General features: G+C 68.2%; 52 protein-coding genes and 1 pseudogene (1 of these 53 cut by a window edge). 31 read left to right on the top strand and 22 right to left on the bottom strand.

Features of this window, described 5'->3' with window-relative positions:
• Nucleotides 1–280, bottom strand: the 5' portion of a protein-coding gene (hxlB, locus tag E3O18_RS15010) for a 6-phospho-3-hexuloisomerase (RefSeq protein ID WP_134418440.1). The gene continues 347 nt to the left of window position 1, outside the view; only the first 280 of its 627 coding nucleotides appear in the window; it begins with the start codon at nt 278–280; its stop codon lies off the left edge, out of view.
• 100 nt (nt 281–380) lie between these two features.
• Here hxlB and E3O18_RS15005 point away from each other — a divergent pair, with 100 nt between their 5' ends.
• From E3O18_RS15005 to E3O18_RS14995, 3 genes are all read left to right on the top strand, one after another.
• On the top strand, nt 381–1217 hold the full coding sequence (locus tag E3O18_RS15005; protein ID WP_134394315.1) for a LuxR C-terminal-related transcriptional regulator: 837 nt from the start codon (nt 381–383) through the stop codon (nt 1215–1217).
• Nucleotides 1177–1947 (top strand): class I SAM-dependent methyltransferase, encoded by a 771-nt coding sequence (locus E3O18_RS15000; RefSeq protein WP_134418439.1) that lies wholly within the window; start codon nt 1177–1179, stop codon nt 1945–1947. Before E3O18_RS15005 ends, E3O18_RS15000 begins: the two co-directional genes overlap by 41 nt.
• 103 nt (nt 1948–2050) lie before the next feature.
• Nucleotides 2051–3289: an MFS transporter gene (locus E3O18_RS14995; protein WP_166784947.1), complete on the top strand. Its 1239-nt coding sequence runs from the start codon at nt 2051–2053 to the stop codon at nt 3287–3289.
• Between the two features lie 147 nt (nt 3290–3436).
• Here E3O18_RS14995 and arsA read toward each other — a convergent pair whose 3' ends face one another.
• Both arsA and arsD read right to left on the bottom strand, forming a co-directional pair.
• Nucleotides 3437–5254, bottom strand: a complete 1818-nt coding sequence (arsA, locus tag E3O18_RS14990; RefSeq protein ID WP_277870898.1) for an arsenical pump-driving ATPase — start codon at nt 5252–5254, stop codon at nt 3437–3439.
• 8 nt (nt 5255–5262) lie between these two features.
• Nucleotides 5263–5727 (bottom strand): arsenite efflux transporter metallochaperone ArsD, encoded by a 465-nt coding sequence (gene arsD / locus E3O18_RS14985; RefSeq protein WP_134418437.1) that lies wholly within the window; start codon nt 5725–5727, stop codon nt 5263–5265.
• A 192-nt stretch (nt 5728–5919) separates the two neighbouring features.
• Here arsD and E3O18_RS14980 point away from each other — a divergent pair, with 192 nt between their 5' ends.
• Entirely contained in the window at nt 5920–6402 is a 483-nt protein-coding gene (locus E3O18_RS14980; RefSeq protein WP_134394311.1) for a heme-degrading domain-containing protein, read from the top strand.
• Between the two features lie 70 nt (nt 6403–6472).
• Complete coding sequence (locus E3O18_RS14975) at nt 6473–7477, top strand: acyl-CoA thioesterase (RefSeq protein WP_241978212.1); 1005 nt, start codon at nt 6473–6475, stop codon at nt 7475–7477.
• Between the two features lie 56 nt (nt 7478–7533).
• Here the strand turns inward: E3O18_RS14975 and E3O18_RS16205 are convergent, their stop codons facing one another.
• Together E3O18_RS16205 and E3O18_RS16820 are read right to left on the bottom strand one after the other, a co-directional pair.
• The gene (locus E3O18_RS16205; protein WP_166784566.1) at nt 7534–7701 is read right to left on the bottom strand and encodes a hypothetical protein; all 168 of its coding nucleotides are present in this window, start codon (nt 7699–7701) and stop codon (nt 7534–7536) included.
• 5 nt (nt 7702–7706) lie between these two features.
• Complete coding sequence (locus E3O18_RS16820; RefSeq protein WP_255570041.1) at nt 7707–7832, bottom strand: hypothetical protein; 126 nt, start codon at nt 7830–7832, stop codon at nt 7707–7709.
• Between the two features lie 239 nt (nt 7833–8071).
• Here E3O18_RS16820 and E3O18_RS14970 point away from each other — a divergent pair, with 239 nt between their 5' ends.
• Both E3O18_RS14970 and E3O18_RS14965 read left to right on the top strand, forming a co-directional pair.
• Nucleotides 8072–10675 carry an excinuclease ABC subunit UvrA gene (locus E3O18_RS14970; RefSeq protein WP_134418435.1) on the top strand — a complete coding sequence of 868 codons (2604 nt, stop codon included), beginning with the start codon at nt 8072–8074 and terminating at the stop codon, nt 10673–10675.
• A gap of 58 nt (nt 10676–10733) precedes the next feature.
• Complete coding sequence (locus E3O18_RS14965) at nt 10734–12020, top strand: GNAT family N-acetyltransferase (protein ID WP_134394309.1); 1287 nt, start codon at nt 10734–10736, stop codon at nt 12018–12020.
• A gap of 43 nt (nt 12021–12063) precedes the next feature.
• On the opposite strand, the gene E3O18_RS14960 is transcribed toward E3O18_RS14965, so the two are convergent.
• Complete coding sequence (locus tag E3O18_RS14960) at nt 12064–12759, bottom strand: FCD domain-containing protein (protein ID WP_166784946.1); 696 nt, start codon at nt 12757–12759, stop codon at nt 12064–12066.
• A gap of 231 nt (nt 12760–12990) precedes the next feature.
• On the opposite strand from E3O18_RS14960, the gene E3O18_RS14955 reads away from it, so the two are divergent.
• The 8 genes from E3O18_RS14955 (at nt 12991) to E3O18_RS14920 (ending at nt 19953) form a co-directional block, all read left to right on the top strand.
• The gene (locus E3O18_RS14955; protein ID WP_134394325.1) at nt 12991–14382 is read left to right on the top strand and encodes a gluconate:H+ symporter; all 1392 of its coding nucleotides are present in this window, start codon (nt 12991–12993) and stop codon (nt 14380–14382) included.
• A gap of 1 nt (nt 14383) precedes the next feature.
• A complete protein-coding gene (locus E3O18_RS14950) occupies nt 14384–14968 on the top strand; it encodes a gluconokinase (RefSeq protein ID WP_134418433.1) in 585 nt (194 codons plus the stop codon).
• Nucleotides 14969–15047: 79 nt separating this feature from the next.
• Nucleotides 15048–15323, top strand: coding sequence for a hypothetical protein (locus tag E3O18_RS14945; RefSeq protein ID WP_104100589.1), 276 nt, complete (start codon nt 15048–15050; stop codon nt 15321–15323).
• A gap of 106 nt (nt 15324–15429) precedes the next feature.
• Nucleotides 15430–15906, top strand: coding sequence for a hypothetical protein (locus E3O18_RS14940; protein WP_134418432.1), 477 nt, complete (start codon nt 15430–15432; stop codon nt 15904–15906).
• 94 nt (nt 15907–16000) lie between these two features.
• Nucleotides 16001–16591 (top strand): DUF305 domain-containing protein, encoded by a 591-nt coding sequence (locus E3O18_RS14935; protein WP_134418431.1) that lies wholly within the window; start codon nt 16001–16003, stop codon nt 16589–16591.
• Between the two features lie 3 nt (nt 16592–16594).
• On the top strand, nt 16595–17554 hold the full coding sequence (locus tag E3O18_RS14930) for a F510_1955 family glycosylhydrolase (RefSeq protein WP_134418430.1): 960 nt from the start codon (nt 16595–16597) through the stop codon (nt 17552–17554).
• A gap of 107 nt (nt 17555–17661) precedes the next feature.
• Nucleotides 17662–18891: an aminotransferase class V-fold PLP-dependent enzyme gene (locus E3O18_RS14925; RefSeq protein WP_166784945.1), complete on the top strand. Its 1230-nt coding sequence runs from the start codon at nt 17662–17664 to the stop codon at nt 18889–18891.
• Nucleotides 18892–19953, top strand: coding sequence for a hypothetical protein (locus tag E3O18_RS14920; RefSeq protein ID WP_134418427.1), 1062 nt, complete (start codon nt 18892–18894; stop codon nt 19951–19953).
• A gap of 20 nt (nt 19954–19973) precedes the next feature.
• Here the strand turns inward: E3O18_RS14920 and E3O18_RS14915 are convergent, their stop codons facing one another.
• From E3O18_RS14915 to E3O18_RS14880, 8 genes are all read right to left on the bottom strand, one after another.
• Nucleotides 19974–20423, bottom strand: coding sequence for a DUF2269 family protein (locus E3O18_RS14915; protein WP_134395241.1), 450 nt, complete (start codon nt 20421–20423; stop codon nt 19974–19976).
• A gap of 72 nt (nt 20424–20495) precedes the next feature.
• Nucleotides 20496–21143, bottom strand: a complete 648-nt coding sequence (locus tag E3O18_RS14910) for a hypothetical protein (protein ID WP_134418426.1) — start codon at nt 21141–21143, stop codon at nt 20496–20498.
• Nucleotides 21144–21253: 110 nt separating this feature from the next.
• Nucleotides 21254–22456: a ferrochelatase gene (locus E3O18_RS14905; protein ID WP_241976614.1), complete on the bottom strand. Its 1203-nt coding sequence runs from the start codon at nt 22454–22456 to the stop codon at nt 21254–21256.
• Between the two features lie 10 nt (nt 22457–22466).
• Nucleotides 22467–23654 (bottom strand): TIGR04053 family radical SAM/SPASM domain-containing protein, encoded by a 1188-nt coding sequence (locus E3O18_RS14900; protein ID WP_134395238.1) that lies wholly within the window; start codon nt 23652–23654, stop codon nt 22467–22469.
• A complete protein-coding gene (gene hemG, locus E3O18_RS14895; RefSeq protein WP_134398884.1) occupies nt 23651–25081 on the bottom strand; it encodes a protoporphyrinogen oxidase in 1431 nt (476 codons plus the stop codon). The genes E3O18_RS14900 and hemG overlap by 4 nt, the downstream gene beginning before the upstream one ends.
• A 192-nt stretch (nt 25082–25273) precedes the next feature.
• Nucleotides 25274–26689, bottom strand: a complete 1416-nt coding sequence (locus E3O18_RS14890) for an aminotransferase class V-fold PLP-dependent enzyme (protein ID WP_134395236.1) — start codon at nt 26687–26689, stop codon at nt 25274–25276.
• Nucleotides 26690–27042: 353 nt separating this feature from the next.
• Nucleotides 27043–27489, bottom strand: a complete 447-nt coding sequence (locus tag E3O18_RS14885; RefSeq protein ID WP_134418425.1) for a hypothetical protein — start codon at nt 27487–27489, stop codon at nt 27043–27045.
• A gap of 178 nt (nt 27490–27667) precedes the next feature.
• Nucleotides 27668–28696, bottom strand: a complete 1029-nt coding sequence (locus tag E3O18_RS14880) for an NYN domain-containing protein (protein ID WP_134395234.1) — start codon at nt 28694–28696, stop codon at nt 27668–27670.
• A 157-nt stretch (nt 28697–28853) separates the two neighbouring features.
• On the opposite strand from E3O18_RS14880, the gene E3O18_RS14875 reads away from it, so the two are divergent.
• Nucleotides 28854–29672, top strand: a complete 819-nt coding sequence (locus tag E3O18_RS14875) for a pyruvate, water dikinase regulatory protein (protein WP_134395233.1) — start codon at nt 28854–28856, stop codon at nt 29670–29672.
• A 162-nt stretch (nt 29673–29834) separates the two neighbouring features.
• Nucleotides 29835–32273: a phosphoenolpyruvate synthase gene (gene ppsA / locus E3O18_RS14870; protein ID WP_134395232.1), complete on the top strand. Its 2439-nt coding sequence runs from the start codon at nt 29835–29837 to the stop codon at nt 32271–32273.
• Between the two features lie 105 nt (nt 32274–32378).
• On the opposite strand, the gene E3O18_RS14865 is transcribed toward ppsA, so the two are convergent.
• From E3O18_RS14865 to E3O18_RS14855, 3 genes are all read right to left on the bottom strand, one after another.
• The gene (locus tag E3O18_RS14865; protein ID WP_134395231.1) at nt 32379–33137 is read right to left on the bottom strand and encodes a TIGR03943 family protein; all 759 of its coding nucleotides are present in this window, start codon (nt 33135–33137) and stop codon (nt 32379–32381) included.
• The gene (locus tag E3O18_RS14860; RefSeq protein ID WP_134395230.1) at nt 33127–34149 is read right to left on the bottom strand and encodes a permease; all 1023 of its coding nucleotides are present in this window, start codon (nt 34147–34149) and stop codon (nt 33127–33129) included. The genes E3O18_RS14865 and E3O18_RS14860 overlap by 11 nt, the downstream gene beginning before the upstream one ends.
• 81 nt (nt 34150–34230) lie before the next feature.
• Nucleotides 34231–35694, bottom strand: coding sequence for a hypothetical protein (locus tag E3O18_RS14855; RefSeq protein WP_134395229.1), 1464 nt, complete (start codon nt 35692–35694; stop codon nt 34231–34233).
• A 273-nt stretch (nt 35695–35967) separates the two neighbouring features.
• Here E3O18_RS14855 and E3O18_RS14850 point away from each other — a divergent pair, with 273 nt between their 5' ends.
• Entirely contained in the window at nt 35968–36747 is a 780-nt protein-coding gene (locus tag E3O18_RS14850; protein ID WP_241978211.1) for an HAD-IA family hydrolase, read from the top strand.
• Nucleotides 36744–39251, top strand: a complete 2508-nt coding sequence (locus E3O18_RS14845; protein WP_134418424.1) for a glycosyl hydrolase family 65 protein — start codon at nt 36744–36746, stop codon at nt 39249–39251. The genes E3O18_RS14850 and E3O18_RS14845 overlap by 4 nt, the downstream gene beginning before the upstream one ends.
• Before the next feature lie 231 nt (nt 39252–39482).
• Here E3O18_RS14845 and E3O18_RS14840 read toward each other — a convergent pair whose 3' ends face one another.
• Both E3O18_RS14840 and E3O18_RS14835 read right to left on the bottom strand, forming a co-directional pair.
• On the bottom strand, nt 39483–40277 hold the full coding sequence (locus E3O18_RS14840; protein ID WP_134395227.1) for an SGNH/GDSL hydrolase family protein: 795 nt from the start codon (nt 40275–40277) through the stop codon (nt 39483–39485).
• A 120-nt stretch (nt 40278–40397) separates the two neighbouring features.
• Nucleotides 40398–41873: a hydroxymethylglutaryl-CoA synthase family protein gene (locus E3O18_RS14835; RefSeq protein WP_134395226.1), complete on the bottom strand. Its 1476-nt coding sequence runs from the start codon at nt 41871–41873 to the stop codon at nt 40398–40400.
• A gap of 189 nt (nt 41874–42062) precedes the next feature.
• Here E3O18_RS14835 and mvaD point away from each other — a divergent pair, with 189 nt between their 5' ends.
• The 3 genes from mvaD to E3O18_RS14820 are packed head-to-tail and all read left to right on the top strand — an operon-like array spanning nt 42063 to nt 46515.
• Nucleotides 42063–43073, top strand: a complete 1011-nt coding sequence (gene mvaD / locus E3O18_RS14830; RefSeq protein WP_241976613.1) for a diphosphomevalonate decarboxylase — start codon at nt 42063–42065, stop codon at nt 43071–43073.
• Between the two features lie 2 nt (nt 43074–43075).
• Nucleotides 43076–44143, top strand: a complete 1068-nt coding sequence (locus E3O18_RS14825; RefSeq protein WP_166784944.1) for a hypothetical protein — start codon at nt 43076–43078, stop codon at nt 44141–44143.
• The gene (locus E3O18_RS14820) at nt 44140–46515 is read left to right on the top strand and encodes a hydroxymethylglutaryl-CoA reductase, degradative (RefSeq protein ID WP_134418422.1); all 2376 of its coding nucleotides are present in this window, start codon (nt 44140–44142) and stop codon (nt 46513–46515) included. The genes E3O18_RS14825 and E3O18_RS14820 overlap by 4 nt, the downstream gene beginning before the upstream one ends.
• A 260-nt stretch (nt 46516–46775) precedes the next feature.
• On the opposite strand, the gene E3O18_RS14815 is transcribed toward E3O18_RS14820, so the two are convergent.
• Nucleotides 46776–47057 carry an XRE family transcriptional regulator gene (locus E3O18_RS14815; RefSeq protein ID WP_134418420.1) on the bottom strand — a complete coding sequence of 94 codons (282 nt, stop codon included), beginning with the start codon at nt 47055–47057 and terminating at the stop codon, nt 46776–46778.
• 199 nt (nt 47058–47256) lie between these two features.
• Between E3O18_RS14815 and E3O18_RS16670 the strand changes: the two genes are divergently transcribed.
• Both E3O18_RS16670 and E3O18_RS14810 read left to right on the top strand, forming a co-directional pair.
• Nucleotides 47257–47730: a hypothetical protein gene (locus E3O18_RS16670; protein WP_241978210.1), complete on the top strand. Its 474-nt coding sequence runs from the start codon at nt 47257–47259 to the stop codon at nt 47728–47730.
• On the top strand, nt 47637–48767 hold the full coding sequence (locus tag E3O18_RS14810) for a DUF222 domain-containing protein (RefSeq protein WP_347232354.1): 1131 nt from the start codon (nt 47637–47639) through the stop codon (nt 48765–48767). The genes E3O18_RS16670 and E3O18_RS14810 overlap by 94 nt, the downstream gene beginning before the upstream one ends.
• Before the next feature lie 43 nt (nt 48768–48810).
• Here E3O18_RS14810 and E3O18_RS14805 read toward each other — a convergent pair whose 3' ends face one another.
• Nucleotides 48811–49242, bottom strand: a complete 432-nt coding sequence (locus E3O18_RS14805) for an Lrp/AsnC family transcriptional regulator (protein WP_134396339.1) — start codon at nt 49240–49242, stop codon at nt 48811–48813.
• A gap of 138 nt (nt 49243–49380) precedes the next feature.
• On the opposite strand from E3O18_RS14805, the gene E3O18_RS16200 reads away from it, so the two are divergent.
• The 7 genes and pseudogenes from E3O18_RS16200 (at nt 49381) to E3O18_RS14775 (ending at nt 56059) form a co-directional block, all read left to right on the top strand.
• Nucleotides 49381–49527, top strand: a complete 147-nt coding sequence (locus E3O18_RS16200; protein WP_166784670.1) for a hypothetical protein — start codon at nt 49381–49383, stop codon at nt 49525–49527.
• Between the two features lie 45 nt (nt 49528–49572).
• Complete coding sequence (locus tag E3O18_RS16195) at nt 49573–49710, top strand: hypothetical protein (RefSeq protein ID WP_166784669.1); 138 nt, start codon at nt 49573–49575, stop codon at nt 49708–49710.
• Between the two features lie 252 nt (nt 49711–49962).
• Nucleotides 49963–51381 (top strand): amino acid permease, encoded by a 1419-nt coding sequence (locus tag E3O18_RS14795; protein WP_134396336.1) that lies wholly within the window; start codon nt 49963–49965, stop codon nt 51379–51381.
• Between the two features lie 33 nt (nt 51382–51414).
• Entirely contained in the window at nt 51415–52644 is a 1230-nt protein-coding gene (locus tag E3O18_RS14790; protein ID WP_134418417.1) for an arginine deiminase, read from the top strand.
• Nucleotides 52641–53642, top strand: a complete 1002-nt coding sequence (gene argF / locus E3O18_RS14785) for an ornithine carbamoyltransferase (protein ID WP_134396332.1) — start codon at nt 52641–52643, stop codon at nt 53640–53642. Before E3O18_RS14790 ends, argF begins: the two co-directional genes overlap by 4 nt.
• Complete coding sequence (arcC, locus tag E3O18_RS14780; RefSeq protein ID WP_134418416.1) at nt 53642–54574, top strand: carbamate kinase; 933 nt, start codon at nt 53642–53644, stop codon at nt 54572–54574. The genes argF and arcC overlap by 1 nt, the downstream gene beginning before the upstream one ends.
• A gap of 270 nt (nt 54575–54844) precedes the next feature.
• Nucleotides 54845–56059 (top strand): annotated as a pseudogene (locus E3O18_RS14775) (IS1380 family transposase).
• A gap of 622 nt (nt 56060–56681) precedes the next feature.
• Here the strand turns inward: E3O18_RS14775 and E3O18_RS14770 are convergent.
• A partial coding sequence (locus E3O18_RS14770; protein WP_166784943.1) for an IS3 family transposase occupies nt 56682–57004 on the bottom strand: 323 nt, incomplete at its 5' end.

Below are 57004 nucleotides of genomic sequence, written 5' to 3'. Positions count from 1 at the left end.
CGCCGACCACGTGCACGTCGAGCCCGAGGTGCATCAGCCGCATCGCGGTCATGCGCAGAGCCAGTCCGGACCGGCCCGCGCCGAGCACAAACACGCGCCGGGCTCCCCGCAGGACGGCCGCGGCCTGGTCGAGGGTCGGGAGGCCGGCCGTGTCGTCAGTGCTGTTCGTGCTGTTCGTGGTCGCCGTCGTCAGGAGCTGGCGCACGATCCCGGCGTTCTCGGCCGCGATGGCGGCGAGCGATTCGGTCACTGTCACGGGGGTGTCGGTGCGAGAAGGCATCCCCTTATGATCCACTCTTTTGGGCGGGCAGGAGGCCCACCGAACGGGCGGCGCACCTACCCGAACGGATGGCTGAACGCACCCCCGGTAGGCTGCTGAGGTGAATAGTCAGCGCCCAGCCCCCTCGATCGAGCCGTTCGACTCCCGTTCGGCCGCCGCCGAGCGCGCCCGGGTCGTCGCCGACCTGACCGACACGCAGGCGACCACGCTCGAGTCCTTGCTCGCCGTGCTCCGCTCCCGGGACACGAGCGACGCCTCGGCCCGGCAAACCGCGATCGACCTGGCCGCGACGGCGATGGTTGCGCTGCGCGCCGTCTCCGACCTCGACCGGTCCCTCACCGAGGAGCCCGTTGCTCAGGCCTTCGAACGCCTGCGCGACGACCTGCGCCCGCTCGTGCGCTTCGGCGACCTCGACGTGCAGTTCATCGAGCCGCCCGTGAACGGCCGGGCCCTGCCCGGCGAGGTGGCCCACGCCGCCCGGGCCATCGTGCGCGGCGCGGTCCTGGCTCTGGTCGAGCAGGCCGGGGTGGCCCGCGTGCGCGTGCACTGGGACTGCGACGGCAGCAACCTCTTGATCCACATCCGCGACGACGGCTCCGGCGACCTCACCCCGGACAGCCCGAGCGTCAGCCGGTTGACGAGCCGGGTGGCCGCACTGAACGGCACGCTGCGGCTGGAGGCGACGACCGGCTGGGGATCCGAAATGACCGTCAGCCTCCCCCTCGACGTGCCACTCGCACCGCTCACGGCCGCCGCCGCGTGGGGTCTCAGCCCGCGCGAGAAGGGCGTGCTCGAGCTGGTCGCCTCCGGCGCCCGCAACCGGGCGATCGCCGAGACGCTCTCGATCAGCGAGAACACGGTCAAGTTCCACGTCGCCAACCTGCTGCGCAAGGTGGGTGCCTCCACTCGGGCCGAGCTGGCAGCGCTCTCCCGCTGAGCCGCCGCCTCCGTGCAAAACTGGCCATCGCGCAGCATCCGTTCACACCGACGGATGCCCGCCGAGAGGACACACCATTGACGCCACCGAATGGGACACCCGCTACCGCCTCGCCCGTGAGGCCCAGGCCGGCCGGGCCGGACGCCTGTGGTCCGCGGTGCCGGCGCAGATCGTGCAGGACACCGTGAGCCCGTTCCCGCCGGGGCGTGCGCTGGACCTGGCCACCGGCGACGGTCGCAACGCGATCTGGCTGGCCGGCCACGGCTGGATGGTCACGGCGGTCGACTTCTCCGCCGAGGCCGTCGGCCAGGCCGAAGCGCACGCCGCCGAGGCAGGCGTGTCGGTGCACTGGCAGGTTGGCGACGCCACGACCTGGGATCCGGCAGGCGCAAGCTTCGACCTGGTCACCGTGATGTACCTGCACCTGCCCGAGCCCGCCTTGCGCGCCGTGCTGGCCCGCGCCGCCGGGTGGCTCTCCCCCGGCGGGCACCTGGTCGCGCTCGGGCACGACCAGGCCAACCTCGAGACCGGGGCTCCCGGACCCGGCGATCCGGCCATCCTCTACTCGCCCGAGCTGCTGCGTTCCTGCATCGACCCCGCAAGCCCGGGTGCCTCCCGGGTCGTGCGCTGCGAGACCATCCGCCGCGACCTCGCCACCGACCCGGAGGCCCCCGGCGACGGCGGCGCCGCCACGTTCGCCCTCGACACCCTGCTCGTCGTCGAAGCCTAATTACCCCCTGGGGTATACTGAAACCCCAGCGCACACGCCACGAGGGAGCCCGATGTCCACCAATCCGGATGCGCCCGCGCCCGTGACCCCGGACGCCCGCCCCATGCCCACGCCCGCCGACCACACGCCGCTGCAGCGCACGGTCGTGCGGGTGCTCATCGCAGGCCAGATCCTCGGTGGCATCGGCATGGGCGCCACGCTCTCCCTCGGCGCTCTGCTGGCCGCGCAGCTCTCCGGCTCCAGCGCCTGGTCGGGCATGGCCGCCACCATGAGCACCCTCGGCGCCGCCCTCGTGGCCGTACCGCTGGCCCGCCTGGCCCAGCGCCGCGGTCGCCGCCGCTCCCTAGCGACCGGCTCGCTCATCGCCGGCTCCGGCGCTGTTCTCGCCATCACCTCGGTCGCGGTCGACATCTTCCCGCTGCTCCTGCTGGCACTGATGCTCCTCGGCGCCGGATCGGCCACGAACCTGCAGGCCCGCTTCGCCGCCACCGACCTCGCGAGCACACAATTCCGGGCGCGCGACCTGTCCATCGTGGTCTGGTCGACGACCATCGGCGCCGTGCTCGGCCCGAACCTGTTCGGCCCCGGCGAGGTCGTGGGGAAGGCCCTCGGCCTGCCCCCGCTGACCGGTGCCTTCGCCTTCTCCCTGATCGCCACGGTCGGCGCGGCCGTCGTCTATACGGTCGGACTCCGCCCCGACCCGCTGCTCACCGCCCTTGCCGCACGCGAGGTCGACCCCGCCGGCGGCACGCGCCGCGGCGGCCTGGCCATCGTGCGCGTCAACCCGCAGGCCCGCTTCGCGGTGATCGTGATCGCCTGCAGCCACGCCACCATGGTCGCCCTGATGTCGATGGCCCCGGTGCACCTGCGCGACCACGGCGCCACCCTGACGCTGGTGGGGCTGACCATCAGCCTCCACGTCGCCGGCATGTACGCGCTCTCGCCCGTCTTCGGCTGGATGGCCGACCGGCTGGGACGGATGCCCGTCATTCTCATCGGTCAGGGCCTGTTGCTGGCCTCGCTGGCGATCTTCTGGCTGGCCGGGGAGTCACAAACGGCCATGACCGTGGGGCTGATCCTGCTCGGACTGGGCTGGTCGGCATCCGTCGTCGCCGGCTCGGCGCTGATCGCCGAGGCGGTGGACGTGCACGACCGCGCCGCCCTGCAGGGTTTCTCCGACCTGTCGATGAACGGGGCCGGTGCCCTCGGCGGAGCCCTGGCCGGCCTGATCCTGAGCGCGATCGGCTACTCCGGGCTCGGACTGGTCACCATGGTGCTCGCGGTCGCCATCGTGCTCTGGTCTGCCGTGCGCGGCACCACGGCCCGACCGGTCGGGCGCTGACCGGGTGAGTCCTGACGATTGGTTGATTCACTCTCGGCAGGTCCGAGTCGACCGCACCGCGTGGACGCTTTCCGCACAGCTGGCCTCAGACTCGGCCGACGCAGGCGCTGGAACACTGGCCGACCACCGCGCTGGCCGACCGGCCAGCTAGCGAACGGATGCCGGCGCGGGCTGCCTCCCCGCGGCGAGCGCGAGCAGCGCCGGAATGCCCACCGGCTCCTCCGCCAGCAGCGGCACCACCGCGAGCCGCGGGGCGCGTTTCTCGTGCACGTGCTCGAGCTCGGGGAGCTCGTTCCGGGCCCGCGCGAGCAGCAGTGGGTTGGTCGGCGCCGCCGCGGCGATCGAGTTGTTCACGATCCACGCCCACGGGGTGATGCCGGCCCGCTCCAGGTCGGCCTGTAGCTCCGCGGCCTCGAGCACGGGCGTGGTTTCGGCGAGGGTGACCAGGATCACCTTCGTCTGCTCCGGGTCCTGCAGCCGCATCATCGGCGTCGTCAGACGGATGCCGTCGCCCAGCTGCCGGGTGACCTCGCGGTGGTACGACCCGGTCGCATCCAGCAGCAGCAGGGTGTGGCCCGTGGGCGCGGTATCCATCACGACGAAGGTACCCTTCGCCTCCCGACTCACGCGGGAGAAGGCCTGGAACACGGCGATCTCCTCCGTGCACGGCGAACGCAGGTCCTCGCGGAGCATGGCTTGGCCCTGCGCGTCGAGGTGCGCGCCCTTCGTGCGCATGACCCGCTCGGTGTAGTTGGCGATTTCGACGGCCGGGTCGATCCGGGACACGGTCAGGTTCGCCAGCCCGCCGGCCAGGGTGTCGTCGAGGTGCGCGGCCGGGTCGGTCGTGGTGAGGTGCACGGGCAGCCCGCGTTCGGCGAGGCTGACGGCGATCGCCGCCGCGAGCGTGGTCTTGCCCACACCGCCCTTGCCCATCAGCATCACGAGGCCGTGGCCGCCGGCCTCGATCTCGTCGACGAGGGCCGAGAGCGGGGCCCCCGGAGCGACCGTGGCGATTCCGGTGCCCGGCGTCGGGACGACTTCAGGCTCGAGCAGGCTGCGGAGCGCGGCCAAGCCGACCATGTTGGTGCTCTTCAGGCCCACGTAGTCGGTGGGCGCGGTGCGCAGCCCCACGGGCATCGCGGCGAGCGCCTGCTGTTCGCGCGCCCGGATGGCGTCGAAGAGCGGGTCGGCCTCGGCGGGCGTGCCCGCATCGGCATCAGAATTCGTTGCCGGGCCGGCAGGCAGGATGCCGTTGACCACCAGGTGCTGACGCTTCATGCCGATGGCGGCGAGTTCTGCCTGGGTGCGGGCGGCCTCCCGCAGGGCGCCGCCCTGGGCGCGCGCCACGAGCACCAGCCGGGTCCGGGCAGGGTCGGCGAGGGCGGCCACGGCGTCGGCATAGACGGCGCGCTGCTTCTCGAGGCCGGAGAGCGGCCCGAGGCAGGACGCGTCGCCCGTGCCCTCGGTGAGGAAGTCGGTCCACGACCCGGGCAGCTGCAGCAGTCGGATGGTGTGCCCGGTGGGGGCCGTGTCGAAGAGGATGTGGTCGTACGCGGCCGTCCACGCGGCATCCGTCAGCAGGTCGGTGAACTCGTTGAACGAGGCGATCTCGGTGGTGCAGGCACCCGAGAGCTGCTCCTCGATCGAGGCCACCTCGGCGGGCGGCAGCAGGCCGCGCACCGGGCCGACGATGCGTTCGCGGTACTGCTCGGCCGCCTGCTCGGGGTCGATCTCAAGGGCCGACAGGCCGGGCACCGCCGCGATCGGCGTGACCGTGTTGCCGATGGTCACCCCGAAGACCTGGCCCACATTGGAGGCCGGATCGGTGCTGACCAGCAGCACGGATGCCCCGGACTCGGCCAGACGCACCGCGCTCGCGCACGCGATGGAGGTCTTGCCGACCCCGCCCTTGCCGGTGAAGAAGAGGAAACGTGGGGCGTCGTCGAGGAAGCGCAGGGTCGTCATGATCGGCCCTAGCAGCAGCAGCCGTTGCCGCAGCAGCCGGCATCGGCGCCCGCGGTATTTTCGGCGGTCTCGGTGGCCGTGGCGTCACCGGACCCGGCCATGGCTAGCAGCCGCACGGCTCCCTCCGGCTGCACGGCCGCACGGTGACTGGCCGCGCCGGTGTCCACAGCCGCCACGCCGGTCCAGTTCGCGAGCTCGGCGCGGGTCGGGTAGCGGCCGGTGAGCACGGTGGCTCCCCCTACGAGCGTGACGGGCAGGCCCTCCTGGCCGACGGTGTGCAGGAACTGGCGGGCCACCTCGTTCTCCACGAAGGCGAGGGGCTCCTGGGCCAGGTTGAATCGGGCAATGTCACCGCCGTTCGCGCGGGTGAAATCGAGGTCCGCGGAGAAGGTGACCAGCGCCTGGTCGACGTCGACTCCGCAGATGCCTGTGCCGCAGCACAGTCCCGGTTCGAAAATCTCGATGTGTGCCATGGGTGACCATCTCCTTGGCCGGCATCCAGCGGGGACGACTTGTCCGTGATGACGGTCCTCCCAGTATATCGACGCTTATCGATATTTGGCGACCCGCTTGCGTCAGCACCGGCTCCCGTTGCGCGCGCGGGAGTGGAAGACTGACTGCGGGCGCCTCTGCCCTGTCTCATCATTCAACCCGAAAGGCATGCGATGACCGACGCGCACGACGCCGCAGACCTTCTTCCGCTGCTTCTCGAGCAGGAACGTGTTATTCAGTTCGACTCCTTCGACGTGGGCGACGCCTGGGCCGTCGGGTCGCGGCTCGTGGAACTCGGCAACGCCCGGCGGCATCCGATCGCGGTGTCGATCATGTTCGGTGACCAGCGCGTCTTCCATGCCGCCCTGCCCGGTGCCTGCGCCGACAACGACGCCTGGCTCGAGAACAAGTTCCGGGTGGTGCGGCGCTTCGCCAACTCCTCCTACGCCGTGGGCACGCGCTTCCGAGCGAACTCCCGCGACTTCAGCACCGACTCGAACCTCGACCCGAACACACACGCCGCGCATGGCGGCGCCTTCCCCCTGCGCGTACGGGGCTCGCTCATCGGTGTCGTCGGCGTCTCCGGTCTGGCCCAGCGCGATGACCACGACCTTGTCGTCGAGGTTCTCGAGGAACACCGCCGCACGCACGGCTGACCCGCACCGCCCCCGGTCCAGATGTGAAAGTCTGGACCGAAGTCCCTGACCTGCTTCCGTTGGAGTATCCGTGACCGCCACACCTGTCCGTTCGATGCCGCAATTCGACGCGGGCATGCCCGACGACCGCATCACCCTACGGTTCATGGCCGTTCCCGCCGACGTCGCCGCTTCGGGCGCGACCGTGGCCGCCGGCAGCGTGCTCGAGTGGATTGACAAGGCCGCTTACGCCTGTGCGGTGGGCTGGAGCGCATCCGACACGGTCACCGCCTACGTCGGCAATGTGCACTTCACCCGGCCGATAGAGCCCGGCAACCTGGTCGAGGTGCACGCCCGCATCATTCACACCGGACGCACGAGCATGCATGTGCTTGTCACGGTCGAGACCACGGATGTACGCGCCCGGGAATACAGTCCGGCAACCCACTGCATCCTCGTTTTCGTCGCCGTCGACGATGCCGGGAAGCCGCAAGAAGTCCCCTCGTGGGTGCCCCGCTCCGACGTCGACCGGGAGCTGCAAGAGAACGCGACGGCACGGCTCGAGCCGCGCCAGCGTATCCAGACTGTTATGCGCTCACAGGAATATACCGATGACAGCACCACGCCACGCACGGTGTTCCGGTTTTTGGCGGACCCCGCCGATGCGAACTGGGGCGGCAACGCCCACGGCGGTACCGTGATGCGCTGGATCGATGAGGCCGCCTTCGCGACGGCGGCGGCCTGGAGTTCCGTGGCGGCCGTGGCCGTCTACTCGGGCGGCATCCACTTCTACCGGCCGATCCACATCGGGCACATCGTCGAAGTGGATGCCCGGCTCATCCACACTGGCAAGCACAGCATGCACGTCAGCATCCGGGTGCGCTCGGGCAGTCCACGCACGCCGCACGATTTGCACCTCACGACGCAATGCATGAGCATTTTCGTCGCACTCGGCGCGAACGGGCGCGCCGAGCCGGTAGAGCCGCTGACGCTGATCACCCCGGAAGACAAGCGCCTCGACCAGCACGCCCGGGACCTGATGGAATTGCGCGCGCCGCTCGTCACGATGCCCGTTGACCAGCTGCGCCTGCCGTGACCGGCGCGCCCTCACTGCCCGAACGAATTCGACACCGGTTCAGGGGAACCGCCGGGTCACTCCTGGGGTTCGTTCGCGTGCTCGGCGGCAGCGGCCAGTGCGGCGCGCTCGCTCTTCGAAAGCCGCGCGACGTAGGCGCGCTTGAGTTCGGCCCAGCGGGGCATCGAGACCTGGTTGGCAGGTACCTGCTCGTCTGAACCGGTGGGCGTGGTGCGGTCGGCCATGGTATTCAGCGACTCTCGCCGATGAGGGCGGCGCTCGGAGCGGACTGGCGGGACAGGAACGCCCGCTTCAGGGCCGCCCAACGCAGCAGGGACACGTAATGGGTAGCGGTGGATCCGGATGTATCAGTCAATGGTTCTCTCAGTCTCAAACGTGGTTTGAACGGCACGCCGCTGAGCCTGGTCCAATAGAAGAGCGATCGAGATTGTCACGGTAGAACATCGGGATCTGTCACGGTTGAGCATCGAGATGAAGACCGACCCACCGCCATCAGTGGACGGGATCGCAATCCAACAATCATACCGCGTCGCCTCTCAGGTCCACTATCTCCAGCCCGGCATCCGCCCAGACGCTCGGGCTAGAGTCAGCCGGATGCAACCGCCTCGCCCTGACGCCGACACCGCCGCCTCGACCCGGAACGCTCCGTCGACCGCACCGGGGAACGCGCCGTTCGCGGGCTTCGTTCAGGTGCGCGGGGCTCGGGAGAACAACCTCCGGAACGTCGACGTCGACGTTCCCCGGGACGCCATCGTGGCCTTCACCGGGGTCTCCGGCTCCGGAAAGTCGTCGCTGGCGTTCGGCACCATCTTCGCGGAGGCCCAGCGCCGGTTCCTGGAATCCGTCGCGCCCTACGCGCGCCGGCTGATCCAACAGGGCCACACCCCGCAGGTTGACGAGATCACGGGGTTGCCGCCGGCCGTGGCCCTGCAGCAGCGCCGAGGTGCACCCAGCTCCCGCTCGAGCGTGGGCACCCTGACCACCCTGTCCAACTCGCTGCGGATGCTGTACTCCCGGGCCGGCATGTACCCGGCGGATGCCCCACGCCTCGAGTCCGACTCCTTCTCCCCCAACACCGTGGCCGGCGCCTGCCCGCAGTGCCACGGCCTCGGCACGGCGCATACCGTGACCGAGGCAACCCTCGTGCCTGACCCTGCCCTGAGCATCCGTGACGGCGCCATCGCGGCCTGGCCGGGCGCCTGGCAGGGCAAGAACCTGCGGGACATCCTGATCACCCTTGGCTACGACGTGGACACTGCCTGGCAGGGCCTGCCGCGCTCTGCGCGGGACTGGATCCTCTTCACTGAGGAACAGCCCGTGGTGGAGGTCACCCCGCAGCGCGACCGCATCGCCAAGCCGTACCAGGGCCGGTTCTGGAGCGCGAAGAGCTATGTGCTGCACACCCTGGCCGACTCCAAGAGCCAGAGCCAGCGGGAGCGCGCGCTGCGTTTCGTCGAATCCGGCCCGTGTCCCCTGTGCGGGGGCAGCGGACTCACGCCCGCGGCCCTGGCGGTCACGGTGGCCGGCCGGTCGATCGCCCAGCTCAACCTGCTGCCGCTGACCGGGCTCGCCGAGCTGCTGCGCGCGACGCTCCGGGCGAGCGGCGCCGAGCACACCGCGGAGCCCACGGAGGCCGCCGTGACCCTCACCCGGGACCTGCTCGCCCGCATCGAGGTGCTGCTCGAACTGGGCCTCGGCTACCTGAGCCTCGGGCGCGCGACGCCCACCCTCTCCCCCGGCGAGATGCAGCGCCTGCGCATCGCCACCCAGCTGCGCTCGGGTCTGTTCGGTGTGATCTACGTGCTCGACGAACCGTCGGCCGGGCTGCACCCGGCCGACGCCGAACCACTGCTGCTCGTGCTGGAGCAGCTGAAGGCATCCGGCAACTCGGTCTTCGTCGTCGAGCACAACATGGACATCGTGCGCCGGGCCGACTGGGTCGTCGACGTGGGCCCGCTGGCCGGGGCGGGCGGCGGCGTCGTGCTCTACAGCGGACCCATCGCAGGTCTGGCCGATGTTCCGGAGTCGGTTACCCGGCAGTTCCTGTTCCCGGCCGCGCCGGAGCCTTCCGCGCCAGCCACGCCCCAGCCCGCGGCGCTGCGCACACCGGAACGCTGGCTGGGCCTGCACGGGGTCACCCGGCACAACCTCCGAGGCGTCGACGCCGGCTTCCCGCTCGGTGTGCTGACCGCGGTGACCGGCGTGTCCGGTTCCGGCAAGTCCACCCTGGTCAGCCAGGTTCTGGCGGATGCCGTGCGGCTCGCGCTGCATCCGGAGTCCGACGTCGTCGACGCCTCTGATCCGACGGCAGTTGCAGGCGCCGCCGCAGGCGCCGCTGACGACGACGGCGACGAACGCGGCGACTCCGAGCCGCGGGCGCGGGTCGACCGGATCACCGGCCTGGAGTCCGTGGACCGCCTGGTGCGCGTGGACCAGAAGCCGATCGGGCGCACTCCGCGCTCCAACCTGGCCACCTACACCGGGCTCTTCGACGCGGTGCGCGCGACCTTCGCGGCCACGGACGAGGCCCGGAAGCGCGGCTACGGCGCCGGACGGTTTTCCTTCAACGTGCCCGGCGGCCGCTGCGAGACCTGTCTCGGAGAGGGCTCGGTGAGCGTCGGGCTGCTCTTCCTGCCCGGCAGCTACACGCCCTGCCCGGCCTGCCTTGGCTCGCGCTACAACCCGGAGACCCTGCAGGTGACCTATCGGGGCAAGTCCATCGCCGACGTGCTCGGCCTGAGCGTCGAGGAGGCCGCCGGCTTCCTGGCCGACGTACCGGCCGCCGCCCGCAGCCTCGCCACCCTGCGTGAGGTCGGGCTCGGCTATCTCCGGCTCGGCCAGCCGGCCACCGAGCTCTCCGGTGGCGAGGCGCAGCGCATCAAGCTCGCCACCGAACTGCAGCGCGCCCGCCGCGGTCACACGATGTACCTCCTCGACGAGCCGACCACCGGACTGCACCCCGCGGATGTCCGCCTCCTCCTGGCCCAGCTGGGCCGCCTGGTCGACGCCGGCAACACGGTGATCGTGGTCGAGCACAACCTCGACGTGGTGGCCGCCGCCGACTGGGTGATCGACCTGGGTCCGGCCGGCGGCGATGCGGGCGGCGAGATCGTGGCGACCGGAACCCCGGCTGCCGTCGCACGGCATCCGCACAGCCGCACCGCGCCCTACCTTGCCCGCCGCCTGGCTGCTCGCTAGTTCGACGGGGCGCGTGCCATAGATTGAGAGGCGTACGTGTCGGCGCGAAGGAGCACTCATGACTGGTTGGCGGATCCGCGACTTTCACTCGGACGACCTCGACGGCATCCTTCGCCTCTGGGAAGAGATCACGGCCGCCAAGACGGAGCCCGTCTACGGCCTGTCCGAGGTGCTGGCCTCCTGCCAGAAGGATGACGCCGTGGTCGCCCTTGCCGGCGACGAGGTCGTCGGGGCCGCCGTGGGCCGCGCCGCCCATGCCCAGGGCTGGGTCGTCTTCCTCGCCACCGCGCAGCGCTACCAGGGCCGCGGCATCGGCACGGCCCTGCTGGCCGCCCTGGAGAAGAAGATGTCCCGGCACGCGTTGACCAAGCTGTCCGCGCTGATGCCCGAATCGGCCACGCGCGTCGACGCCTTCGTGAAGCGGGGTTTCGAGGTCAAGCAGCACCTGCGCTACTTCGAGCGCCACATCCCGGTGCAACGCGAGGAGCTGCGGTCGCTCAGCGAACTGGGCGGGCGCATCCTGCCGCGCGATCTCTGGGAGGGCGTCGGCGGCATGCGCACCGAAAAGGAGCTGCTCGAACGAAGGCTCGTCATGCCGCTGGCCAAACCCGACATGGCCGAACAGTACGGCGTCGTGCCACCGAAGGCTGTCGTGCTCTTCGGGCCTCCCGGAACGGGCAAGACCACCTTCGCAAAGGCCATCGCGTCGCGGCTGGAATGGCCCTTTGTCGAGGTCTTCCCCTCGCGGCTCGCGACCGACCCCAAGGGCCTTGCCGGTGCGCTCCGGGAGACCTTCCTGAAGATCTCCGAGCTGGAGCACGCGGTCGTCTTCATCGACGAGGTCGAGGAGATCGCGGCGCAACGCGGCGGCGAACCACCCTCGGCGCTGCAGGGCGTCACCAATGAACTGCTGAAGATCATTCCCGCCTTCCGCGAGCAGCCCGGCCGGCTCCTGGTCTGCGCCACGAACTTCATCCGCGCCCTCGATTCCGCCTTCCTCCGGCACGGACGCTTCGACTACGTCATCCCGATCGGGCTTCCGGATGTCGCCGCCCGCCAGGCCATCTGGGAGCGCTACATCCCCAAGGGCAGGAAAAGCACGGTCGACCTGAGCGCGCTCGTCACCGCGAGCGACGGGTTCTCACCAGCCGACATCGAGTACGCCGCCCGGCGCGCCTCCCAGCAGGCGCTGGAACGCGCACTGTTCGAGGGGGCGGACGAGTCGACGCCCGGCGGCCCGGGCACCGAGGACTACCTGGTCGCGATCCGGTCGACCCGCACCACCGTGTCGGCCCAGGTCGCCAGCGAATTCCTGGAGGACATCGAGCGGCTCGCCCGGCTCTGAGCACGAGGTGCCCGGCAACGGACACCGCGTCAGGCCGGCAGCCTCAGGCCCCGAGGCCCCGTTCGGCTCGGCCCGATTCCTGGATGAACTCGGTCAGGGTGGCCTCGATCGTGGCATACGACCAGCGGTACGCGGCATCCTCGTCGCGCGCGAACAGCGCCTCGGCCAGCTGATTGTGCCGGTGTGCCGACGGCGGCGTGTACTCGGTGATGGTGAAGCGCTTCTCCTCCTCGCGCGTGCGGAGGAGCGCCGCGACCGTGCCGGCGAAGTGCCCCATCACGCTGTTGCCGGAGGCGATCAGGATCAGGGAGTGGAACTCGATGTCGGCCTCGAGGAACCCGCGACCGTCGCCGGCAAGGTCAGCCGCGACCATGCCCTCGGCCGCCGCCCGCACCGCGTCCAGCTGCTCGGCGGTCATCAGGCGCGCGCTCAGCCGGGCGGCCACAGGCTCGATGCCGAGGCGCAGTTCCAGCATCTCGCGCATCTGGGTGAGATAGTCGGTGCCGCGTCCGCGCCAGTAGATGATCTGCGGGTGCATCAGGTCCCAGGAGGCACGGGGCAGCACCTGGGTGCCCACCCGCTGCCGCGGCTCGACCATACCCAGCGACTGCAGCACCCGCAGTGCCTCGCGCAGCACGGAGCGAGAGACCGCGAATTCCTCGCTGATCTCGTCCAGGTTCAGGATGTCGCCGGTCAGGTATCCGCCGTCGACGATCTGTTGGCCCAGCGAGTTCACCACCCGCGCATGCAGCCCTCGCTCACTCCACACTCCTGCGCCCGCCCCATGGTTCATCTCAGCTTCTCCCTGCGGACTGGCCGCGCGCGTCGTCGCGTCCGCGCGACGTCCCCCATCGTGATCGTACCGGCGCTGGTCCCGGAGTCGCGATTCGTGTGCCACACTCAAATATCTGATTAATCAGATTATTGGACGATGAGGTCGCAGTGAAGCAGCCTCGGAATGGAAATTCAGATGATTCTTCCCTACGCGGCTCCGGTGGTTCCGATTGAACCGGCCGGCAGCGACCTCCAGCTCATCCTCGCCGCCCTCGTCGGCGTCGCGGTGATCATCCTGCTCATCACCTGGCTCAAGGTGCATCCGTTCCTCGCCCTCTCGATCGGCGCCGTGGGCGTCGGGGTCGGGGCCGGCCTCGCTCCCGCCGCCGCCGTCACGAGCTTCAGCGCCGGCTTCGGCGCCACCATGGCCGGCGTCGGAATCCTGGTCGGCTTCGGCGCCATGTTCGGCAAGCTGCTGGCCGACTCCGGCGGAGCCGACCGCATCGTCGACTCGCTGGTGACGCGCTCGAGCGCCCGCACCCTGCCGTGGACGATGGCCCTGATCGGCGGGCTGATCGGCCTGCCGATGTTCTTCGAAGTCGGACTCGTGCTGCTCATCCCGGTGATCATCCTGGTGGCCCGCCGCAGCGGGCTCTCGCTCATCCGCATCGCCATCCCGGCCCTCGCCGGCCTGTCCGTCATGCACGGCCTGGTGCCGCCGCACCCCGGTCCGCTCGTGGCCGTGACCACTCTCGATGCGAACCTCGGACTCACTCTCGCGATCGGCGTGCTCATCGCCATTCCGACCGTCATCATCGCCGGCCCGATCTTCAGCAGGTTCGCGAGCCGTTGGGTCTCCGTGCCCGTGCCGGCCCTGTTCCTCACCAACGAGGAACAGGGTCTGGGCGAGAACAGTCGGCGCCCGAGCTTCCTGATCACCATCTCGGGCATCCTGCTCCCCGTCGTGCTGATGCTCGCCCGATCGATCGCCGACGCCATCGACCCGGGCTCCACCTCGCCTCTCAACGCCACGCTCGACTTCCTCGGCACGCCGATGATCGCCCTCGGCATCGCCGTGATCTACGCGATGATCGTCTTCGGTCGCGGTGGCGGCATGGACCGCGCCGGGGTCGCCAGGTCCCTCTCCGACTCCCTCCCGCCGATCGCGGGCATCCTGCTCATCGTGGGCGCGGGCGGCGGGTTCAAGCAGGTGCTCATCGACACCGGCATCGGCACCGTCATCGCCGACGCCGTGGCCGGCAGCAGCGTCTCGGTGCTCGTGCTGGCCTGGTTCGTCGCCGCCCTGATCCGAGTCGCTACCGGGTCGGCCACCGTCGCCACCGTGACGGCCGCCGGCATCCTCGCCCCCGTCGCGGCCAGCCTGGGCAGCACGGATGTCTCGCTGATGGTTCTCGCCATCGGCGCCGGTTCGCTCTTCCTCTCCCACGTCAACGATGCCGGGTTCTGGCTCGTCAAGGAGTACCTCGGCACGACCGTCGGGCAGAATCTGAAGACCTGGACCGTGATGGAGTGCCTGATCTCCGTGGTCGGCCTTGCCGGCGTCCTCCTGCTGAATATCGTGATCTAGCATGTTCGAGACTCAGCAGCCCGTGCTCGTGATCATGGGCATCTCCGGATCCGGCAAGTCCACCGTGGCAGGGCTCCTCGCCGGCCAGCTCGGCTGGGACCTCGAGGAGGGCGACGACCTCCACCCCCAGGCGAACATCGACAAGATGTCCGCCGGTCGGCCTCTGAACGACGAGGACCGCGCACCCTGGCTCGACACGGTCTCCTCGTGGATCATCGAGCACACCATGGCGGGGGTGCCGGGCATCATCACCTGCTCGGCGCTCAAGCGCCGCTACCGCGACGTGCTGCGCGAGCACAACGTGATCTTCGTGCACCTGACCGGGTCGACGGACCTGATCGGGCGCCGGCTTGCGACGCGCCACGACCACTACATGCCGACCTCCCTGCTCGATTCGCAGGTGGCCACACTCGAGGCGCCCGACGCCGACGAGCGCGCGATCTCCATCAACGCCGGCCGCGCTCCGGCCGAAGAGGCCGCCGAGATCGTGCGGCGGCTCGGGCTCACGCCCCGGCCCGGCTCGTCGAGCCTGGGCGCGCGAGAACCGGGCAAGTCCTCGGTGCCGGGGTCGCGAGCGATTTCCTGATCGGGTCTGGCGAGTGTCGGCGGCATGAACTACACTCGCAGAACCGAATGGATGTTCGAGAGTATTAAGGGAGCCACGCATGCCTCAGATCATTGACGCAGTCGTCGACGTGGAGCTGTCCGTCGACGGCGACCCGCGCGCGTTCATCTGGAACCGGTTCGAACACACCGTCATCGGCCAGCCGCAGGCGATCTTCACCCGCACTCGCTGGTGGGAGAACGCCGGCGGCGTGCCGTCCCGCATCGACACCGAGCTCTGGCGCCTCGATGCCTCGCGCGGCGACGAGGAACAACACCGTTACGACCTGCGCCGCGACACCGACGGGTCGTGGGTGCTCGCGCTCGACTGGGGGTGAGCCCACTCCCAGCCGGCACCGATCCGCCCGGGTATAGCCTGAGCGGGTATCCAGGCTCAACGACCGGCCAGACGGATGCCCAGACCACAGTTCGGACGGAGGCGGCATGCGGCACACGCGCGGTGCCATCTCCTTCCGTCGTAGCCGCCACGTCTTCCACTTCGCCGTGCTGGCCGTGCTCACACTGGCCGCGATGCTGCTCTGCCTGCTCGCCGTGCACTCGGCCGGAACCGGGCACGGCCTGGCTCACCCACCGGCCCACAGCCTGTCCGCAGCCCCGACATCGTCAACGCCAGTGACCGCGACCGCGATGGCGGTCGGCGCGCATTCCGCGACCGCCCACACCGCAAAATCCCCCGACACCGTCGGCAACGCCGACACCCACTCGATGTCGGGCCTGGCCGCCCTCTCGATGACCTGTTCCCTGCTGCTGATCCTGGGCGCCCTGATTGTGCTGTCCCGGCGCCCGTCGTTCTACCGACGCCTGCTCGAGGCCGGCGGCTTCATCGTCAGCTCCTTCCGCGAGATCCCGCTGCACCTGCACCGGCCCAGCCTCACCCTGCTCTCCATCAGCCGCACCTAGGCCGAAACCCTCGCCAGCGCACCCCCACCGGACTGCGCGGCCCGGCCGCATCCCGGCCCCGGTTTCTCACGCTTTGCCGACGAATGGAACACCAATGCTCAGAACCACCCGCACGCTCCGCACCTCCATGATCGCCGCCGCCGTGCTGACCACGGCGCTTACCCTGAGCGGCTGCGGCAGCACGCCCCCGGCCGCGGGCACCCCGGCCGCCGGCGGCTCACGCGCCGCCGCCAACGCCGCGGATATCGACTTCGCCCAGATGATGATCCCCCACCACGAGCAGGCCGTCGAGATGAGCGAGAACCTGCTCGCCAAGCGCGGCACCGACCCGCGCGTCACCGCCCTGGCGACCGAGATCAAGGCAGCGCAGGAGCCCGAGATCACCCGGTTGACCGATTGGCTGGGCGAGTGGGGCGCCGACACGGGCGGCATGTCCGACATGGACCACGGCACCGACGGCATGATGAGCGAGGCAGACCTGATGACGATGGACGAGGCCTCGGGCTCCGGGGCCGACCAGGTGTTCCTCGAGCTCATGATCGCGCACCACGAGGGCGCCATCGCCATGGCGCAAACGCACCAGAACGAGGGAAGCAACACCGACGCACAGGCCCTCTCAGCCACCATCGTCGACTCGCAGTCCGCCGAAATCGCCGTCATGACCGACCTCCTCACCGAGTTCTGACCCATGACGACGTCCAGAAGAACCATCCGCCTCGGCGGCGCCACCGTGATCACGGTCGGCCTCGCGGCCGCACTGGCCGCCTGCGCGCCCACCCCAGCGACTCCGTCAACCGGCACGCCCACCACCACCACGGCCTTCGAACACGTCCACGGCCTCGGCGCCGACCCGTCCACCGGCGCGACCTATGCCGGCACGCACCAGGGCGTGTGGCAAATCCCGACCGGCCTGCTCCCCGACAGCTACCTGGCCGGGGCGCCGGATGCCGAGATCACCCGGCCCACCCCGACCGACGGCCCGGCCTTCGACGCCATGGGCTTCACCGTGGCCGGGCCGGGCCTGCTGCTGGCGTCCGGGCATCCGGGCTCCGACACGTCCACGTTGTCGGCCCCGAATGTGGGGCTGATCAGCAGCGCGGATGCGGCGGCCACCTGGTCGAACGTCTCCCTCGCCGGCGAGACCGACTTCCACGACCTCGACGCGGTGACCCTGCCGACGGGCGCCCTGCGCGTCTACGGCTACGACGCCGCCGCCGGCACGGTCAGCATCAGCGACGACGACGGGGCCACCTGGTCGCCCGGAGCCGCGGTGGCGCTGCGCGACCTCGCCGCCGACCCGGCGACCCCGGACCGGGTCTTCGCGACCACCGAAAACGGCCTCGCCGTGAGCGAGGATGCCGGGCGCACGTTCGGGACGCTCTCCGGCGCACCGATGCTGTACCTGATCGACGTTCAGGATGCCGCTGCCGGCGGCGGCGTCGTCGGCATCGATCCCGACGGCGTGGTCTGGCACCAGGAGACCGGAGGTGGAACCTGGACCCGCGGCGGGCGAACCGAGGGTACCCCGGAGGCCTTTGCCGTCGTCGGCGGCAGCATGCCCTGGCTCCTCGCCGCCGACCAGCGAGGGGTTGTCGCGAGTGACGACTTCGGCCTTACCTGGACCGTGCTCGTTGCGGCCCAGGCCTAGACCGGTGCGACGGATGAAGCCATGACCACCACGCTCCCAGCCGGTTCCCAGCCACGCCGGGCAAAACCCGCTGCTCGCCTAGAATGAGCCGGAAAGAATTGAAGGACATGAAGCACACTGGGTTGTTCCGGCGCACACCACCGGTTGCGGTCGAGACCGGCCGTCTCGCCGATTTCGCCTACCTCGAACCCGGCGCGGTCTACCTCGACTCCGCCTGTCAAAGCCTCCGGCCGCAGCCGGTCCTCGATGCCCTGACCGAGTACTACACGGCGTACAACGCCTGCGGCGGGCGCGTGAAGTACGCCTGGGGCACCCGCGTCGACCGGGAGGTGCAGGACGCCCGCCGGGCCGTGCTCGAGCTGCTCGGCCTCTCCGGCCGGGGTCACGCGGTCTCCTTCACCCTCAACACGACCTTCGGCCTGAACCTGCTGTTGCAACAGCTGCCGCAGGGCCGGTTCGGGCAGATGGTCACGAGCCACATCGAGCACAATTCGGTCTTCCTGCCCACCATGACGGCGGCGACCCGACTGGGGGTGCCCCGCCTAGTGCTCGACCGCGCCCCCGACGGCGCCCTGATCTACCGGCCGGCCCAGCTCGAACGCGCGATCGTGGTCGTCAACGCGGCCTCCAACATCGACGGGCGTCTACTTACCAACCTCACCGACCTGGTGCGCGACACCCACGCCCGCGGCGGCATCGTCATCCTCGACGCCGCGCAGGCCATGGCGCACGAACGCACCCTGCTGGCCAAAACCGAGGCCGACGCGCTCTGCTTCTCCGCCCACAAGATCTACGGCGCCAGCCTCGGCGTGGTCGTCGCCACCCACGAGCTGCTCGGTTCCCTCGAACTCACCTTCGTGGGCGGCGGCATGGTCGCGGATGTCCGCGAAGACTCCTACGACCTTCTCGCCAACGACCCGGGCGCCCTGCTCGAACCCGGGCTGCAGGCCTGGGGCGAGATCATCGCCCTGCACCGTGCGATCGAGTGGCTGGGACAGGTGCGCCCCGGCGGCCGGCCCGCTGCCGAGCACCTTCAGGGTCTCTCGCAGCGGCTCTTCGAGGGTCTCGGCGACATCCCCGGCCTCACTCTGGTCAACACCGCGGCCAGCCCGGTGATCAGCGTCTACGCCCCGAAACAGGATTCGCACCGGCTCGCAGTGTTCCTCTCCCAGTCCCACATCATGGTGCGCAGCGGCTACTTCTGCGCCCACCACTACCTGAAAGACCAGCTCGGGCTGCCGCCGCTGCTGCGCTTCTCGCTCGGACTGCACTCAACCACGGCCGATGTCGATCAGGCCGCACAGGCCCTCGCGCGCCTGATGAAAGGCCTCTCCTAAGTGTTCTGCATTGCCGCATTCATCGTTCTCGTTTTCATGGCGGCCGTGTCGGCACGATACCGCCGCTACCTCGGCAAGGCGTGGAACTGCACCCTCCGCCGGGTCACGTTCCGCCCCTGCGACACCACCTTCAAGCAGGACATCAAGGACCACCTGCTCGCGCCGCTGGCGGTGCGCCGTCCGAAGCTCGTCGGCCCGGCATCCGTCGCCCTCGAGGTGGTCGCGCTGCTCGTGGTGCTCACCACCGTCTGGAGCGCATACGTCGTCGTCAAGAGCGGTGTGAACCTGTACGTCTACGGCACCTGCAACAAGCAGGATTCCGCATCCTGCAGCCTGGGCGCCGAGGCCTGCTCGATCCCCGACCAGACGCCCACCTTCGGCGAGTCCCTGCTCTCCGGCGACGTGATCGGCGCCTTCGGCAACGACTTCGCCAGCCTCGGCGAGACGTTCTCGGCGATCCCCTCCCGCATGCAGAACTGGGAGGCCGAGGAATACCTGCCCGCCAACGCCAGCTACCTGGGCGTCTACGACGCGAAGAAGGAAACCGCGCTCGAGGTCATCGACCCCGGCTGCACCTACTGCCTGCAGCTGTTCAACAACATCGAGGAGGCCGGGTTCGACGACCGGATGAACCTCACCTACATCGCCTACCCGATCGCCGCCGACGACGGCTACAAGTTCCAGAACTCGCTGCTCGTCACCCAGTACCTCGAGGCGCTGCGGCTGAACCCTCTCGCCGACGCCGCCACGCCGGTCGACTGGGAGATCCTGCGCCGGATCTACACGGAAGACGATTACAAGGGCGTTTCCTGGCAGAGCGTGATCAACGGCGCCGAGCCGGCTGTCGCCACCACGCTGCTGCAGGACTGGTCGGCTGAATTCGGCCTGAGCCCGGAACAGGTCGCCGCCGTGGCATCCGTCGCCGCCTCCGACGAGGTCGCCGACATCATCGCCGCGAACACGCGGCTGGTCGAGGAGAGCATCCACACCGTGAAGATCCCGACGATCATCTTCGACGGCCGCCGTCACGACGGCCTGGTCTCGGTGGGCGACCTGGACTAGCCCGGCGAGACTGTGAACGGCTAGACCGGCTTGACGACCATCAGCACGACCACGACCACCAGGAGCAGCGAGACGATGCCCGAGCCCATGGCCACGCGCGAGTAGCCGGCGACCTTGGCGCCGACGACCCGGGTGCCGCTGGCGGACTGCTCGGCGAGGAGCTCCGAAACCGACTTCATGGCCGGAACCACCAGGAACAGGCTGAGTACGAGGGCCACCGCGTAGAGCACGATCGACAGCCAGATCCAGGTCGACGCGAGGGACGCGTTGTCCCTGAAGCTCACCGCGCCGAAACCGAGGAACACCACCAGCAGCGACAGCAGAGTGAAGAGATTGGTGGACTTCGCCAGTGAGGCCACCTGGCCGGCTTCCCCGGCCCGCATGGAGCGCATGGCGGTCATGGGGAGGATGGCCATGGGCCCGACGATGAAGACGCCGGTGACAATGTGCAGGGTGTTGAGGAGATCCATTTCTCCAGCGTAGGCCCCGCCGTCCGCTCGCCGGTGAACCGACGTGTTTGACGGGGTGCCCGCCAGGACCCCTCACGGGTGTCGTTTCGCGGCCCGCACCTCGGGGTGGTCGTCGGGTAGGGCGTGCCGGGAGCCGGCGCGCAGCAGCACGAGGTTCTTCCGCTCCCAGTCGAGCACGGCCTGCCGCTGCGGCTCGATCGCCCGACCTTCCGCGCAAACCGCGGCGGTGCGCCCGCAGACGCAGGCCAGCGGCATGCCCTCCACACTGTGGTGCAGCTGCCCGATCCGCCAGAGCACGGCCATGGCCCAGTCGAGCTGACGATGCGCAAGCTCGGTCTTCCGCTCGGCGCGCCGCACCAGGTCACTCTCGAGGAGCGCGCGGACCCCGGCGCTCTTCGTGCGGTCGGACTCGCCGGCCACGACGCCGCGCAGCTCCACCACCTGGGCCATGAGCCCGTCGATCACCGCCTGCTTCTCGGCATCAGCCCCCGCCGACTTCTCGGCGAACTGACGGTGGTTCTCCTGCTGGTCGGCGTATTGCCCGACCCACAGCTTGATGTGCTCCGCGTCCCGGCGGGTGGCCTTTTCCGCCCCCAGGTGGTGCAGGCAGGATGCGCAGACCACCTGGTCGGTCGCCGAGGTGAACGTGAACGGCTGCAGTGACTGGCAGCAGAAGCACTGCGCCCGGATGGCCACATACAACGGATACGGGTGGGTCACGGTTGGTCCTTCGTTAGCCTTCTTGAGCCCTATCGCCGAGCGTACCCAATCGGTGGGATTCCGGGGTCACCCGCGGATGGCGGCCATCCGTTCGGCCAGTTGCGCGGGCGTCAGCGGCGCGCCTCCCCCGATGAAGGACCTCCCTGGGCCGCGGGATTTCCTGCTGGGGATGAGGGCTCCGTCCCCGGCCTCCGGGCCGGGCCCTTCTCGCAGCATCCCACCGGGCACGCATCCGTCCACGGTCCGAGCGCGGTGAGCGCGCAGCGTTCCGTGGTCGACGCCGGCGTCAGTCGCTCGAGCAACAGGTCGACGAGCCCCGCCACGAACTCCCGGTGCAGGCCGGGGGTCGACACCCGGGCAAATCCCAGGTCGTGCGCGGCGGCAGTGGCCGCCGCCTCCGTGTCGAGGTCCCAGGAGACCTCCATGTGGTCGGAGATGAATCCGATCGGCACCACGACGACGGCTCGCGTGCCGGCCGCGGCGAGCACGACGATGACGTCGTTGACGTCAGGTTCGAGCCAAGGCATTTCGGGCGGACCCGACCGCGACTGGAATGCCAGAGACCAGGCCGGGGTGGCGTCGGCCGCTGTGCCGTCGTCCGCCACCGCTGAAACGGCGGCCATCACCACCTCCGCGACGGCCCGGTGCTGCGCCTCGTAGGCCCCGCCGGCACCGAAGGATCGCTCGCGTGGGCCACTCTGCTCGGCATCCGCCATCGGGATGGAGTGGGTTGTGAAGAGCACGTGAACGTCGTCCGGGGCCAGGCCCTGCCGGGCGAAGTCGGCGAGGGCGGAGCAGACGCCGAGCACGAACGGGGCGACGAAGCCGGGATGGTCGAAGTAGGGGCGAACCGCGTCGATGCGCACGGCGTCGCCGAGCCCGGTGGCGCACCGCGCCTCAACCAGGTCTTCCCGGTACTGCCGGCAGCTCGAGTAGGAGCTGTACGCGCTCGTCGTGAGCGCGAGCAATCGGGTGTGGCCGGCGTCGACGGCCGCAGTCACGGCGTCTCGCAGGTACGGAACCCAATTGCGGTTCCCCCAGTACACCGGCACGAAGGTGCCTCGGGCGGCCAGTTCGGTCTGGAGCGCGTTACGGAGCGCCCGGTTTTGTCCGTTGACCGGGCTCACACCACCCGAGGCGCGGTAGTGGGCGGCCACGGTTTCGAGGCGTGCCTCCGGAATTCCGCGGCCCCGGGTGACGTTCCGGAGGAACGGGATGACGTCGTCCTGGCCCTCGGGGCCTCCGAAGCCGAGGAGGACCACGGCGTCGTACCCGGCTGGCTCCGCGGCAGGCACGGGCACGAGGCCATCCACGGGCTGAGACTCAGGCACCGACGAGGGCACCGGCCACGCCCGGCTGGAACGGGCAGGCCGGGTCCTCCCCCAGCGGATCGCCGCTCGACGCGAACGCGCGGGCTCGAGAGCCCCCGCACAGGTCCGCGTACTCACAGCGGCCGCAGCGGCCGGTGAACTCCGTGGCCCGGATCTGTTTGAGTAGCGGGTTGTCCCGGTAGATCTCGGCCAACGGGGTCGTGCACACGTTCCCGAGGCCGAGTGGCAGAAACCCGGCCGGGTAGACCTCGCCGTCGTAGGCCACGAAGACGATGCCCTTGCCGTCGCGGGTCGACGCGGTCTGCGCCCGCGGCAGGCCCGCGGGCGGTCCCATCAGGGCTTCCAGCCTCGCGGACAGGGCGTTGTACGGAGCGCTCGTCGGTGCAGGGTCACCGGCGCGTCGGCGAGCGACGATCCGCCGGAAAAAGGGTGCCTCGACCGTGCGCACGATGAAGCCATGCTGGGAGGCGTCGAAGAGGAAGTGGCAGATGTCTTCGTGCTCCGCTGGGCTGACGGCCTCGGTCGCGACGCCGCGGCCGACCTGGACGAGGAAGAAGACCTCCCAGATAGCGGCGCCGGCGTTCTTGATCAGGGCCGCGACATCCGCGAGCTCGTCGACATTGGCGCGCATGACGGTCGTGTTGACCTGGACGGTCAACCCCACCGCGGCGAGAGCCCGGATCGCCGCCACGGTGTCGTCGAAGTGGCCCGGGATCCCGCGCACGCCCTCATGGGTCGCGGCGACGGCGCCGTCAAGGCTGATCGACACCGCCTTGACCCCGCTCGCCACGATCCGTTCGATCATCTGCGGAGTAAGTGTCGGCGTGACCGACGGGGACAGCGCCGTCGGCAGTCCAAGACCGGTGGCGTAGTCGACGAGTTCGAACAGGTCAGGGCGCATCAGGCAGTCGCCGCCGGTGAGCACCAGGATCGGGTACGGCCGGCCGAATCCGGCCACCTGGTCGATCAGGTCTTTACCTGCTGCCGTGGTCAGCTCGCCTGGCAGGGCTTGCATCGTGGCGCTGGCCCGGCAGTGTTTGCAGGCAAGCGCGCAGGCGCGGGTGGTTTCCCAGAACACCAGCATCGGGCGCTGCGCGTAGTCCGGGCCCTTTCCACGGCGGGCGGTCGGCAGCGTCGGCAACACGGCGGTCTCGCCGAGGGGAATGCTGAGCCCGCTCATGCGGGCACCTCGCTCGCGGGACGGGCATCGGTCAGAAGCTGCGCGAGCTTGTCGGCGGTGCGCTCGGCGTCGGCCACGCAGCTGGCCAGCCCGACCCCCCGGTAGGCGGAACCGGTCAGGTAGAGCCCCGGCAGCCGACCCAGAGCCACCTCCGCGGCGGCGAGCCGACCCTGATGGCCGACGATGTACTGCGGCATCGCCTGCAGCCAGCGCTCGATGTGCTGCTCGGTCGGGCGCCCGGTCAGACCCATGGCCTCGACGAGTTCGGCGTGCACCTGGCTGACCAGGGTGGCCTCATCGAGGTCCATCCAGCGCTGGTCGCGGCGCCTGCCCACCATGCAGCGGATGATCACGGTTGTGTCATCGGCGAGGTGCGGCCACTTGGCGCTGGACCAGGTGCAGCCGACAATGAGTTTGTCTTCCTCCGGCGGCACCAGGAAGCCCGTGCCGACGAGGTCGTGGGCGACGGCGGAGCGCGGGTAGGCCAGGCAGATCGTGGCAACATCGACGTAGGGGATACCCGCCAGCGCGGCGGCCAGGTCGGGGGCTTCCGTCTTCATCATGTCCGCCGCAGCGAACGCGGGAGTGGCGAGCACCACCGCGTCGGCCTCGAGCACCGTGCCGTCGCTCAGCTTCACCTCATAGCCGGCGGTGCCGCGCGACACGGAGACGACCGCCGTACCGAGGCGCACATCGTCGCCCACGACGTGGACGGCCAGTGCGTCGATCAATCGGGCGAGCCCCCCACGAAGGGTGACGAGGACCGCGCCTCCTGCTCCGGCGGGCTGGGGTGGGGCATTCCGGCGTCGGCGCCGCAGTCCGAGGTAGAGGCTGCGATTGCCGCGGGCGAGAGCGTCGATGTCCGGCGCGGTGCTCCGAGCGCTGAGCTCGTCGGCCCTGCCGGCATGCACACCACCGAGCAGCGGATCGACGAGGCGGTCGAACACCTGCCCGCCCATCCTCGGGCGAACGATTTCTGCGATTGTGGGGTCGTCTGGCAATCCCGCCGGGGCCGCCTTCACGAGGTCCAGGGCCGCACGGGCCAGACCGAGAGGCGACAGCAGTCGGGATTTCAGCAGGGGCAGCAGTCGATCGGGGATGCCGAAGAGGGTGCCGGCCGGGAGCCGTCGCAGCTTCCCGCGCGACCAGATGCGTGCGCCGGACCCGGCGGGGGCCACGACGAGGTCGCTGACCCCGAGGTCCTCGATGAGGGCTGCCACCACGGGTGCCCGCACCATCAGCGCGTCAGGTCCGACGTCAACGAGGTGCCCGCCGAATCGTTCAGTGGAGATCTTGCCACCCAACCGCGCCCCACCCTCAACCAGGGTGAGATGCACCCCGTCGCCAAGCCGGCGGTGCAGGTAGTGTGCTGTCGCCAATCCGCTGATTCCGCCGCCGACGATGACGACCCGTGGTTGAGCGAGCATTCGACTTACCTCCAGTTGCCGGTGAATCCGGGGCAACCGGCAACCTGTGGCAATCCTTGTTACTTTGATCCTACGACCGTCGTCTCCAGCGGCACCTCGCGGGCCGGCGGCGGCGGGCGCCGATCGAAGCACGAATCGCCGCCCGGACCGGGCCCCGATCAGCCCCGGGATCAGCCCGAACCACGGCCGAATTCACGCCTTCTCATATTCCGTCGGACGGTTGCGCGCGACCGCAGCGCAGGCCCGTTCGACGGCAGCCACGGATGCGGCGACGTCGTCCGCATCCGTCGACCAGTTGCTCACGGAGATCCGCAGCACATCCCGGTCCTGCCAACGCGAACCCGACATCCACGCGGTTCCCTCCTTGAGTAGTTCTTCCGTCACCCGGCGGGTGCGCTCGTCGTCGCCGAAGCTGACGCAGACCTGGGTGAAGACCACGTCGTTGAGCACCTCGGCGCCGGGGATGCGACCCAGACCGTCGGCGATGGCCCGGGCGTGATCGGCCAGCCGCTCCACCAGCATCACGGTGCCCGAGCGGCCCAGGGAGCGCAGAGCCGCCCAGACCGGAACGCCGCGCGCCCGGCGCGACAGCTCGGGCACCTTTTCGTAGGGGTCACCCGGGCCGGTCTCGTCGGCGAACAGGTAGCTCGTGTGCACCCCGAAGGTGGACCGCAGCTCGGCGGGCCGGGCCACGATGGCCATGCCACAGTCGTAGGGCACTTGGAGTGTCTTGTGCGCGTCGGTGGCCCAGGAATCGGCGGTGTCGAGGCCTGCCAGCTGTTCGCGGTAGCGCGGGCTCACTGCGGCCCAGAGGCCGAAGGCACCGTCGACGTGCACCCAGGCACCGTGCTGGTGGGCGAGGTCGGTGAGCTCACCGACCGGGTCGAAGGCGCCGGAGTGCACATTGCCGGCCTGCAGGCAGACGATCGCGGGACCATTGGCCTGGTTGAGCGCGGCCGCCAGGGCCTCGGGGAGCATGCGGCCCTGATCGTCGGCCGGGACGACAATGGGGGCGCCGAGTCCCAGGTAGCGCAGGGCCAGGTCAATCACCGCGTGGCGCTCATCGCCCACGTAGACGGCGACGCGGGGCGCCCCGGCCAGACCGGCGGTCGCGACGTCCCAGCCGGCGTCGCCGAGCACATGATCGCGTCCGGCTGCCAGACCCACGAAGTTCGCCATGGTGGCCCCGGTGGTGAAGCCCACGTCGGCGCCGTTCGGCAGACCCAGCAGATCGAGGATCCAGCCGCCGGCGGCCTCCTCGGCGGCGGCCGTGGCCGGGGTCGCGAAGCGCATCCCGGCGTTCTGGTCCCACGCGCTGACCAGCCAGTCGGCTGCCAGGGCTGCCGGCAACGTGCCGCCGATCACCCAGCCGAAAAAGCGGCCGGACGTCATCGCCATCAGCCCCGGTTCGGCCAGCCGGGCCAGCTCGTCGATCACCTCCGCCGGGTCCGTCGGCTGCAGCGGCAGCGGCGCCGCGAAGCCCGCGGCGAGGGTGTCGGCGTCGACGCGTGGCCCCACGGGCCGGGTGGGCAGGGAGGAGAGCCAATCCAGGGCATGGGCTTTCGCTCGCTCCAGGGCCTGACGATAGTCATCCGGGTCAGCAGACATGCCGAGATTTTATGCCTGCCCGGAGACCACCGAAAGAGCGCTGTTTTCCGGGCGCGAATCGTCCCTGGCGCTGATGACCCATCGGAGGCGATCGCGACCCCCATACCGGCTCCGATGGCGATGCCCACGTCGGCCTGCGTCGGCGAACACGCGGTCGATGCCCGGTTCGCGGCGACCGGCCGGTTTTGTTCCGACATGGGGGCTCGTCCAGCCGACATTCAGCCCATCCGCCGTACCGTGGTTAACGGAGTTCCCCCACTCCAAACGAATTGGCCCCGGCAGATTCCTCGCCTCCCCCAGGCGCGGTGAAGCCGGGGCTTTTTCGTGGCGGTCAGCGAACTCCGCTGAACAAATCACGGTCGATCGACCCTCGCGACCGCTCTGAGAATCAGAGTCGCACTTCCCCCGGTTGGGGCGGCTCTGGGGTGACGCGCAGACCGGCGGGTGTGTTCGAGATGCGGACGAGTTTCTCCACCCATGCCCGGTTCAGGAGTGGTTCTTTGCTGCCCTGAAAGTCGAACTGCAACGGGATGGTGGGTTGGATCCAGATGGAGCTGTGGCCGCTGCCAGCCGCCGCCATGTACTCCCAGGAGAACGTAACCGATGGTGAGGAGCGTGGCGTACAGCCAGACGGAGCTGGCCCCGAAACCCTGCCCGTCGTCCCCGTTATCGACCATGGCGGAAGCGATGAACATCGCGACGAGAATCAGAATGTAGGCGATGAATTCGGTCGTTTTAAAGGCAGCCTTCGTCTCGGTCGAAACGCGAGCGACGCGGCCAGTGTTGGGAGTGCTACTCATAATGTGTTCCTTTGTCCGGTGTGATGTCGGCGTCGGTGTACGCCGTGAACTATGGAATCAGCCGAATCCAGAATCGAGATATTCGGGGCGAGGGGCTTGCGGATCATCGCGTGAACACGCTTGCTCCCACGGGCTCAGATCACACCGCTGTCTGTGTTCGATGGAACACGGTTCCGACTCAGCGTCCCGCGTCCGCCTCCGGACGCAAACGGATGAGCCGATGCGGGCCATCTTCCTGCAGCTCGGCCACCTCGCTGCGCGAGGTAAGGAAGTCAGTGAAGGAACGGAAGCCGAGCGGTTTTTCGTTGAACGAGGGGTCCATCCGGCGCATCTGGTTCTTCACCGTGCCGGTGTTCAGCCACTCGTCGTCGTCGCCCTTTGCGTGCCCGATCTGCAGGGCACGCACGAGGAGTTCCGACGCGACCGTCTGAGGGTCGATGTCCTCGGCCGGTTCCGGCTCCGGCTCGTCGAATTGCGAACTGATGGTATGCGAGAACATCGGGATCGTCGTCACGGTGCGGGCTTTGACGGGCACCGTCTTGGGTGGCACGGTCGCGGGTTCTGCGGCCTTCCTGCCCGACGGGGGCTTCTGCACGAGCGCCACGGGGGCGGGCACGGCGGCGGCGACCTTCGCTATGCCGGGGAGCGAGTCATAGTCCTCGAATTCGTCGCACGCAGCCGCGAGGGAGGTGCTGGTCGACCCGGCGACTCCGATGCCCACCACGAAGCGACCGAGACGTTTCGACTTCTGGGCGAGGGCGATGTAATCCGAGTCACCGGCGACGATGATGACGTGGGTGAGGTCGGGCAGCCGGAAGAGGTCTTCGACCACGTCGACGGCGAGACGGATGTCCGCCCCGTTCTTCGTTCCCCGCGTCGTCGTGGTGAATAGCTGGGTGAGGTCAACCGCTCGGGACATGAGCTGGCGTTGGTAGCTCGCATTCACGGGAACGGACCAGTCGGCGTATGCGCGATTGACGACCAGCGTGCCGAACGACGCGGCAAAATCAATGATCGCGTTGAAGTCGACCGTTGCGGCGTTCAGCTTCGCGGCGACCTCGGGCTCGGCATCCGCGCTCGATCTGTCGAAATTACGGATGCCATCGCGCTGGAAGGCATTTCGTCCGTGTAGTTGCTGATAGCGAGAGACGACGATGTTGTCGAAGTCGATGTAGAGGCCGACACGTGCATCGTTCGGTTCAGTCATGGTGGGTTCCTTAGCTACCGGGCGGACGAATCAGTCGCAACCCCGAACTCAAGTCTGCTGCGCACGATGCGACGACGGCAACTCGCGGAATCGACTGCGGGACTCAGTACGCGCGCACCGATCCGCGCCGAGCCTGCCGGGAGGTACACAATGAGGTATGGCCACTGACGACCCATGCCCGGTTTTCTTCCTCTCGGATAGCACCGGAATCACGGCGGAAACGCTCGGGAGCACCCTCCTGTCCCAGTTCCCCACCGTGGAGTTCGACCGCACGACGATCCCGTTCATCCTGAATGTGGACCAGGCCCAGGCCGTGGTCGACCAGATCGACGCTCTGGTGGAGCGCGGCCAGAAGCCGATCGTGTTCTCCACGGCCGTGACCAGCGACATCCGCCGCACCCTCGGCACCTGCACGGCCACCCTGATCGACCTGCTCGGAACCTATCTCGGCGAGCTCGAGGAGGCCCTTGCGACGCAGGCCAGCAATGAACCAGGGCGCGCCCACGGCCTCGGCAACGCCGCCCGCTATCAGTCCCGCATGACGGCCGTCGAATACGCGATGGAGCACGATGACGGCCAGAGCCTGCGAGCGCTCGAGAAGGCGCAGCTGATCCTGGTGGCCCCGTCGCGCTGCGGCAAGACCCCCACCACGATGTACCTGGCGCTGCAGCACGGCATCTTCGCGGCGAACTTTCCCCTTGTCGACGAGGATTTCGAGCGGGAGGGTCTCCCCAAGCCACTGCGACCGTTCGTGGACAAGTGCTTCGGGCTCACCACCAATCCCCTGCGCCTGAGCCAGGTGCGCACCCAGCGCCGGGAAGGTTCGCCCTACGCGTCCCTGCGGCAGTGCGGGTTCGAACTGCGCAGTGCGGAGCGACTCTATGCCTCCCACGGAATCCCGTTCCTCAACTCGGCGAGCATGTCCGTGGAGGAGATGTCGGCCATGATTCTGCAGCAAATGAACCTCAAACGCTGACTCACATTAAAAACGCAGACAAGTGAACATGTCAATCAAGTAAACAAATTGCGCTCAGGCCGGATAGACCTGTCACTATGGGAACAGGGCGCTTATCCACGAGGTGAGCCTCCTCACCTCGTGGCCTCACCTCTGGTCGCACACTGCAAGGGAGCAGAACACATGACGACAGACATCCTCTGGTTTTCCGAAATCGGACTCACGGACCTGGACCGGGTGGGCGGCAAGAACGCTTCCCTGGGCGAAATGGTGCAGAATCTGACGTCGGCCGGCGTCAAGGTGCCCGACGGGTTCGCCACCACCGCGGACTCCTACCGCCGATTCCTGTCCGATTCCGGTTTGGACCAGCGGATCATCGAGCGCCTGCGGGGCCTCGACATCGACGACGTCACCGCGCTGGCAGCGGCCGGCAAGGAAATCCGCGGCCTGATGCGTGACACGCCCTTCCTGCCCGAGTTCGAGTCCCAGATCCGGACCGCCTACGCGGCCCTGGTCCTGAAGCACGGCGGCTCCGACGACATTTCCTGGGCGGTGCGTTCCAGCGCCACCGCCGAGGACCTTCCGGATGCGTCCTTCGCCGGTCAGCAGGAGACGTTCCTGAATGTGCGCGGAATCGAGAACATCCTGCCGGCCATCAAGGATGTCTTCGCCTCCCTCTACAACGACCGGGCGATCGCCTACCGGGTGCACCACGATTTCGAGCACGCCGAGGTGGCGCTGTCGGCCGGGATCCAGCGCATGGTGCGCTCGGACATCGGCTCCTCCGGGGTCATGTTCACGATGGACACCGAATCCGGCTTCCGCGACGCGGTCTTCATCACCTCCTCCTACGGTCTGGGCGAGGCCGTCGTTCAGGGCGCCGTCAACCCCGACGAGTTCTACGTCTACAAGCCGGCGCTCGAGGCCGGCCGTCCCGCCATCCTCAAGCGCACTCTCGGCGAGAAGGCGCTGCAGATGACCTTCACGAAGAACCGTGAAATCGGCCGCACGATCGACTTCGTTCCCGTGGACGTCGGCCTGCGCAACCTGTTCAGCATCACGGATGCCGAGGTGGAGGAGCTGGCCCGCCACGCCCTCTCGATCGAGGCGCACTACGGACGTCCGATGGACATCGAGTGGGGCAAAGACGGCATCGACGGCGGCATCTACATCCTGCAGGCCCGCCCGGAGACGGTGCAGTCGCGAGCGACCGCGGTGTCCCAGAGCCGGTTCAAGATGAACGAGACCGGTAAGATCCTGGTCGAGGGCCGCGCCATCGGCCAGCGGATCGGTGCCGGAAGCGTGCGCATCCTCTCGTCCATCGACCAGATGGCGAGCTTTGCCACCGGCGACGTGCTCGTCGCAGACATGACCGACCCGGACTGGGAACCGATCATGAAGCGCGCCAGCGCCATCGTGACCAACCGCGGCGGCCGCACCTGCCACGCCGCGATCATCGCCCGCGAACTCGGCATTCCCGCGGTCGTCGGCACCGGGACCGCCACCGACATCCTCTCCGACGGCCTCGAAGTCACGGTGTCCTGCGCCGAGGGTGAGGCGGGACTGATCTACGAAGGGCTGCTCGACTTCGGCATCGAGGAGACCGCGCTCACCACCCTGCCGCCGGCCCCGGTGAAGGTCATGATGAATGTCGGCACCCCGGAGCAGGCGTTCACGTTCGCCCAGCTGCCCCACCACGGCGTGGGTCTCGCCCGGCTCGAATTCATCATCAACCGTCAGATCGGCATCCACCCCAAGGCTCTGCTCAACCTGGCCGACCAGCCCGCCGACGTGGCCCGCGAGATCAACACCCGCATCGCCGCCTACGGCAACCCGCGCGACTACTACATCAAGCGCCTGGCCGAGGGCGTGTCCACGATCGCGGCCGCCTTCGCGCCGGAGACCGTGATCGTGCGGATGAGCGATTTCAAGTCCAACGAGTACGCCAACCTCATCGGCGGACCGGCCTACGAGCCGCACGAAGAGAACCCGATGCTCGGGTTCCGCGGGGCGTCCCGCTACCTCGAGCCCTCGTTCCGGGACTGCTTCGACCTCGAATGCGAGGCGCTCTCATTCGTGCGAAACGAGATGGGGCTGACCAACGTCAAGCTGATGATCCCCTTCGTGCGCACCCTGGACGAGGCCGCGGGCGTTATTGAACTGCTCGCCGAGAACGGGCTGCGCCGTGGGGAGAACGGCCTCGAGATCGTCATGATGTGCGAGTTGCCGGCCAACGCGCTGCTCGCCGACGAGTTCCTGGACTACTTCGACGGGTTCTCCATCGGATCCAACGATATGACGCAGCTGACGCTCGGCCTCGACCGCGACTCGGCGATCGTCGCCGGCGGCTTCGACGAGCGCGACCCGGCCGTGAAGAAGCTGCTCAGCATGGCGATCGCGGCCTGCAAGGCCCGCGGCAAGTATGTGGGCATCTGCGGCCAGGGCCCCAGCGACCACCCGGATTTTGCCGAGTGGCTCGTCGCCGAGGGCATCGACTCCGTGTCGCTGAACCCCGACACCGTGGTCGACACCTGGCTGCGGCTGGCCGGCGTGACCGCGGGCAGCAACCACTTCGGCACGGATGACGCCGCCACCGACCCCAAGGAGGCCTCGGCAGCCTGATCGGCGATCGAGCTCGCCCCGCGGGCGACGCCCGAATCACCTGGGAACGTGCCACGCAGTTCGGCGCGCTGCGGGCGTCAGGGCGGCCCGATCAGTGTGCCGGCGTCAGTAGTCGTACGGCTGGGCGGGCTGGTCCGTGGGCGTGACCTCGCTCGGAACAAGGGCGATGGCCTCCTCGCTGCGGATGCTCGGGTTGGTGTCGAAACCGCTCTCGATGGCAACCCAGCTGTCGGTCGGGAATTCGTCCTGCCAGCCGGGGTAGTAGACGGGGATGCCGACCGGCTGCGCGTCGACCGCGCAGCAGGACACGACGAAGCGGGCCACGAAGAACACGTTCTCGGGGTCGCTCGTGTCGGGCGTGACGAACCCGGTCACGGTCGCGGTCTTGTCGGCGAAGAAGTCCTCGCCGGCGCCCTGGCGCAGCAGCGAGGACCAGTCCCGCACGGTGAAGGTCGAGTAGTCGCCGCCGACGAGGTCGCTCGCCTCTTTCTGCGTGATGAGCGAGGTCGAGCCGTTCAGGTCGCGCTTGGCGACCGTGGCCGTGGTCAGGGTCGCCGGCGGTAACACCAGGAGGCCCACGGTGGCCGCGACGATGATCAGGATGCTGCCGGCCGACCAGAGCCACGCCCAGCGTCCTCCGTCGTCCTCTGGCGGCTCGTGCTCGTCTTCGGCTGCGGGCAGGAGAGCGAATGCGGCCACCACCAGCGCTGCGGCGATCACGGCCATCACCATGGTGAACACGAAGTACCGCGGGTGGATGTAGAGCCCGAGCTGCCCGCTAACCCCCAGCCAGACCGTGGCCACAATGCCCACGACGCTGAGGAGCGCGCCCTGCCAGCGCCGCAGGAGCCGTCTAAACGACATAGTTGATCGCCAATCCGAGAACCGCGGAGCAGAGTGCCACAATCAGGGTGAGTTGCATCAGGGTCTTTGCCCTGAAGGTCGTGCGCAGCAGGGCCAGCATCTTGATGTCGATCATCGGGCCGAAGACCAGGAAGGCCACGATGGCGCCGGGCATGAACGTCGCACCGAACGAGAGGATGAAGAAGGCGTCGACGTTGGAGCAGATCGAAACCACGAAGGCCAGGGCCATCAGCGCCAGCACGGACCAGACCGGGTGGCTGCCGAGCGTCACGAGCACCTCCCGGGAGACGGCGGTCTGGATCAGCCCGGCCAGTCCGGCGCCGATAAAGAGCGCCGGCAACATCGCGCTGGTCTCCTTCGTGAACAGGCCGGCGCTGCGCGTGATCTTGCCGTCGCCCGCGTCATGGTGGTCACCGAGCGCACAGGCGTCCTGAAACCGGGGAGCGAGCAGGGACTCGGGTTTCGGATGCCGGCTGTAGATGTAGCCGATCAGGTTGGCGATCAGGAATCCGCCGGCGATGCGCCAGACCAGGATGCCACTGTCCCAGCCGAATGCCTGCTGGGTGGTGATGATGGTCACCGGGTTGAGGATCGGGGCCGCGAAGAGGAACGTCATCGATTCGCCGACCGTCAGCCCCTTGGCGATCAGGCCGCGCGCCAGAGGCACATTGCCGCACTCGCAAACCGGCAGCAGCATGCCGAGCAGCGAGAGCACGACCCGCCGGGCAACCGGGTTCCTCGGCAGGCGCCGCAGCAGGAACCCCTCCGGCAGCCAGGTCTGCACCACGATCGACAGCACGATGCCGAGGAAGACGAACGGCAGCGACTCGATCACCACGCTGATCGACAGGGTGACGAAGTCGCGGAAGGTGTCCGCCAGGGTGTCGGCAGGGGCCGACGGCGCAAACACGCGCAGCACGATCACCAGCCCGACGATGAGGAGGCCGACGAAGAGGCCACGGCCGGGCCTCCGGCGCGCGGTGAAGGGCCGCGCGGCGATGGTCTGACTCATGGGTATATCTTGTCCTGTTTCGACTCGGTCGCGCTCGGGACAGGAAGCCATCGGCAGAAGGTTGGCGGGGGCATCCGTCGGTTAGCCGCACCAGTCAGGGAGAAAACCGGACACGCTGCGGCTGCTGGTGCCGCGGTCGAGGTCTACCAGGGTGGTCGTCATGCCCGAGAACGCGGGAAGGGTCGGGTAGTCGTCGCCGAGGCCGGCCGCCGGGATCGTCTCCACCGCGAGGTACTGGCCGTTCGGCGAGACGCAGAAGTCCCGCACGCGCGACGCGTCCGACGCGGGAGTGAACGCGACGCTCGAGTCGGCGGCGTCGGTGACGGCGATCAGGGAAGCGAGCTGGTTGATGTCGCCGGTCTCCTGCAGGAACAGGCGGGCGTACCGCCCCTGCTCGGTGAGGAGCACGAGCTTGCCGGGGTAGGCCCTCGCTTCGAGCAGGCTGGGCGCGAGATCGAGTGTGGTCACGGCCCCGTCGGTGAGGTCGATCGTCGAGCCTTGGTCGGGGTCGGCGACGACGAGCGCGCGGGTGCCGGGCACGAATCCGCGCATCTCGTCGTGCTCGCCCAACGGGGTCAGCACGGCGTCGCCGAGCATGTCGATCAGGAACAGGGACTGCCCGGCGTTCTGCACGACGAGAGAGGTGCTGTCCGGCACGAACCGCAGGTCCATCACCGTCATCGGCAGGCCGTCCACCCCGGTGACCTCGGCCGGGAGGCCCGAGTACTCGGTCAGGTCGTAGACGAAGGGGGTGCGGTCGTAGCGACGCCCCGGCGTCTCCGGGGCGCTGGTGAAGGTGTACGCGATCAGGGTTTTCGACGGGGAGGCAGCCAGGTTCTCGATCACGCCCGCTCCCGGCACGGGCACTTGCACGTTGTCCCCGCCCCCGAACGAGACCACCACGAGGGTAGCCGCGTCGTCTTCGGCGAGCGTGACGGCGGCGAGGTGGTTCTCCAGGGCGACATACTGCTGGATGCGCGGGGCGCTGAACACGATGTCTCCGTCGCCCCGGCCCTGCAGGGTCGTGCGGCGCACGGTGTCGGGCCGCTTCGCGCCGACGTCGTCCACCCGGCTGTCGCGCTGCAACGCATAGATGTCGACGTCCGGGGTCGTGAACTCGTATTCCAGGGTGGCGGTGGCGTCCTGGGTGGTGCTCATGACATCCGTCACCGTCACCGTATAGACGGTGTTGTAGCGCAGGATGCCGGCGAACTCCACCGTCAGGGCGCGGTCGGCGACACGAGCGGAGACCTCTGTAGCCGGGGACACCGTCACTTGGCCGGCCTGGACCTCGGCCAACGGCTGGTTCGCGGTGAGCAGCAGGCGCGGGTTGCCACGCGTGACGGCGGCGTCGAGGTTGATCTCGGCGGAGGCCAGGCGGGGACCCTGGCTGAAGTTGGCCATCGCGAGGCCCGCCACCAGCAGGACGAGCACCGCGACCGTGACCGAGAAGAGCAGTCGGAAACGCCGGCTCGCCAGCTGCACGGAGCGCGACGGATTCGCGGACGCGCGTGCGGCCGAGAGCGCGCTCCGTTCGCGGTTCATCCTGTCAATAGTATCGGCCGATTTTCCGGGCGCGCCGGAGGCCGGGGGATCAGGGCCGCGCAACCGGAGAAGTCGGCGCAACGCCCTCGGGGGCATAGGATCGTTGGGAGTATTCAGGCGTATGCAGTCCTAGCCCTGGTCCGCAGCGTCGTCAATCGCATTCCTCGCCGCGTTGGCGCACATCACGTCGATCCCCCGATCGAGATCGTGATCATTTGACCGCTTCGATCAGACCCCCCACTGTCTCAGGACCTACCAAGCAAGGCATCAGTTATGACTTCTACGCGATTCCCCCTGTCGCGCGCGGAAACGCGCGCCCGGCTCCTGTCCATGCGCGGTGTGCTCTTCGACCTCGACGGGGTGCTCACGCCCACCGCCGATGTTCACATGGCCGCCTGGGCGCGCCTGTTCACCCGCTTTCTCGAGGACGAGGGAGTGAACCCCGCCTACAGCGACGCCGACTACTTCCAGTACATCGATGGCAAGCCCCGCTATGACGGCGTGCGGTCGCTGCTCGCCTCGCGGGGCATCCAGCTGCCCGACGGCGACCCGACGGATGCCCCGGAGCGCAACACCGTCTGCGGCCTCGGCAACCGCAAGAACGAGGCCTTCAACGAGACCCTCGCTGAAAGCGGCGTCACGCCCTACCCGGGATCGATCGAGTTCCTCGACTACGTCGTGGCCGCCGGCCTCGCCGTGGCCGTCGTCACCAGCTCGCGCAACGGGGAGAAGACCCTCGCAGCCGCCGGCATTCGCGGACGCTTCGAGATCGTCGTCGACGGCCTGCTCTCGGCCGAGCGTGGCCTGGCCGGCAAGCCGGCCCCCGACACCTATGAGCTCGGCGCGGCACTGCTCGGCCTCGATGCGGCCCAGTGCGTCGTCGTCGAAGACGCGCACTCAGGCATCCAGGCCGGCCGCGCCGGCAACTTCGGCCTCGTGCTCGGAGTGGACCGCGGCGTGGGCACGCAGACCCTGCTCGACGCCGGGGCCGACGTCGTCGTCCCCGACCTCCACGAGCTGCTCCCCAACGTCGAAACGGAGGCCGGAAAATGAACCGGATCACCGACACGAACGACCCGCTCGACCGCAACCGATTCCCGATCGACGAGTGGGCCCTGGTCGAGAAGGACTTCTCCGGTGACGACATGGGTCGCACCGAGACGCTGTTCGCCGTCGGCAACGGGTACCTCGGCCTGCGCGGCAACGTGGACGAGGGCCGGGACGGCCATGCCCACGGCACGTTCATCAACGGGTTCCACGAGACCTGGCAGATCCGGCACGCGGAAGAGGCCTTCGGCTTCGCGCGCGTCGGGCAGACGATCGTCAACGCGCCGGATGCCAAGATCATCCGCATTTACGTCGACGACGAGCCGCTTGTTCTGACCCTCGCGGATCTGCTCAGCTACGAGCGCCGCCTCGACTTCGCCGGCGGCATCCTCTCCCGGTCCCTCGAATGGCGCACGCCCTCGGGCAAGCGCGTGCTGATCCAGTCGCGCCGCCTGGTGTCGTTCACGGAACGCCACCTCGCGATCCTCGAGTACGAGGTCACCATGCTGGACGCTGACGCGTCCGTCGTGATCTCCAGCCAGATCCTCAACCGCCAGGACGGCATCGGCGAGTACGACGCCCCGAAGTCCACCAACGGCAAGGACTTCGACCCGCGTAGGGCCGAGTCGTTCACCGACCGGGTGCTGCGCCCCCGCTTCAAACGGGCATCCGAGGGCCGCTACATCCTCGGCTTCCGCTGCACGAACTCGGGCATGACCATCGCCTGCGCCGCCGACCACCAGCTTGAGACGCTCAATGAGTACGACGAGGCCTCGCACATCGGCGACGACATCGCCAAGCACGTCTACCGCATCAAGGCCAAGCAGGGCCAGTCCATCCGACTGACCAAGACCCTCAGCTACCACACCTCCACCGGCGTGCCCACGCACGAGCTCGCCGACCGGTGCGACCGCACGCTCGACCGCGCCGTCGCAGCCGGAACCGAACAGTACGTCGCCGAGCAGCGCGACTGGCTCACCGCTTTCTGGGCGCGCACGGATGTCGAACTCGTCGGCCAGCCTGCCCTCCAGCAGGCCACCCGCTGGAACTTCTTCCAGCTCGCGCAGGCGTCCATGCGAGCCGACGGCCAGGGCGTGTCCGCGAAGGGCGTGTCCGGCTCCGGCTACGGCGGCCACTATTTCTGGGACACGGAAGTGTACGTGCTCCCCTTCCTGACCTACACGTCGCCGAACGCCGCGCGCAACGCGCTGCGGTTCCGGCACGCGATGCTTGAGCACGCCAGGGTGCGCGCCACCGAACTGAACCAGCTGGGCGCGCTGTTCCCGTGGCGCACGATCAACGGCCTGGAGTCGTCCGCGTACTACGCCGCCGGCACCGCGCAGTATCACATTGACGCTGACATCTCCTATGCGCTGACCCAGTACGTGTCGGCCACCGGCGATGAGGACTTCCTCTCCCGCGAGGCCATCGACATCCTGGTGGAGACGGCGCGCATGTGGGCCGACCTCGGCTTCTGGCGCGGCAACGGCAACGACGTCTTCCACATCCACGGCGTCACCGGGCCCGACGAGTACACGACTGTCGTCAACGACAACCTGTACACGAACATCATGGCCCGCTCGAACCTGCGGGACGCGGTCACCAGTGTGCGCAGACTGCGCGAGGTCGACATCGCCTCCTACGACTTCATGGTCGCCCGCCTCGGACTCGACGAGGCCGAGATCATCGAGTGGTCGTTCGCCGCGGAGGCGATGCACATCCCCTTTGACAAGACCCTGGGCATCCACCCGCAGGACGCGCAGTTCCTGGAGAAGGAACGTTGGGACCTCTCACAGACGCCGCCCGCCAACCGCCCGCTGCTGCTGCACTACCACCCCCTCGTGATCTACCGCTTCCAGGTGCTCAAGCAGGCGGATGTCGTGCTCGCGCTCCTGCTGCAGGGTGACCAGTTCACGCCGGAGCAGAAACGTGCCGACTTCGACTACTACGACCCGATCACCACGGGTGACTCGACGCTGTCCGACGTCGTGCAGTCGATCATCGCGGCCGAGGTCGGCTACCACGAGCTGGCGCTCAAGTACTTCACCTCGGGCCTGTTCGTCGACCTCGCCGATCTGCACCACAACGCGGCGGACGGCGTTCATGTGGCGTCCGCCGGCGGTGTCTGGAGCGCGCTCGTCTACGGCTTCGGCGGTATGCGCGACCACGGCGGCAAGATCACTCTCGACCCGCGACTGCCTGAGACCTGGGAGGCGCTGACCTTCCGCGTCACGCTCCGGGGAACCCGGCTACGCGTGGACGTGCGGCAGAGCGAGGTCAACCTCACGATCGAAGAGGGCGTCGACGTCATGCTGTCCGTGCGCGGTGTTTCCGTCATCGTGCGGATGGGCCTGCCCGTCACGGTCCCGCTGGTCCACCAGGGCCCGCGTGACCCGGGGGCACCCTCTCGAACCTTGGTCGAGGGCGGGCGACGGGCGGACGGCACCGTCATCACGTCCTCGATCCCGACGATCGCGCACACCACCGAGTTCCTGGAGCCGAACGACTAGTTCGCTTCAGCGGGGAGGGCCCCCGGCACACCGCCGGGGGCCCTCCCCCGTTTCTCGCCTGGCCCCGGCCCTGGCCCCTCGCCCGTCGCCCTGGCCCAAACCAATTTGACGGAGATTGTGCGATAGTGACCACATTTCACATGAACTAGGTCGTTTTTCGTCAAAATGTCCGTCGAATCCGTTGGCGGCGTCGGCAGGCCCGGTGAGCCGGGAACCGGGACTGCTACCGCGTTACAGCGCCGCCTGGATGGCCGCCGCGTAGGCCTGGTAGCCGGCGGGGGTCGGGTGGAAGGCATCCGGACCGGCGAAGTAGACCCACGAGTCGACGTCACCGATGCCGTGGCCAGCGAAAGCCGCGGACACGTCGACGTATTCGATGCTGGAGTTCGGTCGGATTGCCTGGGCCTGGGCTACGACGCCCTGGATGGTCTGGTTCAGCAGCATGGTTGCCCCGTTGAGCTGGGCGATCAGCGGGTTGGCCGAGGGGGCGAAGAGCAGCGGGTAGCCGGTGACGACCACGTGGGCATTCGGGGCGGCCGCCGCGACTCGTGCGTAGGTGTCGGCCAGTCGGGCTGCAAGCTCGCCGGAATAGATCAGGGCGCCGGCGGTGGAGATGGCGTTCCCGCACGCGACCTGATCCGCGGAGGCGCACGCCGCCGCCACGCCGGCCACATTCAGATCGTTGCCGCCCACGGTCAGGGTCACCAGGGTGGTCCCCCGGTTCAGGGACGACAGCTGCGTGGTGGTCACAGTCCCGGTGGTGGCCAGGCTGCAGCTGACGTTGCGCAGCAGGTTTGTGCCCTTCACCGCGTCCAGAAGGGCGGGGTAACCGTTCGGGCTCTGCAGGCAGCTGTCCACGTAGTCACCGCCGCCCTGCCCGGCCGCGTAGGAGTCGCCCAGGGCGACGTACTTGTTGACCGGGGCCGTGACTGCGGCGGAAGCCGGTAGGGCACCGGCGGCAAGCACGCCCGAGGCGGCGAGGACGGCGGCGAGGACGCTGGACAGGAGTCGGATTCGGGGTTTCATGGCCCGACTTTACTCGGATCTGCGCTCCAGGTGCAGGGTTGATTTCGGCACGACCTCAGCGACTCCCGGAAAGCGGCCTGGCGCTCAGAAGATTGAATCGCGCGTCACGCGGCGAGAACGTCAGGCGGTGGGGGGCACGTAGCGGTAATACTCGATGCCCTGGTCGTAGAAGTCGGGGCCGTTCGCGGTGCCGAGGTGGTCGACGACGAACTGGTCCTCGGCCGGGGCCGGCACGAGGTCACCGGGGCGCCCCTCGTGCAGCGCGATGTACTGCGCCTCGGTCAGGTCGACCGGGCCGTGCAGGGCGGTCTCGAAGTTGATGCGTGCGGCGGCGGCCTGCCAACCCGCGGCGACCCGCATCGGGAGAGCCTCGGCGGCGTCGCCGCTGCCGTAGCCGAGCGCCAGCCACTCCTGGCCGGCGAGCTCGAGGCCCTCCGTCAGTGCATGCTGCAGACCGGATGCGAGCCACGCCGGCAGGGCGGCCGTGTAGAGGTTGCCCAGGTCGCGCATGGCGTCCGAGCCGAGGCCGAGCTTCTCGCTGACCAGGACGTTCCAGACTTCGGTGCTGCGCAGGTGCTGGCGCAGACGGCGGGACAGCGGGAAGACGTCACCGATGATCTCGCCGATGTCGGCCCCGTTTCCGTGGAACGGCGACGGTGCGCACATCTCGGCGAGCAGGAGGTCGGCGTCGATCCCGGCATCCGCGCAGTGCGCGCGCAGCTGGTCGCGGCCCGATTCCTCGTCGGCCGCGAGCGTGAACAGGTAGGCCATCACCCAGCCGGTCGCCGGCATCTGGTGGTACGGGCGGTGCATGAACACCCGGTCGACCTCGTTGAAGTAATCGAGGGAATTGCCGGGGCGCTTTCCCAGCATGGCCGTCATCGCGTGGTGGGTGGCGTCGATGTAGCAGCTGGTCGAGTACCGGCCGTTGAACACGGGCAGGTCCTGCATCTGCCCGTCGTCGCGGGGCGGCTGCCCGCGGAAGCGCGCGAACGGCTTGCGGAAGTCCGCCACCCGGTAGTCGGAGTCGCTGCCGGACCCGGCCAGATTTACTTCCAGCAGTCGGGCCTCGCTTTCCAGGAGCACAGCGACGGCGCCGGCACCTTGGGTGGGCTCGCCGCTGCCGCCCCGAGCGTATTCGGCGATGTCGGCGGAGACGACGATGGCCTGGCGGCCCACGCCATCCGTCGCCAGGTAGCGCAGGGCGGCCTTGATGCCGTAGACGCCGGCGAGGCAGGCCTGCTTGAACTCGGGTACCTCGCAGTCGCGCGCGAGCGGCGGCATGCCATGCGCGGTGAGGGCGTCGTTGACCATGCCCTTGACGATGACCGCACCGGCCGAGTTGTCGCTGCTGGATTCGGTGCCGAGGGCCAGGAGGCCGACCTGACCGGGGTCGATGTCGTAATCGCGGATCAAACGCCACACCGCGTTCGCCGCGAGCGTGTAGACGCTCTGGCCCGGGCCGCGCATGCGGAAGCTGCGTCCAACGACGTTCCGGACCTTCCCCCACGGCTGGTCGTTCCAGTCGCACCAGGCTTCGAGCTGCACCCGGTAGGGCGGAACGAACAGGGAGAATCCACTAATTCCAGGCGTCAACGGTTCCCTCTTCAGGTTTGGTGTGGTTGTTCACCCACACCGGGTCTCAAACGCACCCCTCCATTATCAACGGATCGGTCGGTGAAAGTGGTGACCAGGAGCAGATCGTCAGGCGGAACCGACCCGATCACGGCGGTGCGGCGCCCCGGGAAGCGACTAAAATCGAATGAACCCGATCGGAGCACCACTGTGGACCAACCCATCGACGGTGGCGCCACCGCCGTGGCCCGCGCGCACAGCAACATCGCCCTCGTCAAATACTGGGGCAAGCGCGACGCCGCCCTGAACACGCCCGCGGTCGGCTCCATCTCGGTCACGCTCGACGCGCTCTATACCGACACCCGCGTCACCTTCACGCCCGGTCTGGCCGCCGATGAACTCTGGCTGGCCGGATGCCGCCTCCCGGCCACGCGCATCAGTCGCGTTCTCGACCTGGTGCGCGGGCATGCCGCCAGCATGGGTCTGTCCGCCGCCGGGCTGAACGCCATCGTGACGTCGACGAACAACTTTCCGACCGGGGCCGGCCTCGCCTCGTCGGCATCCGGCTTCGCCGCCCTCGCGGTTGCCGCGTCCGGTGCCGCCGGCCTCACCCTGGCCGACTGGCAGCTGTCGATCCTGGCCCGGCACGGCTCGGGCTCGGCCGCCCGCTCGATTTTCGGTGGCTTCGCCGAGATGCACGCCGGCACCGCCGCCGACGGATCGGACGCCTACGCGGAGGAGCTGCTCGACCGGGCGGGCTGGCCGCTCGCGGTCGTCGTGGCGATCACCGAGCACGGCGAGAAATCGATAAATTCCACTATCGGCATGAACGAGAGCAAGGCCTCCTCGCCGTTTTACCAGGCCTGGCTCGACTCGGCCGACGACGACCTCACCGAGATGCGCTCCGCCATCCGTGACCGCGATTTCGCCCGGCTTGGGGAGCTCTCCGAGTACAACTGCCTCAAACTGCACGCCCTCATGCTCACGACCCGACCCGCACTGATCTATTGGAACGCCGCGACCGTCGCCGCGATGCACGCCGTGGCGGGTCTTCGCGCCGAGGGCGTGCCGGCCTACTTCACCATCGACGCCGGGCCGCAAGTCAAGGTGCTCTGCCTGCCTGGCGACGCCGCCGCGGTTCAACGGGCGATGGTGCTCGTGCCCGGGGTGCTCGAGGCGCGCATCAGCGCGCTCGGCCCGGCCGCCTGCCGGCTGGAATGACCATGGGGACGACTCTGCCGACGCCTCCGCCGAAGCCGACGATCCGGGCGTCCGCGCCCGGCAAGCTCTTCCTGCTGGGCGAGTACGCCGTGCTCGAGGGCGCACCGGCTCTGCTCGCCGCCGTCGACCGACGCGTGGAGGTGACGGTCGACGAGTCACCCACGGGCTCCTGGCAGGTCAGCGCGTCCAATTTGGGCATCCGAAACCTGGTGTTGGGAACGGATGGCGCCCTCCCGGCCGGCCTCACCGACCAGCAGCGCGACCACCTCCGCGTCTTCGACCAGGTGCGCGTCGCCGTGCAGGCCGCTGCGCTGCAGGCGCAGGCGCTGCCGCAGCGGCAGACCCCGCTCGCCATCAGCATTGACAGCAGCGCGCTGTCTCGGGGCGGCCACAAGCTCGGCCTCGGTTCCAGCGCCGCCACCGCCACCGGCCTGACCGTCGCGCTGGCCCGCGCCCTCGGCCTGACGCTCGACCGAAACGAGCTGTTCCGCCTGGCTTACGCCGCCCACCGCAGCGCGCAGAACGGCGCCGGCAGCGGCGGAGACGTGGCCGCGAGCGTGCACGGCGGGTTGATCCGCTATGCCCCGGGTGCCGCAGTGGTGCCTCTGCGCTGGCCGGAGGAGCTCTGTATCTCGGCCGTCGTCACCGGCGAGGGTACGCTGACCACCCGCCTGGTGGGCCGGGTGGCCGACTACGCCGCCGAGAACCCCGCCCGGCACCGGGCCGACCTCGACCGGCTGAAACACCTCGCCGGACAGGCCGAGGCGGCGCTGGCCAGCCCGGCCGATTTCCTGCGCCTCGCCTCCGACTACTTCGCGGCGCTCAGCCAACTCGACGCGCATGCCCAGGCCGGCATCGTGAGCGAGCGACACCGTGAACTGCACGCCCTCGCCCGGCGCACGGGCGGCGTCTTCAAGACCAGCGGGGCCGGCGGCGGAGACGTCGGTCTGGCCTTTAGCTACGCTGGAGAACCCACCGAGCGACTCGCCGGGGCACTTGCCCGGGCCGGGGCCGCCATCGTCCCGCTCGGCTTCTTCGCCGCCGGCCTACAGGGAGGCACCGCGTCATGAGCCGGTCCCGCATCCCCCGCTTCTACCAGTTGTCGGTCAGTGAACGCATCGCGCTCCTCCGGCAACGCGGTGTCCTGTCGACGGATGCCGCCGCGCACCTCGCGGACGGAACGTCCGCCCTCGACGTGGCGGCCGCCGACCGGTTGATCGAGAACGTGATCGGCGTCTTCTCAATGCCGATGGGACTCGGCCTGAACTTCCAGATCAACGGCCGGGACCACCTGGTGCCGATGGTGGTCGAAGAGCCCTCCATCGTCGCCGCGGTCAGCTCCACGGCCCGGCTGGTGCGCCAGGCCGGCGGGTTCACGAGCGTCGCCGACGAGCCGCTGCTGATCGGCCAGATCCAGGTCGTCGACCTTATCGACCCCGAGCGCGCCCGGGCTGACCTGCTCGCGCGCGGCGACGAGCTCGTGGCGCTGGCCGACAGCGGGCATCCGAACATGGTGGCGCGCGGCGGCGGCGCCCGCGGCATCGAGGTCTTCCTGCGCGGTGCGACGGCGCAGAACGGCGAACTGCTCGTCGTGCACCTGCTGGTCGACACCCGCGATGCGATGGGCGCCAATCTCGTCAACTCGATGTGCGAACGGCTCGCCCCACTGGTCGAGGAGATCAGCGGCGGCCGCGTGTTCCTGCGCATCCTTTCCAACCTGACCGACCGGGCCCTGGTGCGCGCCCGTGCCGTGCTCCCGCACGCGCTCCTCGAGACCGCCGACTTCCCCGGCGAACGCGTGCGCGACGGTATCGTGCTCGCGAACGAGTTCGCGGCCATGGATCCCTACCGGGCCACCACGCACAACAAGGGCATCATGAATGGCATCGACGCCGTCGCCCTTGCCACCGGCAACGACTGGCGGGCGATCGAGGCGGCGGCCCACGCCTACGCCGGCCGCGGCGACGGTTACGGCCCGCTCACCACCTGGAGCGTGAACGACGCCGGCGATCTCGTGGGCGAACTGACCATCCCGTTGAAGGTCGGCACGGTCGGCGGCCAGGTGGAGTCGAACCCGGCCGTACGGCTTGCCCACACGATCCTCGGGGTGTCTTCAGCGGCCGAGCTGGCCGACGTGATGGCCGCCGTGGGGCTGGCCCAAAATCTGGCCGCCCTCAAGGCCCTGTCGACCAACGGCATCCAGCACGGACACATGCGCCTGCACGCGCGGGCCGTGGCGGCTGCCGCGGGCGCCAGTGGAGCCCGGTTCGACGAGGTCGTCGAGACGCTCATCGCCGACGGCGAGATCAAGGTGTGGAAGGCGCGCCAGATTATGCAGACCCTCGAAGAGAACGGCGACGGCGACCGGGCCATCGAACCGGCCGCCCCGGATGCCGGGTACGGCGCCGCCGCCTCCGTCGCCTTGCCCGCGGCTCACCCGGCACCCACGGCCGCCCTTACGCCCGGCGCTTCCGCCACGTGCGCCATTGCCCTCACCCCCGGAGTCCCCGGCCCGGATGCCCACCTCGGCTACGGCAAAATCATCCTGATGGGCGAGCATTCCGTCGTCTACGGCTACCACGCGATCGCTGCGCCGATCGGTCTGTCGGTGCGCGCGCAGGTCACCCGCCAGGCGTCGCTGCGCGAACCGGTCATCGCCGACTGGGACGTCGACGGCTCGGTGCGCGAACCGATCCGAGCAGACCTCTCGCACCGGGTGGCGGCGCTGATCGCCACCCGGCTCGGCGTGTCCGACGCCGGCCTGCGGGTCGACGTGTTCTCGCACCTGCCGCGCGCCAGCGGCCTGGGTGCCTCCGCCGCGTTCGCGGTGGCATTGATCCGCGCCGTCGCCGACAGCTTCCAGCTCACGATCAGCGACGCCGAGGTCTCGAGCCTCGCCTTCGAGTGCGAACAGATCGTGCATGGCACCCCGTCGGGCATCGACAACACCGTCGCCACCTTCGGCCGGTCGGTCCTTTTCCAGAGATCGAATGCCCCGGGCGGTCACACGATCCGCGACATCTTCACTCCCCACCCGATCCCCATCGTCATCGGGCTGTCCGGGGTGGAGTCGCTGACGAAGCAGACCGTGGGCCTCGTGCGCGGCGCCTGGCAGCGCAACCCCGCGCGCTACGACGCGATCTTCAGCCAGATCGACGGGCTGGTGTTGGCCGGGGTCGACGCGCTCCGCCGCGGCGACATCGCCGAGCTCGGCGAACTGATGAACATCAATCAGGGACTGCTCAACGCGCTACAGGTGTCGAGCCCGGAGATCGAGTCACTCGTGGCGATCGCTCGCCGCGCCGGCGCCCTCGGAGCGAAGCTGACCGGTGGCGGGGGCGGCGGCGCCATGATCGCTATCGCCGAACCCGGCGGCACCGGCCCGATCATCACCGCAATGCGCAGCGCCGGCTACACGACCTACCTCACCGAGATTCGCTGAGCACCCGAATTCCGAACCTGTATTCGAGGTATTCGGCGCTGGGCATCTGATCATTCCGGTTAGCGATAGACGGAAATCATGGCAGTCGTCCACAGGTTTCCTGCGTAGTTATCCACACCGGGCATTTCAGTGATTATGCGGGCGACAGCCACATTTCACCCTGCTGTCCACAGGGTTGTCCACAAGGCTGTGGATAGACGTATCTTCGACGTCTGTCGGCCGCCCTGCCCGCCTCGCGGCGCAGGTCTCAATCGGCGGCCCTACGGCGGGCCGACGCGCCCCGGCCACAGGTCGACACCCAAACCGTTTTCCAGACGGGCCACGGTCGCCAGGTCCGGCCAGGACCGCCCGTGCAGCACCGAGAGCAGTGTCGTGTGATCGAGCCCGGCATCGCACGCCACGGCGCGCACGCTCCGCTCGCCGATTGCGGCCTGCACGTTCACCGCGAACCGACGGGCCACTTCGCCGACGACGCCCGCCAACGGCACGTCGGGCCACCCCACCACGAGGTCACGGGGAGCAGGTCGCGCCGGTCTGGACATAGCCCGAGCGTAGACGACGGATGTCCCCCTCGGATCGCCCACCCCAACTCGTCAGTCAAATCCACGGTGGTCGGGCGGGTCGAGACCCGGTGAGGCGCTCCCTGAATTTGTGAACAAGTCTTCGATGTTAACACGGTATCGAGTCGCCAAATACTGACTGACTCTCAACTCTGTGTTCGCAATGAGGTATCCCCGTAACATGATCAATCTCGCGGATGACCTCAGGCAGGCGGCCGATGCCGTGGCCCGGCTGGGTTCCTCGAGTGCCGACCTTTCGGCCCTGCCTGATGCCGAGGTGTTGGCCGGTCAGATGCGAATCGTTGCGATCCGTCGTCTCGTTGAGACCTATGCCGCCTGGATGGCGGCGACCATCGCCGAGCGTTCCCGGCCGGAGTTCGGGCACTCGGGTTTGGCGGCGCGGCAGGGGTATCTCTCCCCGGAGGCCCTGATCCAGAACTCGACCGGCTCGTCGAAGGGCGACGCGTACAAGCTGGTCGCGGTCGGCACGATGATGGCCGATGCCGAGGCGGCCGACAGGCTGGTACCGCCGGCACCCTCTCCGTCGACGCGGCCGAGTCGATCCGGGCCGGGCTCGGCCAGATCGACGCGGCGGTCACCGCGGAGAAGCTCGCGGCGGCACTCGAGACGCTCCTCACCGAGGCGCCAGCGTTGAATGCCGACGAGGTCTTCAAACGGGCCCGCCGGATGCGCGACTGGCTCGACGAGGCGGGCATCGCCGCCCGCGAGAAGCAAGCCCACGAGAAGCAAGCCCACGACGACCGCTACCTGCGGGTCTACCGGCTCGCCAATGGCGACGTGCGCCTGAACGGGCTCTTCGCCCCCGAAGACGGCGAGTTCGTGCTCTCCACCTTCGACTCCATCACCGGCCCCCGCCGCGGCGGGGTACGGTTCGTGGACGCAGAGCGGGCCGCCTGGGCACAGAAGATGCAAGACGACCCCCGCACGACCGAACAGATCAACGCAGACTCCCTCGTGCAGCTGCTGAAGATCGCCGGCGAGGCCGACCCCGGCCGGGACTTCGGCGGCCGCCGACCCTCGGTGCGGGTGATCGTGACCGAAAAGGCGCTCACGGCCGAGACCGGCGAGCCGGGTGCCGCCGAACCCGCCGCTCACGGGCAGATCGAGGGCAACCCGGTCCCCATCTCGCAGGAGACCATCGACCGACTCCTCTGCGACACCGGCACCCGCGGCATCAAGTTCGACGCGGACGGCCAGATCATCGACGTCGGCCGTGACGAACGGCTCTTCACCGAGGCACAGTGGGCCGCAATGGGAGTACGTGACGGCGGATGCCTCTGGATCGACTGCGACCGGTCACCGGCCTGGAGCGAAGCCCATCACATCAACGAGTGGCTCAAAAACAACGGATGTACGGACCTTGCCGACGGGGTACTCCTCTGCCATCCCCACCACCTGCTGCTGCACAACCAGCACTGGACGATCAGCCGCACCGGAACGCAGTACTGGCTTAGGCCACCGGTCGAGGTCGACCCGAAGCAGACGCTGATCGCACTGCCGAGCAAGCGGGCAGCGCTGGAGCGGTTGGTCTCGACGGGCTCGACCACCGGGGCTGAAACCACCGGAACGACAAAAGGTCCCCAATCTCTCGGGGGCCTTTCTGTCCAACTGGGTAGACGGCATAGCGAGGCTCAGCGCACAACCACGCCCCAGCACGCCGCCGCAACTTAAATCAGAAACGACTCCCGACCTCAGCCGGTCGGTGGAATGAGGCTTAGGACAGCGTCGAACTGAGCAGCAGACTCGTCTCGCTGTTAACGACGCCATCGACGGAGCGAATCTGGCCGAGTAGCCGGTCGAAGTTGCTCAGCGTGTCGGTCCGGATCTCGGCCACCAGGTCCCAGCCGCCGTTCGTGGTGTGTAGCGCCCGGACTTCGGGAAAGCCGCGAAGTTGGCTGATCGCCCGATCTGTTGAGCGGCCCTCGACCTCGATGAGCGCGATCGCCCGGATCGAGTCGGGATCCCGCTCTTCGCGAACCCGGACGGAGAATCCGAGGACGGTGCCCGAGTCCAGCAGCCGCTGCAGCCGGATGTTCACCGTTGCCCTCGTGACTCCGAGGTCATGGGCGAGCGTGGTGACGGGGGTTCGCCCGTCCGCCCGCAGCGCGCCGATTAGGCGGCGATCGAGGTCATCGAGCGTATGCATGATTCACACTGTACAGCCAGGAGAATCATCTTGAAAGATTTATGGAACATATTGGCTCGTTCTGCTCGTTACGCGTGCACATTGCTCGGTCATAGGCTGATTACAGAAAACAAAAAGAAAGTTGTCGTGGTGCGTTTCATGAACGTAAAAAACATCACCGCCCGGCCGTTCGGCTTCGACATCGTCGTGGTAGCGAGCGTGCGGGACGCGGTGGCGGGCGCCGACATCATCACGACCTCCACTACTGATAAGGCCCAGGCGGCGGGGCGCACGCACTACGACTAGATCGCCATCTTCGACTCGGTCGATTTTGCCATCGAGGACTTGTCGGTGCTGCGCTACCTGCGCGATTCGGTCCCCGGCGCCTCATTCTTCGTCGAACTCGATCTGATCGCCGGTCCCTTCGATCCCAAGAACCTTTTCGGTCTGGTCGCTGACGTTATCGTCTCGATTTCTGCTCGGCCGTAAGCGCCGGCTCTTTGGGGCGATGATCGGCGTGCCGTCATTGTTAAGTTCAACCACTGCGTCTCTCAAAACCTGATCAGGCATTGCCCTGCGTCGGTTTCTGACACGCTCCACCGAAATGCACGGCAGATTTCAACAACATCCGTTTCAAGAACATCCGTGAACTCGCCACTTAGTTCCCTCGGCCGCTAAGCCCGGAAACCTTTCGACCTGACGATCGGATGTCCAATATCCGTATCAACGCCGGAGGTCATCATGGTCCAACCAAGGTCCGAGGTCGGGTCTGTCCCGACCGAGCCCGAGGGGCGCACAACCGAGCGCGCCCTGTCCCTGCCTCAGTCGACTGCACTGATTATGGGCAGTATCATCGGTGTCGGCATCTTCTCGCTGCCCTACGCATTAGCGTCGTATGGCCCGATCAGCCTGGTCGCCATGGGCCTCGCCACCGTCGGGGCGGTCGCGCTTGCGCTGATGTTCGCGGTGATGTCGCGACGCCTGCCGGCTGCTGGCGGACCGTATGCCTATGCACGCTCAGGGTTCGGCAACGCGGCCGGGTTCGTTAACGCCTGGTCCTACTGGATCACGGCATGGGCGGGCAACGCGGCGATCGTCGTCGGCTGGGTGTACTACGTCGAGCACTTCCTAAACAAGGACGGCGCGGTCGGCTGGTCCATCCTGATCGCCCTCGTCGGGTTGTGGATCCCGGCCGTGATCAACCTGACTGGCGTGCGCGCGATGGGTTCGGTCCAAGTCTGGACGACGGTGCTGAAGTTCATCCCGCTGGCCATCATGTCGACCGTCGGGTTGTTCTTCATCAAGGCGGGGAACTTCACGCCGTGGAACCTCAGCGGTGACAGCAGCCTGTCGGCGATCGGTGGAGCGATGGCGATCGCACTGTTCAGCTATTTGGGCGTCGAGACCGCAGCCGTTGCCGCAGCGAAGGTCCGCGATCCCGAACGAAATGTCCCGAAGGCGACCATCTACGGCACGCTCGCTAGCGCCATCGTCTACCTGCTGTCGATGGTTGCCGTGTTCGGCATCGTGCCCGCCTCGCAGTTGGCTATGGACGTGAACAAAGCGTCCTACTCCGTCGCGGCCAACTCGATCGTCGGCGGCGGTTCCTGGGCCGGGGACTTGGTTGCGTTGGCCGTCATCGTCTCCGGTATCGGCGCACTAAACGGCTGGACAATGATCTGCGCGGAGATGCCATTGGCTGCCGCGAAGGACGGGCTGTTCCCGGCGCGGTTCGGGAGCCTGTCGCGGCGCCGGGTTCCGGCCTTCGGGATCATCGCGTCCACCGGGCTGGCGTCGGTCGCCGTTGTGATCAGCTATCTGGGAACCAGCGGCTCAACGGTGTTCACCACCCTGGTCCTGATGACCGGGATCACGGCGGCCGTGCCCTACGCATTCTCCGCCTTGGTCCAGATCAAGTGGCGTTGGCGGGACAGCCACCCAGTCCACACGTCGAGGTTCGCGTTCGACGTGTCGGTGGCGGTCGTGGCGCTGATCTTCTCGGTCGCCTTCATCTACTACTCCAGGAACACCAGCGACTTGTGGTACGTCGTCTGGGGCCCGTTCCTGATGGCCGGCGGCGCGTTCGTCGTCGGGATCCCGGTCTACCTTGCGCAGCGGCACCGGATGACTAAGCCGGCCCCCGTGCCCGAGTACCGCTGAGCATTTACACCATCAATACAGTAAGGAATAGCCATGCCATTTCGTGTTGAATCCGAGGTAGGAGTGCTGCGCCAGGTGATCGTCCACCGGCCGGGTCTCGAGCTCAGCCGGTTGACCCCGGACAACGTCGAGGACCTGCTCTTCGACGACGTCATGTGGGCCGATCGGGCTAGGGAAGAGCACGACGCGTTCGTCGGCCAGCTCAGAGAGCGCAACGTGACGGTGCACTACTTCCGCGAACTGCTCGCCGCGGCGCTGGACGCGCCGGGTGCCCGGGAGTTCCTGCAGAAGTGTCTGACCACGGCCATCCGGTTCGGGCCCGCGCTGGATAAGCCGCTGGAGCGGATCGTCGACCAAACGTCGTCGGAGGTCCTTTCCGAGCTCCTGATCGGGGGCGTGCTCAAGAGTGACGTCATGCCGATGCTGCACACGCCCAGCCTTCTGATGGAGTCCCTCGGCATCGACGACTTCCTGCTGCGGCCCCTGCCGAACCACCTGTTCCAGCGCGATAACTCGGCCTGGATCTACGGCGCCCTGAGCATCAACCCGATGGCCAAGCAGGCCCGCAAACGCGAGACCATCAACTCCCGCCTGATCTACAAGTTCCACCCGATGTTCCGCGACGCCGGGCTGGAGATCGTCTACGGCGACGATTCCCTGCCCCACGAGCCCGCTACCGTCGAGGGCGGCGACGTGCTCGTGATCGGCAATGGGGTGCTGATGATCGGGATGGGCGAGCGGACCTCGCCCCAGGGTGTCGAGACACTGGCACGACTGCTCTTCCAGGGCGGCCATGTCCGCCAGGTGATCGTCGTCGAGCTTCCGAAGGAGCGGGCGTTCATGCACCTGGACACCGCCATGACAATGGTCGACAGCGACGCGTTCTCCCTGTATCCGTACCTGCCCGAAACGCTGCGCGCGTTCGTGCTCACCCCAGTGGGGTCCGCCGGCGACTACGACATTACGGAGCACACGGACCTGTTTCCTCTCGTGGCCGAGGCCCTCGGCGTCGACAAGGTTCGGGTCCTGCGCACCCCAATCGATCGCGCGGGTGCGCAGCGAGAGCAGTGGAACGATGGGAACAACTTCCTCGCCGTTTCCCCCGGCGTCGTGCTGGGTTATGAGCGGAACACTACCGCCAATCGATACCTCGCCGACGAGGGCATCGAAGTCGTACCCGTCGTGGGATCCGAGCTCGGCCGCGGCCGCGGCGGTCCGCGATGTCTGTCCTGCCCAATCGAAAGAGATGCGGTGATCCTGTGAGCTTTAACCTGCACAACCGGAGTTTCCTTAAGGAAGTCGACTTCACCCCGAAGGAGTGGAAGTTCCTCCTCGGGCTGGCCGCGGACCTCAAGGCAGCCAAATACGCCGGCACTGAGCTGCCGCGGCTAACCGGGAAGAACATCGCCCTCATCTTCGAGAAGACCTCCACCCGGACCCGCTGCGCCATGGAGGTCGCCGCGCACGACCAGGGCGCCCACGTGACCTACCTCGATCCGAGCGGGTCACAGATGGGGCACAAGGAGTCCGTTAAGGACACCGCGCGGGTGCTGGGCGGGATGTTCGACGCCATCGAGTATCGCGGCTCGGCGCAGACCAACGTCGAGACACTGGCCGCGTCGTCGGGTGTGCCGGTGTGGAACGGGTTGACGGACGAGTGGCATCCCACCCAGGCGCTGTGCGACATGCTCACGATGCGCGAGCACTCCACCAAGAACGACCACGAGATCGCCTTCGCTTACCTCGGAGACGCGCACAACAACGTCGCGAACTCGCTGCTGGTGGCAGGGGCGCTGATGGGCATGGACGTACGCATCGTGGCCCCCCGCCCTCTGTGGAACACCGACGGTGTGATCGCGGCCGCCCAGACGATCGCCGAGAGCACGGGCGCGCGGCTGACCCACACTGAGGACGTCGCCGAGGGCGTGGCCGGGGTCGACTTCATCTACACCGACATCTGGGTCTCCATGGGCGAGCCCAAGGAAACTTGGGACGAACGCATCGCCGCCCTGCTTCCCTACCAGGTCACCGTGGACGTCTTGGCTAAGACCAGCAACCCCGACGTCAAGTTCATGCACTGCCTGCCGGCGTTCCACGACCGGAACACGGCCGTCGGGGAACAATTGTTCAAGCAGACCGGCCTCGGCGAGCTTGAGGTCACGGACGAGGTGTTCGAGTCGTCCAGCTCCATCGTGTTCGCTCAGGCCGAGAACCGGATGCACTCGATCAAGGCGATCATGGTCGCCACCCTGGGGTCCTGATGCGCATCGTGGTCGCTCTCGGCGGCAACGCGCTCCAGGAGCGCGGCGCCCCGATGACGGTGCAAAACCAGCGTGCCAACGTCGCCAAGGCGTGCGCCGCGCTGGCGCCAATCGCCCGGGAGCATCAGCTGGTGATCTCCCACGGCAACGGGCCGCAGGTCGGGCTGCTCGCGCTCCAGGCGGCCGCCTACGACCACACGTCCGAGTACCCTTTCGACGTCCTGGGCGCCCAGACCGAGGGAATGATCGGGTACATGATCGAACAAGAACTCGGCAACCGACTCCCGTTCGAAAAGTCAATCGCGACGATCCTGACAATGACCGAGGTGGACCCGGCGGACCCGGCGTTCAGGGACCCGACGAAGTTTGTCGGGCCGGTGTACGACGCCGACGAGGCGCGTCGCCTGGCGGTGCTGCGGGGGTGGGTCGTCAAACCCGACGGCGACCACTGGCGTCGGGTGGTGCCCTCGCCCATGCCGCAGCGGATCTTCGAGCTGAGCACGATCAAAACGCTGGTGGAGGCCGACACGGTGGTGATCTGCGCCGGCGGCGGTGGCATACCCACCATGTACCAGCCCGGCTCCCGCAAACTCATCGGCGTCGACGCCGTGATCGACAAGGACCGGGCCAGCGCGGTGCTGGCCCGGGACCTCAAGGCCGACTCCCTAGTGATCGCCACCGACGCGGACGCCGTCTACACCGGCTGGGGGACGCCAGAACAGCGCGCCATCATGCTCGTCCACCCGGACACGCTCGCGGGCTTCGACTTCCCGGCGGGCTCGATGGGACCCAAGGTTGAGGCGGCGATCGACTTCGCCCGCAACACCGGTCGCGACGCCTTCATCGGATCCCTGACAGAATTGCCGGCGCTCCTGGACGGAACCGCGGGTACCCGGGTCTCCGTGACAGCGAACGGCGTGGCCTACCGCTGACCCCACCGCAGTCCCACGACGCCGGTCCACGGCGGCTGACGGGGACGACAGAAACCTGCCCGGGCCGACTCAACGGTCCGGGCAGGTGCGCGTAAACGACAGGTTGGGCAGCGCGACCTTCTCTCGCAACCAGGTCATGACAGGAGGAAGCCTCGATCCATTGGTGAGGCGTGGAAGTTGACGGCGCGTTAAACAGAGAATGCCTTCCAGATCAGGAAAAATAGAACTTACTTAGGGTTCATTTCGACTGACACGAGAGGCATCTCGTAGTTGCAAGTTCTTCATAGATCCAAGGCCTTGTCAGCGTCCTTCGATGACACCAATCTCGTGTCGGCCGCCGGGCTCGTCCCCGCGATGATGCTGGCCGCCTCCACAGGCCTGGGCAAGCTGGCCAGCCGGTGGTTGAGGTTGCCGGGGTACTTCGGCGAACGCCGGGTTAGAGGTCACCGCGTTGGTCGCGGGGATGCTCGCCGGCGCCGATTCCATCGATGACACGGCCCTGCTCCGCCACGGCGGGCTGAAGAAAATCTTCGTTGAAACCTACGCACCCTAGACACTGGGCTCGTTCCTGCGGGCGTTCACTTTCGGCCACCTTCGTCAGCTCGACGCAGTCGCCGCGCGGTGGCTGGTCAACGTCGCCCAGGTCGCACCGATCGTGGCTGGGATCGATGACTACGCCCTGGTCGATATCGACGACACCATCAAAGAAGTCCACGGCTACCAGAAACAGGGCTCCGGCTACGGATACTTTGGAGGGCGCGGGCTGAACGCGTTGATCGGGATCGTTTCGACGACGTTTTCCGCGCCGGTCATCATCGGTGCCCGGCTCCGGAAAGGCGCGGCGGGGTCTCCGCGCGGAGCGGGAAAGTTCGTCGGCGATGTCCTCGCGACCGTGAAACGGTTGCGATCCGCGACCGCGGCCGGCGCGAAAGTCTCAATCACCGCCCGGATGGATCCGGCCGTGAATCGCGCTATCGCCACTATTCCTGACGATGCCTGAACGAAGATTGAGTACACCGACGCGATCCGGGACGAGGCCACCGGCACCTGGATTTCCTTCGCTGAAGTCGCTGAAGTGCCGGTCACCGCGTTCAGTTCGAGGAAGATCAGCGAACGCATCACGGGATGCGTGGTCGTGCGGCGGATCCCGGAACTGGACCCGTTCGACGGTGCCCGGCCAACGCCGGCCTCACAGACGGTGCACTGGCACACCGACAGTCAGGCAAATTCACCGCTAACGCCGCCTGGCTGGTGCTGGCCACGATCGCATTCAACCTCGCCCGCGCCGCCGGCACCGTCACCGGCAGCACCCTCGGCAAGGCGCGCAGCGGCACGATTCGCCGCAAACGGATTCAGATTCCGGCCCGCGTCTCGACCTCGGCCAGAAAACACGTCCTGCACCTCCCGGTCAGCTGGCCCTGGGAAACCGGCTGGACAGCCCCGTTTGCGGCGGCCTGCGGCCCGCCACGAACGGCCACCATCTGACCACCCAACCCCACGGCGCAAGCAGACCAGGAACACCACCGGCAGCAAGGCCGGCCGCTTCGCCATGCCCACCGTCAGAAACTTCAGTTCACAGGCCGGCGACCCGGCTCAGCCACGCTGACCGGTGGATCGAGGCTTAGAGGGACGTGACCAAGCCACATCCGAACGGTTATATGAATCATCGAAATTTGCCTCGACTATCCACAATTTTTCCGGCGATATCGCTCAGTCGCCCATCCGTCGTCCGCGCATGAGTGCGCAAGGGTGAGAACGCGACGCCCATAGGCACTCCGTACTGCTGAGCGAGGACCCCTTTCGCTTCCTGACTTCGCCAGGCTCCAGCTGATGAGGTAGCCGACGGTGACGAATGCAACGTACTCACAGGCGCGCTCTGCACCAAAACCCTAGCTATCGTCGCCCCTGTCGACGGCCACGACCGCGACCTCGACCGCGATCAGGATTCCCGCGAGAACAATGACCCATACGTAGAATTCGCTGGGGCCAAACGAAGGTTTAAGGGAATCGTCTCGAATCGTGCACGGCGATCTCCGCAACCCAAATGGCAATGACTTCAGTTAGGTGGGGCTGCCCCGAGTTCAGTTGACTCAAAGGGTTAGTGGTTTCAGGCGGCCTTGAGGGCCACGTTTATTGTCTCAAACTCGATCGGGGTGAGCTTACCGAGGCGGCGTTGCCGGCGCTTGCGGTGGTAGGTGCGCTCGATCCAGACCACCATCGCCAGGCGCAGTTCCTCCCGGGTTGACCACCGCTGCCGATCGAGGACGTTCTTCTGAAGCAGGGCGAAGAACGACTCCATCGCGGCGTTGTCACCGCATGCGCCGACGCGGCCCATCGACCCGGTGATGCCGTTGTTCTTCAGCACCCGCAGGAACGCGTTGGAGCGGAACTGGGAGCCTCGGTCCGAGTGCAGGATCGTGCCGTCGATGG

This window comes from Cryobacterium sp. TMT2-42-4, assembly GCF_004402645.1.
Classification (GTDB): Bacteria; Actinomycetota; Actinomycetes; order Actinomycetales; family Microbacteriaceae; genus Cryobacterium; species Cryobacterium sandaracinum.
Note: the sequence above shows the minus strand (reverse complement) of the source record. Positions and strands in the feature narration are given on the sequence as shown.

What these genes read in the sequence shown, in the direction of transcription:
- E3O18_RS14995 (WP_166784947.1), top strand. Translation starts at nt 2,051, where the DNA reads ATGCCCACGCCCGCCGACCACACGCCGCTGCAGCGCACGGTCGTGCGG.
- arsA (WP_277870898.1), bottom strand. Translation starts at nt 5,254, where the DNA reads ATGACGACCCTGCGCTTCCTCGACGACGCCCCACGTTTCCTCTTCTTC.
- arsD (WP_134418437.1), bottom strand. Translation starts at nt 5,727, where the DNA reads ATGGCACACATCGAGATTTTCGAACCGGGACTGTGCTGCGGCACAGGC.
- E3O18_RS14980 (WP_134394311.1), top strand. Translation starts at nt 5,920, where the DNA reads ATGACCGACGCGCACGACGCCGCAGACCTTCTTCCGCTGCTTCTCGAG.
- E3O18_RS16205 (WP_166784566.1), bottom strand. Translation starts at nt 7,701, where the DNA reads ATGGCCGACCGCACCACGCCCACCGGTTCAGACGAGCAGGTACCTGCC.
- E3O18_RS14970 (WP_134418435.1), top strand. Translation starts at nt 8,072, where the DNA reads ATGCAACCGCCTCGCCCTGACGCCGACACCGCCGCCTCGACCCGGAAC.
- E3O18_RS14965 (WP_134394309.1), top strand. Translation starts at nt 10,734, where the DNA reads ATGACTGGTTGGCGGATCCGCGACTTTCACTCGGACGACCTCGACGGC.
- E3O18_RS14955 (WP_134394325.1), top strand. Translation starts at nt 12,991, where the DNA reads ATGATTCTTCCCTACGCGGCTCCGGTGGTTCCGATTGAACCGGCCGGC.
- E3O18_RS14950 (WP_134418433.1), top strand. Translation starts at nt 14,384, where the DNA reads ATGTTCGAGACTCAGCAGCCCGTGCTCGTGATCATGGGCATCTCCGGA.
- E3O18_RS14945 (WP_104100589.1), top strand. Translation starts at nt 15,048, where the DNA reads ATGCCTCAGATCATTGACGCAGTCGTCGACGTGGAGCTGTCCGTCGAC.
- E3O18_RS14940 (WP_134418432.1), top strand. Translation starts at nt 15,430, where the DNA reads ATGCGGCACACGCGCGGTGCCATCTCCTTCCGTCGTAGCCGCCACGTC.
- E3O18_RS14935 (WP_134418431.1), top strand. Translation starts at nt 16,001, where the DNA reads ATGCTCAGAACCACCCGCACGCTCCGCACCTCCATGATCGCCGCCGCC.
- E3O18_RS14930 (WP_134418430.1), top strand. Translation starts at nt 16,595, where the DNA reads ATGACGACGTCCAGAAGAACCATCCGCCTCGGCGGCGCCACCGTGATC.
- E3O18_RS14925 (WP_166784945.1), top strand. Translation starts at nt 17,662, where the DNA reads ATGAAGCACACTGGGTTGTTCCGGCGCACACCACCGGTTGCGGTCGAG.
- E3O18_RS14915 (WP_134395241.1), bottom strand. Translation starts at nt 20,423, where the DNA reads ATGGATCTCCTCAACACCCTGCACATTGTCACCGGCGTCTTCATCGTC.
- E3O18_RS14900 (WP_134395238.1), bottom strand. Translation starts at nt 23,654, where the DNA reads ATGAGCGGGCTCAGCATTCCCCTCGGCGAGACCGCCGTGTTGCCGACG.
- hemG (WP_134398884.1), bottom strand. Translation starts at nt 25,081, where the DNA reads ATGCTCGCTCAACCACGGGTCGTCATCGTCGGCGGCGGAATCAGCGGA.
- E3O18_RS14890 (WP_134395236.1), bottom strand. Translation starts at nt 26,689, where the DNA reads ATGTCTGCTGACCCGGATGACTATCGTCAGGCCCTGGAGCGAGCGAAA.
- E3O18_RS14885 (WP_134418425.1), bottom strand. Translation starts at nt 27,489, where the DNA reads ATGAGTAGCACTCCCAACACTGGCCGCGTCGCTCGCGTTTCGACCGAG.
- E3O18_RS14880 (WP_134395234.1), bottom strand. Translation starts at nt 28,696, where the DNA reads ATGACTGAACCGAACGATGCACGTGTCGGCCTCTACATCGACTTCGAC.
- E3O18_RS14875 (WP_134395233.1), top strand. Translation starts at nt 28,854, where the DNA reads ATGGCCACTGACGACCCATGCCCGGTTTTCTTCCTCTCGGATAGCACC.
- ppsA (WP_134395232.1), top strand. Translation starts at nt 29,835, where the DNA reads ATGACGACAGACATCCTCTGGTTTTCCGAAATCGGACTCACGGACCTG.
- E3O18_RS14865 (WP_134395231.1), bottom strand. Translation starts at nt 33,137, where the DNA reads ATGTCGTTTAGACGGCTCCTGCGGCGCTGGCAGGGCGCGCTCCTCAGC.
- E3O18_RS14860 (WP_134395230.1), bottom strand. Translation starts at nt 34,149, where the DNA reads ATGAGTCAGACCATCGCCGCGCGGCCCTTCACCGCGCGCCGGAGGCCC.
- E3O18_RS14855 (WP_134395229.1), bottom strand. Translation starts at nt 35,694, where the DNA reads ATGAACCGCGAACGGAGCGCGCTCTCGGCCGCACGCGCGTCCGCGAAT.
- E3O18_RS14850 (WP_241978211.1), top strand. Translation starts at nt 35,968, where the DNA reads ATGACTTCTACGCGATTCCCCCTGTCGCGCGCGGAAACGCGCGCCCGG.
- E3O18_RS14845 (WP_134418424.1), top strand. Translation starts at nt 36,744, where the DNA reads ATGAACCGGATCACCGACACGAACGACCCGCTCGACCGCAACCGATTC.
- E3O18_RS14840 (WP_134395227.1), bottom strand. Translation starts at nt 40,277, where the DNA reads ATGAAACCCCGAATCCGACTCCTGTCCAGCGTCCTCGCCGCCGTCCTC.
- E3O18_RS14825 (WP_166784944.1), top strand. Translation starts at nt 43,076, where the DNA reads ATGGGGACGACTCTGCCGACGCCTCCGCCGAAGCCGACGATCCGGGCG.
- E3O18_RS14820 (WP_134418422.1), top strand. Translation starts at nt 44,140, where the DNA reads ATGAGCCGGTCCCGCATCCCCCGCTTCTACCAGTTGTCGGTCAGTGAA.
- E3O18_RS14815 (WP_134418420.1), bottom strand. Translation starts at nt 47,057, where the DNA reads ATGTCCAGACCGGCGCGACCTGCTCCCCGTGACCTCGTGGTGGGGTGG.
- E3O18_RS16670 (WP_241978210.1), top strand. Translation starts at nt 47,257, where the DNA reads ATGATCAATCTCGCGGATGACCTCAGGCAGGCGGCCGATGCCGTGGCC.
- E3O18_RS14805 (WP_134396339.1), bottom strand. Translation starts at nt 49,242, where the DNA reads ATGCATACGCTCGATGACCTCGATCGCCGCCTAATCGGCGCGCTGCGG.
- E3O18_RS16200 (WP_166784670.1), top strand. Translation starts at nt 49,381, where the DNA reads ATGAACGTAAAAAACATCACCGCCCGGCCGTTCGGCTTCGACATCGTC.
- E3O18_RS14795 (WP_134396336.1), top strand. Translation starts at nt 49,963, where the DNA reads ATGGTCCAACCAAGGTCCGAGGTCGGGTCTGTCCCGACCGAGCCCGAG.
- E3O18_RS14790 (WP_134418417.1), top strand. Translation starts at nt 51,415, where the DNA reads ATGCCATTTCGTGTTGAATCCGAGGTAGGAGTGCTGCGCCAGGTGATC.
- arcC (WP_134418416.1), top strand. Translation starts at nt 53,642, where the DNA reads ATGCGCATCGTGGTCGCTCTCGGCGGCAACGCGCTCCAGGAGCGCGGC.